Genomic DNA, 57,671 nt, shown 5'->3' with positions numbered 1-57,671 from the left:
TAATTGCTTTTTTCCAGGATGTGGACGCGGGGAAAATTCGCCTTGATGAAATGCTGACCATGCAACAAGATATGGTCGCTGGCGGTTCGGGAAATCTGCAATATAAACCCGCCGGAACTCAGTACGCTGCTTTGGAAGTCGTCACTAAAATGATTACAATCAGCGACAACACGGCGACAAATATGCTGATTACCCGGCTGGGAGGGATGGAGGCGTTAAACCAGCGTTTTCGGGAATGGGGATTGACAACCACAACAATTCGTAATCAACTTCCAGATTTGCAAGGCACAAACACCACTAGTCCCAAAGAATTGGGGAATTTAATGGCGATTGTGAGTCAAGGAAATTTAGTGAGTATGCCATCACGCGATCTCATGCTCGATATATTGCGTCGTACTCAGAGAGACACTCTGCTACCATCCGGTTTGGGAGCAGGAGCAAGAGCATACCACAAAACGGGCGATATTGGCACAATGTTGGCAGATACAGGTTTAATTGCTCTGCCAACTGGTAAGCGCTATGTAGCTGCTGTTATGGTACAACGCCCCAATAACGACCCTCGCGCCGAAAAATTTATCAGTTCAATTTCTCGTGCTGCCTACCAAGAGTTTAGCCAGAATGCTGTTACACCCAACAGTACGACAAGCATTATACCTGCTAACGGTTATCAGCCCCAGGTTGCGAGTCCGGTACCCAATAATACAACAGGCATCTTACCTATGAACGTTTATCAGCCTCCTGTTGTCAGTCCTGTACCCAACAGTATGGGAAGTACAGTACCCGCAAACGGTTATCAATCTCCAGTTATGAATCCACAGTATTATCCTCCAAGATAAACCAATTCGCAATTCGCAATTCGCAATTCGCAATTCGCAATTCGCAATTCGCAATTCGCAATGACGCTCCTACGTCGCTCTAAGCGAAGCATCCCGTTGGCGCAGCCTCTCGTAGAGAAGGGTATACGCTGCGCTAACGCAATTACGTTTTATCACAGGGTTTTAACCCCGTGACTAGACTTTTCGCCTTTAAAGGCGTTAGCGTAGCGGGACGAAGTTCGGTTTTAGACCCGATTGTTTTGATAATTTAGGATTTTTGAATGTAGATTTGCCACAGCAGGATTTACTAAGGCAGCATATAGTAAGCTAGTCAACTAATGCTTGGAAATCCATGTTTGTTTCTCCTGAAGTCCCACCAAAACACGAGTTAGAGGAACTTGCCACGCAGTTTCCGGAGCTAAATGTTCCCGCAGTGGAGACTTGTTTAGCCTTTTTGAAAACTACAGCTCTTGTTTATGCCGCATTAGATGCCCATTTGGCTCGCCATCAGCTGTCTATGGGTAAATTTACAGTTCTCATGCAATTATTCCGAGCAATTGGTCAGCACTTAACACCTTCAGAATGTGCTGAACGTTCTGGTGTAACCCGTGGAACTATCACTGGACTATTAGACGGTTTGGAACGAGATGGATGGGTGAAGCGACAACCACACCCAGAAGATAGACGCCGTTTAGTCGTACAAATGACCGAACAAGGACAACAGGATTTGATAAAGATGTTGCCAGATCATTTTTGTCGAACTACTGGACTGATAGCTCATCTGAGCCTAACTGAGCAGAAGACACTGATACAACTCTTGTCTAAGCTACAGGCAGGAGTACCAGCGATGCGAGATTTTTAACTTAAACAAGTAAATATCTTTGAAGTCAGGAAATTTTATCCTATTATAATAAGGAACCATATTATATGGAAGCTAATTAAATTTAGCTGATCTGCCGTTGTTCGTGCATCAAATTTGGAGACTTTATGCCCAAACTCAACGTTAAACAGAAAAACTGGTTGCTCTCTGCTCATGTCGCTTCTGCTAGCATTTGGTTTGGCTCTGCTCTATGCATGGTTGCCATCGCGTTGAAGAATGCCAATATTACCAATGGTGACGAACTGTATGCGATTAACACAACGTTAAAATTGCTTGATGATTTCGTGGTTATTCCCTCTGCAAATCTCTCTTTGTTAACAGGAGGGCTTCTCTGCTGGCTCACCGTTTGGGGATTCTTCAAACACTACTGGGTAATTGTCAAATGGATTGCCACAGTTACTTTAATTGTGGTAGGAACTATATGGCTAGGCCCGTGGGTTAATGCGGTGACAGGTATTTCAGATGTGGCGCGATCGCAAGCATTGAGCAATCCACTATATATGTTTGACTTGAATGGAGTCCTCATAGGTGGTGCAATCCAAACTCTCTGTATACTTGCCATCATCGGCATTTCAGTGATCAAACCTTGGGGTAGAAGAGTAGTAAAATCTCAAGAATCGTCTACCTCATCAAGCAGCTAGAAAAATCCAAGTGCGATCGCCACCAGCTTTTTGTTTCTAAAAGCTCAACTATAGTGTTATCTCTTAATTCTTAACTTTTTTGATACCGCATTCCTGGTAATTGCGAAACTAAACCCATAAGTTCTAACTGTAACAACGCGCTGGAAACTGCACCAGCAGTCATGCCGGTTTGTTGGACAATCAAATCGAAGGGTAAAACTTCACTTGCGAATGCATCCATTACCGTTTGTAATTCTGACGCTAAAGTTGGTAAACTCAGCTGTTCTGGGGCTGTGGAAGCCTCGACTCCATCAATTTGTGGTATTGCTCCTAGCATTGTTAACAGTTCATCTAATTCTTTGAGGATGAAAGAAGCTCCTTGGTTCAATAATTTTAAGCATCCTTGAGATGGGTGATCGTCCACTCTCCCAGGCAGTGCATAGACATCTCTACCAAATTCATTTGCGTAGGTAGCAGTAATTAGGGCACCAGATTTTACAGGCGCTTCCATTACGAGGATGGCGCGGCTTAAACCTGCAATAATCCGGTTGCGCTTGGGAAAGTGCGTGCGATCTGGTGGGGTTTTTGTGGGATACTCACTCACGACTAACCCAGCCGTCAAAATCTGCTTGTACAAATCTCGATTTTTATGGGGATAGATGACATCGACACCAGTTCCCAAAACTGCGATCGTGCGTCCACCTGCTTTCATGGCGGCGATGTGGCTTTCTGTGTCAATTCCCTCTGCCATCCCAGAAACAACTGTAAAGCCATTTTTAGCCAAAGCTGTACTAATTTGGCGAGTCCAACGGATACCGTATTCTGTGGGTTGGCGGGTTCCAACAATGCCAACCATCGGTTTTTGTCCAAGATTTTCTTGGAGTTCAATTTCACCACGATAGTACAAAATCGGCGGCGGACTCGGAGTTTCCAACAGTAAGCGGGGATAATCTGCATCTGCTGGTGTCCAAAAATGGGAATTTTCTTGCTGGTGCTTGGTGAATAGTTGTTCTGGGTGTAAACGCGATCGCTGTTGTACTACTTTTTCTAGTGTCTGAAAACCAAAACCCTCCACTTCCCCTAACTCTACCTTGGTAGCGTTCCAAGCTGTTGCCAACGTGCCAAAATGCTGTTGTAGCCGCCGCAGTAATACCGGGCCAACCCCAGATATTTGCGCCCAAGCTATCCAATATGCGCCTTCTTCTACCACGGTTTCATCCTCACGCCTACTGGATTGAGTATTCCCAAATTAGCGTTGGCTGTTATGGGGAGGGAGGAAGAGGCAGGGGAGCAGGGAGCAGGGAGAAAAGGAAAAAACTAAAACTCTCCCCCTTGCCCCTCTGCGTCTTTTCAATCCCCAGCCCCTTGACTCTTGACCCTTAACCATTGACTATTAACTATTGACTATTTATTTCACTATCTTCTGTGATGAAATATTTCTATCGTTTTTTTATATGCCTATCTGGGTGCTTAATATTTTTACTGTTGCACAGTGGCATTGGTTTGTTGCCTAGTTTGGCGGCTGAGAAAGTTACTGTCAGATACGGATTGTTTGAGCAATCGATCCCGGTGGCAGATATACGCAACTATGCCGAGACACAAAAGGCTTCTAGCGATTTGCAATCTTTCCTAGATTACCTTAGCACTGAGGAAAAACAGAAGTTCCAAGATGCACTTCAGGTAAAAATGTCTCTTGATATTGTGGCTTTAGATAAGCTGGTAAATACAGGAATGGGTAAGCAAATTTTATCTTTTGCATCCCAAGCGATCGCTCGTCGTGATCAAGCCAGTATACAAGCCCTACGATCTGCCATGATCATAGGAGCAAGATCACCAGAAGGTCTAGGATTAGTAAGCTTTCTAGAAGCCTATCCCAGCAATCAACTAGTTGTTGATGTGTCCAAAATTTCTAAGCTAGTTGGCATGGCAAATTCCTCTTCTAATTCTGCTGATGCACCTCCAAAGGATAATGTAAGTTCTTCACCTTTAGGGAAAATTGCATTGCAATATCAAACACTTGCCGCCCAAAATAAACAGTTTTCAGGTTGCTTATTTGGCGATTCTACTTCGGCTGCACTTGGAAATACCCTTGGGAGCGGGACTTTTAATTTTGGCTTAAATGGTCTGAGTACAATCTCATTACTGGAACAACTTAAAAGTTTAATTCCTACCAAGGTGAAATGTGAAAAAGCTATTATTGCCGTAGGTGGAAATGATGCTTTGTATGGAATTAGTGATGAGTTGTTTAGCAAAAATTTACAAGAGGCGATCGCACTTGTCCGCACAATGGGAAATAAAGAAATTTTTCTCATTCCGGCTTTTTATTCAACAGTTGCAGCAAGCTCAGATCCAACTGTAGCAGCCCCACTTTCTAGAGTTGAACAAATTAATGCTTTGATTAACCAAGTTGCTGAAATAGAAAAAGTGCCAGTTGCAGCAGGACTAGCGCCATTGTATGAGAATAATGCTCTTAAAGGGAGTTTTACGAGCAATGGAGAGCATCTAAACGCAGAAGGTCTTAAAATTTATCGGCAAGCATTATTACAAATCTTGGGTAAGTAATATGATGTCTGCCTAATTCCTTATATAGCAGTCCTAAATCATTTGTAAAAATAAATTAACCACAGAGGCGCAGAGAGAAAAATTGAGGATTTTTACGACTCATTTAGGATTGCTACAGTAGAAGCACCCCACCAAAGCTACGTTTTATATTACATAATCCGCAGTTTGTAACTCAAAATTACGAATTCTCATTTTTATGCTTTCCAATTCAAAAATCGTGCATAAATATAAGCGATGCCTTCATCAATAATTGTCCGTACACCTTGGCTATAATTCCACCATTTGTTTGGATCATAATCTTGTGTTTTGGCAGCAATCGCACCAACTTTGATGTTAGGGGTAAGTAGTTTTTTGAACAGCAACCAACTTCTACGGGTGTGAACATCCAAGGAAAAAACATTAACTGATTGTAGATTTAAATTTGAATTGGATAGCCAGCGATTAAATTCGGCAGCAGATGCATAACTACGATCCTTAATTACTACAGGTGTTGGAACAGCTACCACCTTCTCTGATTCTAAACCGAGTTTTTTGAAGGTAGCGGCTGACACTTCTGCAAAGTTCTTGTATTCGCTAAGATAATTACCTTTTTCTATTGAGCCTCCCGTGGTAATTACTAGACGATAAGAACCGTTTTTAAATTCAGTCAAAGCTTGTTTTATGGCATAATCTGGGAGCCATCCTTCAACAACTAATACTTCTGCCGATTTGATAGGGGAAGTCACGGCGAGAAATGAGTGTACATGAGTAATAGTGAAAAAAATTAAATAAGCAATAAAAGCGACTGCAATCGCCCACCCCTGAGCCGTAAGTGTCCACATTTCTTGGCGTTTTATTAGTTTGATTTTTGGAAATTTTTGACACCGGCGATTTTTTGCCTGCATTAAACTTTAGCTAAACGTTGTTCTTTCAAGTAAGTAAATACAGACTTATCTCCGATATCGGCAGGAATTGCTTGCACTGTCTTTCGCAGGGCGAACACCAAAAACAAGGTTGCCCAAATCCCTAATAAAACACTTTCCGCTTGAGTTGGTAAAATTCCCACCAAATGTCCTAACAATAGTAGCGGTACTATTAGGGTTAATATTTTGGTTTCCAGGCGATTGAAGCAAAAAGCTTCTTTAAAATAAATACCTGTTAAAGCAACAAAGATAAAACCAACTCCAAATAAGGTAACGGGCTGATTGTAAACAGTGAGAGCTAGAGGTTCACTGTTAGAGATTGCCAGAATCACTGATGCTATACTACCGATTGCCCAAAAAATTTGCAATATTCGGTGCAGTGATACCATATAAATATGAATGGTAAATAAACTCACACCCAGAGCGAGACTAAAACAAGTATATAGAAGTGTAAGTGTGGTAAAAATAGTTGGGTTATTGTTGAGCAAAACCAATGCACTGCCTATGCCAAAGCTCAGTGCTGCTAGCATTAATCCCGCGCGGTAGATAATTACGCCAGTGCGATCGCTCTGAGTAATTGTAAATTCCCCAAACTGACCTTGATAAATTTCTGGTGGAGGTAGGGTTTGCGTAGTCATAGTTAAAAATATAGTTACGAATTACTATTAGAGTACAACAGTAAATTGCTGAAGGGTCATTTTTATTATTATGGGCAATGAGACAAATTTAGTGTCACAATCCCGAAACTTTTAAGCCATTTTTATAGTATTAGTTGACTTGACTGACGCAGCAACTGACGAATTATCTCTACCATTTGACCAGATTTCCTTTGAGAGCGAAAGACATAGTAATTAGTAAAGCACAGCGTTAATTCAGCTACCATCTCAATTAACCAGACTAACAAGGGGCAAAATCTCCTTGTTAAAGGCAAACTTTTGCCACAGTGTACTAGTAATTAACAATGGTTTGTATAATCTCTAGTTTAGCTGAGGACTTGATTCTAAAATTAGACTTTAAGTTATACACGTATTTATTGACAATTTTTGACTTTTATGAATTAAAAAATTTGGCAATCAGATAACCCCATAACTAGTTGATATAGGAAGGTGAGATGAGCGATAGCGCTGTTTCTCCCACCGTAGGCGATCGCAAATAATTGTATGACGTGTATTATGGATATGCCTTGGTTTACCTAGAAATGAAGGAAAGGTGACATGAGCAATGATGGACGACAAGCTTTTGGCCGTCTACGCATACTTCAGCACTACAAAGCATGCATATCTACTCAATAATGGCAAGAATGGTTAACACAGCTTTGAGTCGTGCAGTTGGAAATTTTTTCAACTTGCTTCGGAGCTTTTATTTCAGTAAATAGCTGAATCGCTCGATTAAAATTCATTTGACTTTCATCAGGCTTTGCCATCTTTTGATAAGTTAAACCTAATTGAAAATAAGCTTCAGCTAGATCACACTTAGCACCTATTGTATCCAAAAGTTCGATTGCTTCTGTATGATGAGTAAAGGCTAATGCAAAATCTGCTTGTTGTCGATGGATTTCTGCTAAACCATTCAGTGTTTTTGCTTTTACCTGCATATAATGGCTCTTTTCAGCAAAAGTCAAAGCTTGGTGCAGTATTTGATTTGCTTTATAAAAATCTCCTAAATTTACATAGGTTTGACCCAAAATTTGCATGAAATAGACAAATCTTCCAGTTTGTTCTACCAGTTTTTCATTCGTAATATTTTGATAAGCTACATTTGCTAATGCAGATGAGGCATCACGTAAACCTAAATAAGAATATACTAAAGCTAAACACACTGAAGCTTTCTCTGCCCAGCTATGATGCTCGGTATTTTGAGCCAGATAAATTACTTGTTGGAATAACTTTGCGGCTGCCTCTAATTCCCCCAAATCTATTTTGTAAAGACCAATACTTAATAAAGAATCTACCTCTAGCATTCTCAGATAGTAAACTGAATGTTTATTTTCTGGCTGAGGTACAAGTGATTTGAGTGCTTGGGTTGCTAGATTAATAGTCTTTTGTTGACAAGTGATTGCTTGACTAATTTTACCTGTTATCCAATATAAATCACCCAATATATTATAAAGTTCGCTGAGATTTTGGTCATTTAGAATATTCTTAACAACTTGATTAATTGCAGTAAGTATAGGTTGAATTAAACCCATGCGATATAACGTACTACCAAGAGGTAAAAACTGCTGCCATTGATTATTTCTGCTTTTGAGAATGACTTTACCTGCCAACTCAAATTCGTGAATTTCTATGTAGTGATAATATGCTTCCAGAGCTTGCAAAGCATCCTTAAAGGATTCAATTTGTTTAACACTAGCTGTCCAAAATTCCGCGGCTTTGTGGTTGACAATTTCCCATTCATCACTCGGACGTAAACGCGCGATCGCTTCTTTCCGAATCACGGGATGCAACCAGTATTCACCCTTATCGCACTCCACCAAAGACCGATTTCTCAACGAGGCGATAATTTGGCGATGTTCAGCAGGTGGGACATCCCAAAGTAAACAAAACAATCCTTGTGATGGAATGGTGGGTATATCTTGATAACGATAACATCCCAAACGACAAAGCAGGCGATATGCTGGGGGATCAAGGACTTGTAAACGATTGATTTGACTAACCGCTAAATTTTTTAAGTCGGTTGCGGCTAACGGATCGGCATGATTTTCTTGCCAATAAAGAACCATGTCACCGTCAAAATCCTCCTGAATCGAACCATAGAGAATTCCCATTGCTTTAGCATTACCACCATAAGTGCGATGCATGATTTGCAAAGTTGACGAGTTGATCGCTAATCCACGGTTGCTAAAAAACTGTTGCCATGCCCTTTGATCCAAACCAGGAAGCCGATAGTGATTCACATTCAACCCAGGTTCACAAAGGCGATCGCGACTAGTAATCAAGGTAACAGACTGCACCCTAGCATCAGCCAAAACCCGCAATAGTTCTACATAGTTGCGGTGAGAAGCAATCAACCTACCTTGTTGATCCAATGCAGGTTCAAGATTGTCAATTAACACCCCAATCCGCCGATTGTGGAGTTGGCGCTTGAGTCGTCCCAAAGTTACCCCAAATTCTACCCCAGGTTCTTGATCAAAATCTTGTTTGAGCCATTCCTCTACTACTCGTTCGGCGGGGGTGATATTCTGCGTTTCCTTCGCCATCAGCAGTTCCAAAACCAACTCAAACCCCTGATGCAAATATTGCTGGGCTAGAGTGGTTTTGCCTAAGCCTCCCTCACCTTGAATGACAATGACTTTCGATCCCTGATTTACCAAAGTATTCAGGTGAGCGATCGCTTCTGTTCGTCCAATAAAATTGGTATCCTCTAATTTTGGGGTGGGTTGGGGCGATCGCGAGTAATCAATTAGACTAGATGATATTGCAGTAGTTTTTCTCAGAACTCGCTCCAAAGTAGCGCGACAATTACTTTTGGTAATCTTTTCTCGTAATACTTTAGAAAGCAGCTTCCATAACTGAGAACCAGCATCCTTGGCGTGTCCTTCCGTACAACCGTAAGAATGAGCGATATCCAAGTATTTTCTACCTAACCAAACTTGCACAAGAATCACTTTTTGCAAATCGCTCAACCGTTCCCCAGTCTGAGGAGGAATTATGGCGTCTAACCATGCTAATGCTGCTTCAGCGTCCATTGTGTAACGACAAGGGTAGTTCAGATTTTAGGGACAACTATAAATTACTTTACAGTTATGTTGCTGGAGTTTTCGGATAAGATTTTGTAAATCCGACTTTTTTCCCGACTTTTGCAAACTTTATTCAAAATTCAGCAGCAAGTTCTTGAAAGGATTGCTGTTATTCCAACGGTAGGTATTAAAGTCTCGTTGATCAACTGTCAAAATTCGCCCATGTCCCAGATGTTCTGCTAGAACAACCAGAGAAGCATCTGCCATATCCATTGGCAAATTGGCATATTTTTCCATGAGTTCAACTATGCGTGCAACATGGTGACTTTGTAAATCAAACACCTCAAATGCTTCCTGTGCAACCTCTCTCAAAAAAGTACATTGAGCATTATTACCACCTCCTCTGGCAAGAAGAAGGTAACAAGTTTCGGTAATTACAGGGTAAGTAGTGACTAGTGGTTCATTGAGAGCATTTAAAACTTGTAGTGCTAATTGATGGTATTGATCGTTTTGGTTCCCAAGTGCCACGAAAAAGCCAGTATCAGCGACGATCATACTTTTCTTGCATTAGCGATCGCACAATGGCTTTAGAATTAGCAGCTAAGTCAGTTTCTCCTTTGAAACAGCCGATAAATTTACTTTGCTTGAGTTTAGCTAACGGATCTGTTTTTTGTTGCTGAAGTTGTTGATAGCGCAGTTCAATCGAAGACTTAATTGCCTCTACTGTATCTTGGTCAGCCTCCTGTTGAATGTAGGCAAGCTTTTGAGCATATTCTTCATCTAGCTGAATATCAAAATTCTTCATCGCCGCTAACTTAGAACGTTTACCTAAAGTATATCGTCCGCGTCAAATCGTCTAGAATAAAACTCATTAGGTAACATCAGCACCATCATTACTTATGGTGAAATCAGACCCCCGTCAATTGCCTACTAGTGCTGAACTTCCCTGTTCAGACGATACCCCTGTGGATAACGAAGACCAAAACTTTATTCCCAACTTGCTTCTCTTTTTGCTGCAATACATTTGGGCAAATCGTAATGACTGGTTTTTCAGCGTAGATATGGGCGTTTACCATACCACAGGGGTTAGTCCACTTGTGCCAATTGTACCAGACGGATTTTTGAGCTTAGGTGTAGAACGCCGCAAGGCAGATAAATCTCGTAAAAGCTATGTTGTTTGGGAAGAAAATAACATAGTGCCTATCTTGGCTTTAGAAATTGTCTCCTTAACTCCGGGTGGAGAATACGACAAGAAATTAGATACTTATGCCAAGTTAGGGGTACTGTACTACATTATTTATAATCCAGAGTATTGGCAACGCGATCGTCACCAACCTTTTGAAGTTTATCGCTTAGTAGGTGGTAGCTATCAATTGCAAATTGGCGAACCTTTTTGGATGCCAGAAATTGGTTTGGGAATTGGTAGAGGGCAATACGTATCTGGTAATATCCAGCGTCAGGTTTTGTATTGGTATGACCAACAAGGAAAGCGCTATCAAACTCCAGAAGAACAGCTTGAATTAGCGCAAAAACAACTTGAACGTTATCGTCAGCAATTTGGGGAACTATCAGAAGGTTAAGCAGGGCAATAGCGAAACTCTCCTATAAGAAGTTCAATCTTTTTCAAGTTCAGACCTAGCTCTCAATATTTCGGCTTCAGTTAGACTTACTCCAGAACTGTTAAGTCTTTCAAAAACTGTTACCACATCTTTTGTATCTGTTCCAGTTATTTTCATAACTGGAATTGTATATTCCTGAAATCTACTATGCAGTTCGCTAGCAATATTTAAAATTTTTTCTGAATTGTTGTAGCTCATCAATTTAATTTGGCTATCAATGAACATTTCCGAGGAAAATATTGAAGATAAATGAATATATTTACCCGGAGAGCTATAACTGCTGTATTGAAGTAATTCTTCCTTTTCTATATCAAAAATTATATTAAACTTGCTAGCTTGTTCTAGAGCTTTCCAATGGAAGCAATTGTACAGCGATGAAAGCCTCTGTAGCCCATCAATAACATAGTTTATAGGATAATTATGCCGTGTTTCTAAATTTTCTACAGCCGGAAAGTTAGTAACACTTGGATCTGCTGTATCAAATATGTTTTCCCCAGACTCAAAAAATATTATAACTCCAATCGGAAATCCGTTATATACACTTTTTACTAAATCCAGTATATTTGCTGCATCCCACAAAAAATGTCTTTGAAAAGACGGCACTCTAATTACACCGTTATCGATAGCGCGAAACAGTTCAAAAAGCCTATAGTACATTAGAACTGGCTCCATGATTATCACCTATTATTCTTTTTCAAGGCTTTCACTATCTTCTTTACGACTATATTCTCGTAATTGAACTATGATAGCTTCCAAAAGATGTAGAGTATGACTTAGATATCCCGCTTTGAATTGATTTGATGTGTAATTCCATTTCCATTTAGATGCATCAATATCTATTTGTAACCTCTTCTGCTCATAAAATTGATGTGTTAAACTTCTTAGAACTTCTTGTAACTGTGTTGTTATCTGTATTTCCATTTCCACTTTTGATTCCTGTTTTTTCCAGTCTTTATCAATTAGCTCAACTTTAAAAATAACATAAAAGTGATATGCATAATAGCCATCATCCCTTGCCTGGCTATATTGTCTACTCTGTAAACCTAATTGGTTAGCATATGCGCTCAATTTGTCTGCAAGAAAACTAGGCCCATCAATAAATTTACATACTAATAATCCTCTTAGTCCATCATTGAAGCGTTTAAATAAGTTATCAGCTGTTACCCAACCTTTCTTGGGCGGTTCAGGGAAGCTTTTATTCAAGAGTATATTTTCCCTAAAAGATTTATCTAGTGCAGACTCATATGTTTTTGTTAGTAAATTTAATGTGGAGTTATCCATTAAAAGCTGAGAAGTAGTCTGATTCTTATACTCCTCTGACCATAAAGATAATTTTTCATCTAATCCTTTAAAAAAATCATGTTCTGAAACCGTATTAAAAAATGCCTGTAGATTTACTGTGTATATATTCTTTGAACGACTATCTTCAAAGTCAGTAAATAATACGTTTTTAGCCCACTCTGTATACTCTGTTATTGTTTTTGGTTTCTTTATTGAGTTCATATAACACTTAGCTATTTAGCATGATCGCTCTTTGCATTTGATGCATATAGCTTTCGGCATCTATTCACTAAAGCCCAGCATAACCTACCTATTCAAATATCTTACGTAAAAATTTTATACATTATTTAACCAACTTTTTACCCGACTTTTGCAACCCTATCACATAAAACTGCCGACTTCAGCCGACTGACAAAAGCAAGTGCGATCGCTTAGGCTATTGGGCATAGAGATAAAAATTTAAGTATAAAAATATGCTTAACACCCTCAGCCCACTTGCAGAAGACTTAGCAGGTCAAAGCTATCCCAGCCCTCACTACTTGCAAACACAGCGCCGCATTCGTTCACTCATAGATAGATATATTGCAGTCGAACAACTATACGATCGCCTGCAAGATTTACCGATACAGTTTGCCAATCCTCAACCGCGTCCCTGGAAACACATCGACTGGCAAACAATTAACCGCAATCAAATTATCGGCTTAGACGCAGAGGTATTTCTATCTATATTGATAGGTGCAATGGATACAGAAGCTCCCATTCGCGGCTATACCCAAACAAGTCGGCAGTATTTGGAAAAATTGCATCCTCAGATGGCTCGGTTTATTGGTGGAACTGTCGGTGAAAGTGGCGAATTGCTGGAACTTGGTTTGTGGGAAAAGGAAGAACGTCAGCACACACCCGCATTAATCAAAATCTACACCCAATTAACAGGCGAGAAAATTACCCCAAAACTTCGCACTGTTAGAAGCTATCTCCCTACAGATGACGCTTACGAAGACTTATATCGCCACGGCTTACACCGCATTGCCACAGAATACGGTGCTACCTGTCTTTATATTTGGTTGATGGCTCATACTACTGGCGCACTCCAGGATGTTTTAGAGGAACTAGCACAGGATGAAATCAACCACATGACCAAATTCTGGGGGTTTGGAGTCTGGACTTTCCCTAATACTGGATTGATGCGAATTGGACGCACGCTAATCAAAACGCGATCGCAAAACTATCAACGCAACAACCTGATCCGTACCCTCCGCCGCATGATGGGTACACTCAACTGGAATACTTGGTCATTGACTAACAAAACAACTCTCTTCTTCACCTTCACCTACACAATGCATCGTCTGTGGAGTTGGAACAACACACTCACACCAGAGTATTTGCAAGATTTATTTGAAACTACTCATTAGTAAAAATAAATGACAAAGGACAAATAACAAATGACAAATGACAAATCAAAATTACCCACCGATTTAAATCCCCAAAAAATACCCCAACATATCGCTGTCATCATGGATGGTAACGGACGATGGGCAACCAGTCGAGGATTACCGCGCATTGCTGGACATCGCCAAGGAGCAAAGACACTCAAAGAACTATTGCGTTGCTGCAAAGATTGGGGAGTTAAAGCGTTGACAGCATACGCTTTCTCAACAGAAAATTGGCAGCGTCCTGTTGAAGAAGTGGATTTTCTAATGCATTTGTTTGAGCGATTACTACACCGCGAGTTGGCCCAGATGCATCAAGAAGGAGTACGAATCTCATTTATTGGAGATTTATCGGCTTTACCCAAGTCTCTACAGACGGAAATGGAACGTTCAATGACAGAGACGTTGAACAATCAAGCAATCCACTTTACTGTTGCAGTCAACTACGGGAGCCGCAACGAAATTACCAGAGTTTGCCGTCAAGTAGCTCAACTCGTGCAACAGGGTGAACTTAGTCCCCAAGAAGTGAATGAAAGTCTTGTAGAACAACATCTCTACACAGCAGATACTCCAGAACCCGATTTACTGATTCGTACTAGTGGTGAGATGCGATTGAGTAATTTTCTCCTGTGGCAAATGGCGTATACAGAGATGTATTTCACCGATATTCTTTGGCCAGATTTTAATAGAGAAGCATTTTATCAAGCTTTGTTGAGCTACCAAAGACGCGATCGCCGTTTTGGTCAAGTTAAAGCTTCAGTGTCAGCTTAGTGTACTAAACACCAGACATCGCCTCAAAATTAAACCGGATTTTTGCCATGAAGGATAAAGTAAAAGCACCCACATAACCCGGATGGTATATGAGCGCTAACAAATAAAAACATTATTGAGGATAATCTATCTGCTATGACAGACCGAAGTAACTATAAGAATAGCAGGCGGTGGGTAAATAAACTGCAAGGGTAGTTACAAATGTTTTGTTAAAAATACTACTTACTGTCAGATATTGTTTATTTTGCTAAAATGTGATATGCAAAATTGATACGATGTCTAGGTTAGGCTACGCCTAAGCTAAACCTGACACTTGGACTATCTTTAATTACTTCACGATCAAATATTTTGAACATCGTAGAGTCGGTTTCTGTATCTAACTTCCTACCCTTTTTCTACCAATAGTTCCTGTAATTTTCTGTAATCAACACCAGAAGTATGAGATACAAGAGTTAATGCTGCTGCTAATTGAGACAATCATATATCCACACCATAACTAGCAAGTAGATATCCTCCCAAAATTAACACTCTTAAAAAGGAGCGTCGAAGATAAAATAATGACTAATAAATAAATAAGTAGAAGTTCGGTAAATGATTATTAATGTTATTTGATATTTGACAAAAATATGGTTGATTTGCCCAAAATCTGTTGTGCAAAACAGGTACGATGCCTACGCTACGCCTACGCTACGCTAAAAATAAACTGCGTAGACATTGCTCTACACATAACCTAATTGTTTCTTTTGCCTGGGTTATCGCTTTGATTTGAAGGTTGGTACTTCTTTATAACCTGCTCAATCTGATAAGTTACCGCATTTATTCTATGTTGAACTTTATCAAAATCAATATTCACCCAAATATAGGCTTTATCAAATCTTTTCTGCTTGTTATTCATAGATTTTTTGGCTTGTCAAGATATTTTATTATATCTATACAATATAGCCATCTCAATTTTTAAACTACATTCTCTAGACATATAAGTAGATATGCTTAATATTTACTTAAGATTTTACACGGTGATTCTTAGGGCTACAGCTATGCACCCCCACTAAAAAAGACGCGATATTTCGCGCCTCTGGCGGCTAAAATCCAAATTTTAAGTGTTAGCTTAAACCTTTGCTTGTAGATATTGCACCAACTGCGGTGCTTGCATGACTCCCTCTATCCGATCCACAGGCTGACCCTGCTTAAATAGTACTAAGGTTGGTAGAGCGGAAATTTTATATTGACTGGCTAAATCTGTGTATTTTTCCGTGTCGATTTTGACAATCCGCAGGCGATCCTTAAGTTGGGCATTGACTTGCTCTAAAATTGGCACCATCATTTGACATGGGCCACACCAGTCAGCATAAAAATCTACTAATACAGGTACATCAGAAGCAGACAGCATCTCTTCAAAGCTGTTAAATTGCTTTTTAGTTGCCATGTGATACAGACCGATTTTCAATTGTTTGTTTTAATAATAATTCTTAGAAAATAAAAGCGGTATAGGTTCATGGGTTTTTGTTGGGAAAGGATTAGATTAATAAATATAGACTGATTCACAAGCCAAAAATCTTAAATAATTATAATAAAAGACGTATGTTGTTTATATTTGTGTATATGCATTAGATAAGAGTACGCTATCGCGTCGCAGCTATAAATTAAATCAACAATATATATATTGCTTGAATTTATTCATCTCTTAACAGAGAAATAACTATAGATATTTACTTATCTAGACAATATTCATTCAGATGTTCCCTAAATCACCATAAGATAATTAGCGCGGTATTTTTAAGATTGAGGAACATCAAATGACACTATTACAAGATAAAGTCGCAATTGTCACAGGTGCATCACGAGGAATTGGGCGAGCGATCGCAATTGAATTAGCTACACAGGGAGCGATCGCAGTTGTTAATTATGCCAGTTCGAGTGCAGCTGCTGAGGCAGTTGTTACAGAAATTACAAGTGCGGGAGGTCAAGCGATCGCTATCCAAGCAGACGTTTCTAAAAGCGATCAAGTAGACACACTAGTTAACACCGTCATAGAAAAGTTCAGCCGTGTGGATATTTTGGTCAACAATGCAGGTATTACCCGCGACACGCTACTTTTACGTTTGAAGCCAGAAGATTGGCAAGCTGTGATAGACCTTAATCTAACTGGTGTTTTCTTATGTACACGCGCCGCCAGTAAAATTATGCTCAAGCAGCGATCGGGGCGAATTATCAACATTACCTCCGTTGCTGGGCAAATGGGCAACCCAGGCCAGTCAAACTACAGCGCCGCCAAAGCAGGTGTAATCGGCTTCACTAAAAGCGTTGCCAAAGAACTAGCTACTCGTGGCATCACCGTTAACGCCGTCGCCCCTGGATTCATCACCACCGACATGACCAGCGATCTTAACAACCCCGAAGATATTCTCAAATACATCCCACTCGGCCGTTTCGGTCAGCCCGAAGAAGTCGCTGGGATGGTGCGCTTCCTTGCTGCCGATCCCGCTGCCACCTACATCACCGGACAAGTCTTTAATGTCGATGGCGGTATGGTAATGGCCTAAATAGTTCTGAGTTAGTAATTTTTGTAGGGTGCGTTAGCCTACAGCGTAACGCACCAATTTTATCTGGCGATCGCCGATTTAGGGACTTCCAAGAAATCTTCAGCTAATTATCAAACACCCCTAAAATGCCCTTTTAACAGTTACTTTCTCATTGTTAACCACAATGGCATCAGCCCTGCCATCTCCGGTAACATCAGCAAAGAATGTTCCCCGGCTTCCGAAATAGAGATTCTGCGCCCAGGATTCGTTAAGATTGAATTGCGCTTGTGCTGGACTTCCAAGCGTTGACAAAAGCACAACAGCAGCATATTAGCTTTACACTTGTTTTTTTGATTGGTTATGTTGAAGTAGATAGAATTTATGCATGAACAAAAGTTGATTCTGAGTGTTCAGCCCAAGCTTTAGCTTAGGATATCTAAGAAAGATAACTTTCTAGGTAAAAGTATAATTTTTACAATAGTTTCTAAATATTAAATATTAATTATTAATATCAATAATTACATCAAGGAAATAAACTCTATCAAGGGTGCAATGTAGTGCTAGTAGGTACTTCATACATAAATAATTTCTTAAAAAATCTATATCATATTTTGCCACAGTAGAAAATAAACCATAGTAGGGCTAGCACTGCAATGCCCACCCTACAAGCGATTAAGGTTGTTGATGTATCCTTTGCCAGATAGTAAAACCCAAAAGAATGATAATGCTACTGGCGGTAGTCAGTATTACAGCCACACTCATACCTTGTATTCTCATCGCCAGCAAGTTGAAAACTAAGGTAATTGACCAAAGTGTGAACGCAGCATGGCGCTGGGAGAGTCCCCAAGCAAGTAAGCGGTGGTGCAGGTGGTCTTTACCAGGAGTACTCAGAGGGTTATTTCCTGCTAGTAGCCGCCGCACAAATACTTGAGTGGTGTCTAATACTGGCAACAACAGAAATAAAATTGTGGGAATTAACGCATAAACTGTGTTTTGTTGCAGTTTGCCTAAAATACTAGTTGCTGCCAGTACATAGCCGAAAAAGTATGCTCCGGCATCACCCATAATAATCCGCGAGGGGTGAAAGTTGTGACGTAAAAATCCTAGTGCAGCACCTGCTAAGGCTGCTAATACCAAAATTGCCGCTGCACGATTGTTAAATTGGGCTGCAACCCCCAACAAACTCATGGCGGTAATAAAGCTGATTCCTCCCGCCAAACCATCCATACCATCCATCAAGTTGATGGCGTTGGTAATCCCTACTACCCATAGTACTGTTAACGACATGGACAGCAGCGAGTCGATGGGGGTGCCAAACATAACTCTGACACTGATCCCATTAGCTACCAGCAACAGTGCCGTGATAATTTGTGCCCACAATCGAACAGAGGGCGGTAAGCCGAACTGATCATCGATAAAGCCCACAAGAACTAATATCGAACCCCCTAACAGAATAGTCAGTACCTGAGCCAGTACGTTTTGGAGTTCGATAGGTCGTAAAAGGCTAGCTAATACCAGTGCGGCAATTACACCTGCGTAGATAGCTAGCCCCCCTGCATTAGGCAAAGGTTCTCGGTTGAGTCGCCGTGCATTGGGTTGGTCAGCCCAACCTACCCGCAAGGCGAATTTGCGTACTGTCGGAATTAAACGCCACGTTACAAGCCAAGCCAAGAGAAACGTAAATACTACCGCCAACCAGCCGGTGCCGCTAGGGTCGGCAATACCGAGGGACTTAAGGGAGTTGTCTAGATTCATCTCCCAATTCAAGCATTACTGCCTGTATCTAATATGAGCATCACCTGTATATTAATCAATTTTTTTATTTCCATTTGTAACTTGAGCCGCTTGGGAGATTAGCACTCTTGCCCTGTGAGTGCTAAATTGTCTAATGGAAGCGCTAGAGAAATAAAACATGGCGAAAATTATTGCATTTGACGAGGAATCGCGGCGAGCTCTAGAAAGGGGTGTTAACGCCCTTGCCGATGCCGTAAAAATCACCTTGGGGCCCAAAGGTCGCAATGTCCTTTTAGAGAAAAAATTTGGCGCACCTCAAATTGTCAACGATGGTATCACTGTTGCCAAGGAAATTGAATTAGAAGATCCTTTGGAAAACACAGGTGCCAGACTCATCCAAGAAGTGGCATCAAAGACTAAAGATGTTGCTGGAGATGGTACCACCACTGCTACTGTTTTGGCACAGGCCTTGATTCGGGAAGGTTTGAAGAATGTCGCTGCGGGTAGCAACCCAGTTAGCTTAAAGCGCGGGATCGACAAAACTATTGAGGCACTGGTACAAGAAATTGCCAACATAGCCAAGCCAGTAGAAGGAAGTGCGATCGCTCAAGTTGCCACTGTCTCTGCTGGTAACGATGAAGAAGTTGGTCAAATGTTAGCCCAAGCAATGGAAAAAGTCACCAAAGATGGTGTCATTACCGTTGAAGAATCTAAATCTCTAACCACTGAACTAGAGGTAGTTGAGGGGATGCAGATTGACAGGGGTTACATTTCACCCTACTTTGTCACCAACAACGAGCGGCAAATCGTGGAATTTGAAAACGCCCGGATCTTGGTTACTGACAAAAAAATCAGCAGTATCCAAGATTTAGTGCCGATTTTGGAAAAAGTCGCCCGTTCTGGTCAGCCCTTGCTGATCATCGCTGAAGATGTCGAAGGTGATGCTTTGGCAACTTTGGTGGTGAACAAAGCGCGGGGTGTACTTGCTGTAGCTGCAATCAAAGCGCCTGGGTTTGGCGATCGCCGCAAAGCTTTGTTAGAAGATATTGCTATTCTCACCGATGGACAGTTGATTTCTGAAGAAATCGGCTTAAGTCTAGATACTGCTTCTCTAGAAGCTTTGGGAACTGCTCGCAAAATCACCATTGACAAAGAAAGCACCACTATTGTAGCTGGCAGTGTTACCAAGCCAGAAGTACAAAAGCGGATTGGTCAAATTCGCAGGCAGTTGGAAGAAACCGATTCTGAGTACGATCAAGAAAAACTGCAAGAACGCATCGCCAAGCTCGCTGGCGGTGTGGCAGTAATCAAAGTGGGTGCGGCAACCGAAACCGAACTCAAAGACCGGAAACTGCGGATTGAAGACGCGCTGAACGCTACTAAAGCTGCTGTGGAAGAAGGTATTGTTCCTGGTGGTGGGACAACTCTAATTCACTTAGCTAAGAAGATACAAGAGATTAAAAACACCCTGGAAAATGAAGAAGAAAAGATTGGGGCTGATATAGTCGGACGAGCGCTAGAAGCTCCCTTGCGTCAAATAGCAGATAACGCTGGTGCTGAAGGTTCTGTTATCGTCTCTATAGTCCGAGATAGCGACTTCAACATTGGCTACAACGCTGCTACTGGTGAATTTGAAGACTTAATCGCTGCTGGTATTATCGACCCTGCCAAAGTCGTGCGTTCAGCTTTGCAAAACGCTGGTTCCATTGCTGGTTTGGTCTTAACTACCGAAGCGATCGTTGTTGAAAAGCCGGAGAAGAGATCCGCTGCTCCTGCCCCTGATATGGGTGGCATGGGTGGTATGGGCGGCATGGGCGGCATGGGCGGCATGGGTGGCATGGGCGGCATGGGTATGTTCTAACTTTTCCTCACCCAAATAAATATTTTTTCAGCAGTTTGTCTTGCCAAGGCAAACTGTTTTTTTGTAGCATTGCTGATTCAGAGGCAATATGAAGTGTATCGCGCAGTCCATAGCAGCTTCTGCTTTCCCTGTAAGAGCTTCCGGTTTCCCTGGAGCAGCTTCCGCTTTAACATTTCCGTGTATCGCGCAGTCTGTAGCAGCTTCTGCTTTCCCTGTAGCAGCTTCCGCTTTAACGTTTCCGTGTATCGCGCAGTCTGTAGCAGCTTCTGCTTTCCCTGTAGCAGCTTCCGCTTTAACGTTTCCGTGTATCGCGCAGTCTGTAGCAGCTTCCACTTTGACATTTCCGTGTATCGCGCAGTCTGTAGCAGCTTCCACTTTTCCTGTAAGAACTTCTGCTTGCCCTGTAGCAATTTTTGCCTTAACCTTACTAAGTCCTGAGTGAAAAAAAAGTAGGAGCGGGTTCACTCTACAAATTTCTAACGCATCCAAGTTTTTTATCAACTCGCCTTTAGTTGGTTCTTGTGGAGCCACTGTGGTTATGAGAGGGAAAGAGGGAGGATTGAAAATTGGTGAAATTGCTCAAATTTTAGTCTTTTTAAGACAGATTAAATCGGATGACTAGAAAAATTACCTTCTTTGCATTAAATTTTGTAAAATTGCGTGTAAATAGTTAGTTTTCATTGGTCAACTATTTTTACCAATGAGCAATGACTAATAATTAATGACTAATAACTATTAGGTAATATTTCATGCCCCGAAAACTGCGTCCTTTTCCCAAAATAGCAACTAGGCCATACGAAGATGAGTTTTATCACCAACCAGGGACTGTACCTGGAACCATTTTTATTGATGCAGATGCTCCAGCACCAATAATTTTCTTGATCGACTATAACCAAACCGATTTCATCCGCGAACAAATAGCAACCCCAGAGGAGTGTGTTCCATATCTTGATAGGGAATCCATTTCTTGGGTAGACGTGCAAGGTTTAGGCAGTCAAGACATATTACAACGATTGGGTAACGTTTTTAAGTTACATCCTTTAGTTTTAGAAGATGTAGTCAATGTACCGGAGCGTCCCAAAACAGAGGATTATGAAGACCAATTGCTATTTATTTCCCGCATGGTAGTACCAAAGGAAAGAACATGTGGTTTTTACAATGAGCAAGTGAGTTTGATATTAGGTAAAAATTATTTGCTGACAGTCCAAGAGGAACCAGAACATGATTGTTTTGAAGGAGTGCGATCGCGAATTGAAAAAAACAAAGGGATCATTCGCAAACAGGGAGCCGATTATTTAGCATACGCCGTGTTAGATGCGATTATTGATGGCTTTTTCCCAGTACTAGAGCTTTATGGAGAGCGAATCGAAGAGTTAGAGCAGGAAGTAATAGTTAAACCTACTCCGCAAACACTACAAAATATTTATCAAATTCGGCGAGAATTACTGCAATTACGTCGTGCTATCTGGCCCCAGCGAGATGCAATTAATTCTTTAATTCGAGATGGCAGCGAACTGATTGGTGAAGAGGTAATAATTTACTTGCGAGATTGTTATGACCATACAGTGCAAGTAATGGATATGGTGGAAACTTATCGAGAACTAGCATCTGGATTAATGGATGTGTATCTTTCGGCAGTGAGCAACAAAATGAATGAAATTATGAAGGTGCTAACGGTAATTTCATCAATATTTATTCCATTGACTTTTGTGGCCGGAATCTATGGTATGAATTTCAATACTGAAAAATCGCCATATAATATGCCTGAGTTGAATTGGTATTGGGGCTACCCACTTTGCTTGGCAGTTATGGGAGCGATCGCAGTTGGATTGCTATTGTTTTTTTGGCGGCGAGGCTGGCTGCAAAATTCTGTAACAATCAAGCGTAATTAAAAATCTTAGATGGATCATAAGTCAAATATATATTCATTAACATCGGGAGTTAATATTATAAGTTATGAGGAGTAGCGACCAGAATTTAGTAGTTTTAACGATTTATATTATCGGTGTTTCATACGTTTTTAACCGCATGATTGAATCCATCGATGATCAAATTAAGTTTGAGTTTAAAAAAGGAATCGTTGACGAGCAACTCAAAGAAAACAATCTCGACGATAAAATTGGGATTTCCTTTAGACTCAAATCCTCATACCCAATTGACGATTTGAAAGATTTATCGATTAGTATTGAAAATAAATCTGAAAATATTGCTGTATACGTTGACTGGGACAACAGTTCTTTAGTAGTTGAACATAGCAAGCAATCGCGCCGCGTAATTCGGAAATCACCAGACTTAACCCGCGACTTAGCTGTGCCCCAAAGTCCTAGCCTGATTGCCCCCAAGAAAACACTTTCTGAAACGGTGACAGCAGAAGATGTTTTCCAGCGCGATCAAGTAGCTGGAACCTATTCAGCAAAAAAACCTTTAATTGATATCAACGGGCTGCAAAAAGGGCAAAAAAAATTGTACAACGACTTTATTAACAGAAGAAAGCAATTGGACTTTTCCCTGCAACTGGTGCTACGGATATCTGAGGTGCGTTTAGGTCTAGCCCCAGGTCGTGATTTTCCTCCCATTAGCATTATCAATTGTCCTTTCACAGTCAGGAAACTACCTTGGACTTACGCTCTACCTTGGAATAAAAAAAAGTAATGCCATGTCAACATACTACGTCAACCAAAGATTACACTGGATCTAAGGAGAGAGTAGGCGCAGGCGGTTGCAGATCAGTCATAGTTACTGGTTTGAGGAAAGTCCGGACTCCCGAAAGACCAAACTTGCTGGATAACGTCCAGTGCGAGCGATCGTGAGGATAGTGCCACAGAAAGATACCGCCAGGACAATTAAAAATTAAAAATTAAAAATGTAAAATGAGTAATTTTTAATTGATCCTGGTAAGGGTGCAAAGGTGCGGTAAGAGCGCACCAGCAGTATCGAGAGGTGCTGGCTCGGTAAACCCCGGTTGGGAGCAAGGCGATAGGAACTACGGTTGGTCTTTTACCAGTTCCGCTCAATGAGAGCCGCTAGAGGCGTTTGGTAACAAACGTCCCAGATAGATAACTGCCCTCGCAAGAGAACAGAACCCGGCTTATGTCCTGCTCTCTCCCCCCTTTTTTAGTGCTGAGTGCTGATTTACAAGAGACGCGATTCATCGCGTCTGTACAAGAGTTAGGAGTCAGAAGTAAGTATTTTCCCCCTGCCTCCCCTGCCTCCCCTGCCTCCCCTGCCTCCCCTGCTCCCCCTGCCCCCTGCCCCCTGCCCTCAATGCCCCTTGCCTATCCACGCCGTCAACGGCAACTCGAAAGTTTAGTCCAAAAATTAGGTTTGTCGCTAGAAGCACCTATAAAGTGGGAACTGCTGGATTTAGCGCTAACTCATCCGACTGTCTCTGATTCGGCAAATTATGAACAACTGGAGTTTGTTGGCGATGCAGTGGTGCGGCTGGTGTCGGCTGTTGTGTTATGGGAAAATTATCCCGATTGTCCAGTAGGGGATTTTGCGGCAATTCGTTCGGTATTAGTTAGCGATCGCATCCTCGCCCAATTAGCCAGAGTTTATGGTTTGGAATTATACTTACTAGTTGCTGGCAGTGCTACTGCTGATAAAGTTGGTCAAGAGTCACGACTGGCAGATGCTTTTGAAGCAGTTTTAGGTGCGCTTTACTTAAGCACTCAAAATCTGGAACTGATCCGCTCTTGGCTAGATCCCCACTTCCAAGAACTAACGACAGAAATTCGCCTCGATCCCGCCAGACTTAATTACAAAGCTGCTCTCCAAGAATGGACTCAGGCACAATTTAAAGTTTTACCAGAATATAGAGTTGTGGAAGTAAATCAACCGCACCGCAATCAAGAACGTTTCGTAGCTGAAGTGTGGCTGCACGGAAACAAGCTTGGAGTTGGTAAGGGGCGCTCGATTAAAACTGCTGAACAAGCCGCAGCTAAGGTAGCCTTTTTAGCAATTCCTAACCCGGAAAACCCCTAAAGAAAAAACACGGCTGATAAACTGATAATTCAATTGATTGTCAGTGGCCATTTGTCCCAAGCCCCTTGCATACTAATGACTAATAACAAATAACTAATGACAAACCAAATTAAAATTGCTGTCATCGGAGTTGGGCGTTGGGGGGTGCATCTGCTGCGGAATTTCTTAGCACATCCCCAAGTAGATGTAGTTGCTGTAATAGACCCCCATCCAGAACGATTAGCGGCGATAAAACAGCAGTTTAATTTAGATGATAATGTAGTCTTAACAACCCAGTGGGAGGATCTAAAGAAAGTTTCAGGGTTAACAGGGGTAGCGATCGCAACTCCAGCTACCACCCACTATGCTTTAATTAAAGACGCTCTCCAACAGGGATACCATGTTTTAGCTGAAAAACCCTTAACTCTCGACGCAGGAGAATGTCGAGAACTTTGCTACTTAGCAGAGCAAAATCATTTAATACTAATGGTTGACCATACTTATTTATTTCACCCAGCAGTTGAGCAAGGAAAAACTGTAGTACAAGCGGGTAAATTAGGAGATTTACGCTATGGCTACGCGACGCGCACCCATTTGGGGCCTGTCCGGCAAGATGTTGATGCGCTGTGGGACTTAGCTATTCACGATATTGCTATCTTTAACGCTTGGCTGGGACAGATTCCTGTGAAAGTACAAGCTACGGGTACAGTGTGGCTACAGGAAGCAGGGGAGCAGGGGAGCAGAGGAGCAGAGGGCAAGAAAGATACAAATTCTCCTCTGCCTGAAGGTTTGGCTGACTTAGTATGGGTAACACTGACATACCCAGATGGCTTTCAAGCTTATATTCACTTGTGCTGGCTGAATCCTGATAAGCAGCGACGATTAGGGATTGTGGGTAGCCTTGGTAGTTTAATTTTTGATGAAATGTCGCAATCATCACCTCTAATCCTGCTACATGGGGAGTTTGAACAGCAGGGCAATCAATTTATTCCGGTAAATCAAAGGCAGGAGGTGCTGGAATTAGAGCTAGGGGAACCATTGGGGCGAGTTTGCTCCTGCTTTGTTGTCTCTGTTCTCAACAATACTCCCTCAGAGATTTCATCTGGTTGGGTAGGCACACAGTTAGTAGAAATTCTTGCTGCTCTAACACTATCTCTTCAGCAAGGCGGCCAACCTGTTTTTATTGACAAGCGCTCTCAACTTTAATCTTCTGGAAAATCCAAATTTCTTTTTTTGAATTAGAGTCTAGCAAAGATTACCTTTGAGAAGTCCCATTTGCATAAACTTCTACTTTTGGAAGACTTACCAAGAGAGTTTGCTGCGGCGAAAGACTAATCTCGTAAGTTTCGTTCCCCAGTAACACCTGGAATTTCGAGGACTTCTCTTTGTCTCCACCTGCTTTTACAGATTTGTTGATCCCCAAAGAAGGATTTTTCCCAGACTCCTGTAGGCTAGGGTAATGGCTTGCTTTTGCCCCGTCATTCCCAGAGGAAAATCCTAGATCCCCTACATTTCCTTCTTTCTTGGGAACAGCTAACAGCGAGATATCAATCAAGGGTAAGGTAATCTTCAGTGTCGTACCTTGATGAAGCCCCGCACTCTCAAGAGTAATACTGCCTCCCATGAGTTCGATTAAGTTTCGTGAAATTGCTAGTCCCAGTCCAGTACCTTCAAACTGGCGCGTGGTTGTGCCATTCACCATTACAAAGGGGCGAAATAGTTTGTGTTGTTGAGTGGGATCAATGCCTATACCTGTATCCTTGACAGCGACCACCACCTGAGATTTACCATTACTAGATTGAATTTCTGTAGCGATGGTGATGCTTCCTGTATCAGTGAACTTAGTAGCATTGCCGATAACATTAATCAGCACCTGCCTCAATTTTGGTGCATCCGCCTTAATTGGTATCACTTGGGGATCTAACTCGCATTTCAATTGCAAGCCCTTTTGTTGAACATTAACTGATTGTAAATTAATCACCTCTAACAATATTTGTCGGAGGTCAAGAGGTGCCATGACTACTGAAAGCTTACCTGCTTCAATTTTAGAAATGTCGAGTAAATCATTAATAATACTTAGCAAGTGAATTGTTGTTTCATCGGCACGTTTGAGAAACTCCATTTCTTCTTCCCGGCTATCACATAAGCCATCTTCAACCAGGCGAATACAGTTAATAATAGTATGTAATGGGTTTCTCAATTCATGAGAAGTCGTAGCCAAAAACTGGCTTTTAATCTGGTTAGCGCTTTTTGCTTCTTTCCAAGCTATTTCTAGTTCTTCTGCCCCAGCTTTGAGCCGTTCTACCATTTGGTCTAATGCTTGGGCCAGTTGATTAAATTCCCGGATTTGAAAATTGTGCGGAACTGGTTGTGCGGCGTGGTGAGAGTGAATATTGAGAGCATAGTCTCGCAATTCTTCTACAGGGCGTGCCAAGTAAGGAGCTAGGTATAGGGATGCTAACAAACTTGCACCAATCAAACCAACTGTTAAAACGATAAGGATTAGTTTGATTTCCTCTAAACCAAAAAGTGCATTATCGACACTAGTAACAGCTAAGACTATCCATTTTTGCTGCTGTTGGGTAAGTGGATTTGCAATAGCCGTATAGCCAGCTACTAATTCGTTACCTTGTGTAAAAGAGAAATTTATCGAACTCTTTTGTCCTGCAATGGCATTTTTTATTATGCTCTTGAGTTGCGAAGCATTTGGGTGCTGATTAATATTAGTTCCTACCCAGTCTGTGAATGGGTGAGCCAAAACCGTTCCATCTTCAGCAATCACTACCATAGCGCCTGTAAGCGATCCCGGCGGATTTCTGATTTGTTGATACAATGCAGACTGAATACTTAAACTGTAAACTAAATTTTTTTGGCTATCAGAGACTGGTGCAGATAACACTACTTGCAGTTGATTTTGTGCATTTATTTTTCCAGTCATTCCTGTCTTTGGCGGGAAGATTGCTTTGACATCAATTCCGTCGCTAGGTAAAGGTAATGTCAATTCTGCAATTGCTTGATCCCCACAGCTACTAGCAATTATTTTTTGGCTTAATAAATTTGTTAATTGGATGCACTCAATACTAGCTGGAAGTTGTTGCTTTAAGTGCGTGAGAATTTCTTGCTCTTGTATAGGCAATTCCGACGGAATCACCGTTGTTTTACTTACACTTAGCAAAGTAGCTCTTAAAAGAGCGATCGCATCTCCAATTCTTTGCCCCTTACTGATAGCGCTTTCCGTTAAATTTTGACGTGCAGTTCCCAATATGCTAGAACGTGCCTTATTCAAGGCAACAATCTCACCTATAAGTAGGACTGGGACGAACAGAAGCAGTATTCTCGTTACTAAAATTCGACGAAAGGAAGATTGGCGGGAATTAGTCATCGAGTGTCTCACTTTGCATCTGCAAACCACAACAGCAAAGATATGTAATTAGACGAGCTAGATGAGACATTTTATTAAATTACCAAAATTTTATTTTCAATGTTTAAAAATAACAAATTGCTATAATTCAAAAAGAAACGTGGGATACCAAAATTCATATATGCTTGATGTAGAAACAATTTGTGTTGCATATAAATACAGGAGTGAAATTGTAAAATAGTAGCTTGCAGGCATGGATTTTTTTGAAAATCTACACACTAGCAAAGAAAATATTCAACCTATCAAATCAATCAATTTAATGTTGCAACATCGTCCTCATACTACAGTTGTTTTAGCAATGAGTGCAGATGGAAAAATAGCAGATTTTAGGCGATCGCCTGCTCGGTTTGGCTCAGGGGTTGATAAAGCACACTTAGAAAAGCAAATTGCGGCCTCTGATGCGGTTTTATTCGGTGCTGGTACTCTCCGGGCCTATGGAACAACACTTACTGTATCAGATCCAATCCTAATGGAACTTCGGGCACAAGCAGGGAAGCCTCGGCAGCCAGTTCATATAGTGACTACACACTCTGCAAACCTCAATCCGGAAATCAACTTTTTCAAGCAACCAGTTAGACGCTGGCTACTCACGACAACAGCGGGAGCGCTTTCATGGAACGGACGCTTACAGACGCTTACCTCAACTGTGGGAACGGAAGCACAGGAGTGCCCTCCAGAATTTGAGCAGATTTTGGTTTTTGAAACACCAAAGCGAGAAATTGACATCCCCGCAGCTTTAAAGCATCTAGCCACTCTACATATAACACGCTTGGTGATCTTAGGTGGAGGTGAATTAGTCGCTTCCTTGTTGGAATTAGATTTAATTGATGAATTATGGCTAACTGTCTGTCCACTGATTTTAGGTGGTAATACCGCACCCACACCCGTAGAAGGGAAAGGGTTTTTACCCGATTTAGCTCCCAAGCTGCAACTTCTAGAAGTTAATGCAGTTGAGCAAGAAGTGTTTTTGCACTATCGCCTGCAACGACCAGCAGATTAGATTACCCTAAGTAAAGTTATTGAGGATTGGGCATGGGGAAGAGGCAGAGGGGCAGGGAGCAGGGAGCAGAGGAGAAAGAGCTAATTTTTTATTCTCCCCCTTCCCTCCTTCCCCCTGCTCCTCTTCCCCCCACTCCCCACTCCCCACTCCCCTAAAAAAACCCAGATAATTGTGGAACAACTTAAGCCTCGCTATTCTGTCGTTTGGACGAACAAAATTGCTGAAGTACCCCAAAATGCCTGGAATGCTTTGGCAATACCACTCAAAACGCCATTTTTAGAATGGGAGTGGCTGAACAATATCGAAACCTCCCAGAGTGCTACGGCTAAAACTGGTTGGTTGCCAAATCACTTGACATTGTGGCGAGATAGAACGCTGATTGCCGCTGCGCCGCTTTATCTCAAAGGACATAGTTCTGGTGAATTTGTTTTCGATCACCAATGGGCAGAGTTAGCCGATCGCATCGGAGTCCAATATTACCCAAAATTGCTGGGAATGTCACCATTTACCCCAGCTGAAGGTTATCGCTTCTTAATTGCCCCAGGAGAAGATGAGGATGAAATAACAGCGATGATGGTGTATGAAATTGATACCTTTTGCTCCAAAAATAGAATTTCTGGGTGTCATTTTCTCTATGTCGATCCCCAATGGCGTCCGATGCTGGAACGGCATGGCTTTACAACTTGGCTGCACCACAGCTACATCTGGGAAAATGCTGGTTTTAAAACTTTTGATGACTACTTAAAAGTGTTTAACGCCAATCAGCGTCGCAATATCAAGCGGGAACGCAAAGCTGTGGAAAAAGCAGGTTTACGATTGCAACCGCTAAGTGGTGATGAAATTCCCTACTCTTCATTTCCTTTAATGCACCAATTCTATGCCGACACCTGTGATAAGTTTGGCTGGTGGGGTAGCAAGTATCTCACTCGGCGGTTTTTTGAGCAGCTATACACCGATTATCGCCATCGAGTTTTGTTTTTTGCTGCATATAGCGAGCAAGATAACTCTCATCCTTTAGGAATGTCATTTTGTTTGTTTAAAGGTGACAAACTCTATGGACGCTATTGGGGAAGTTTTCAAGAAATAGATTGCTTACATTTTGATGCTTGCTATTATGCGCCGATTGAGTGGGCGATCGCTAACAATATCCAAAATTTTGACCCTGGCGCGGGTGGACGCCACAAAAAACGGCGCGGGTTCCCTGCTGTGCCCAATCACAGTTTGCACCGCTTTTACAATAATCGTTTAGGACAAATTTTACGTCCCTATATTAAAGAAGTGAATCAACTCGAACAGCAGGAAATTGAGGCAATTAATGCAGACTTGCCATTTAGTAACCGAGATTCTTGAAAAATGCCAAGGCAGAGGATGAACGACGAATTACACTGGATATATAGTGTAAAAACCCTCAAGAAAGAAAATTTCTTTTTATAATGCTTATGGATTTAGTAGTTGAAGATTTAGCTGCAATTGATGATAAACTTTCCCAGCGTCATATTGACCTTGACCCCGGTGGATATTTCATTATTTACTTGGATCGAGACGCAGGTTTAATTTATGCCAAGCATTTCACAAATGTGATTGACAATCGCGGTTTAGCTGTCGATCCTGAAACAGGAAAGGTAATTCCAGCACGAGGAAAGGTAGAACGAATTCACACGACGCTTTTTAGTGGAAGGACGGCGAAAGAACTTTGCGTGAAAATATTTGAGGAAACTCAGCCTTCTCCTGTAACTCAATTAAATCATGCAGCTTATTTGGGTCGAGAATTTGTTCGGGCTGAGGTAGCTTTAGTCAAAGAGCAAGAGTATGTTCAAGATTAAAGTTAGGAGTGAGGAGTTAAGAGTTAGAAAATCCTAACTCCTAACTCTTCCATTACCCATCAGATGATGGCTGATTTATCTGATAGATATAGTAAGTCGCCATTGGGATAACGGTGGCGGCAATTAACAATCCTACTACCCAAGCTGTAGCGTTACCTTGGTTGGTTTCTTCTGCTTTCTTGAACGTGCCTTCTACCTGCACATTGTCAGCGATTTGGGGTGGCCCTGGATCGGGTTTGCCAGAGAGGACAGCCACAAGGCGATCGCTTGCATCTATAAATGCCTGATTGTATTTGTTACCATTGCGTAACGGCACACTTACTGTTTCAGTAGCTACACTTTCAGCAATAGAGTCAGTGAGTAAAGGTTTTACTTGATCACCACTAACAATCGCAGTACCGTTGGTAACGGTATCAATAACCAATAAAGTTTCATTAGCTTGGGCTTCTTTTGTAGGAAACCATTTTTCAAACAGTTCTTTGGTGAAGCTTTCCGGTGTTTCTCCGTAGTCGAGGCGGCGAACAGTAACAATTCTAACTTCCTTACCTGTTTGCTTGGCCAAATCCTCGAAAGCGGTGTTAATCTTACCTTCATTCAGACGGCTGATAACTTCACCTTGATCTAAAACCCAGGTGTTATTCCCTGCTGTGAGGTTGGGTATTTGATTCACACCTGTGGCAAAAGCAGGTGTGGCAAACAGCGAGCCTGCTAAAATAATCGTCACCAAAGGGAGAATTAGCCGGATGAGGTGTTTTTGACTGCTAAATACTTGTTTGAAGAGCTGTTTCATTGTATGAACCCTAAGACAGACTTGCACCAAAAATACTACAGAACCACTGTCAAAATCACCTCGTTCCCAATTTTCTCCACTTTTAAGTTTCCGCTACTGCCAGCAGATATATATTCTCAGGTATTTTTTGATTGTACAAACTTGTTTTGAAGCCAGATGCAAGCATTAACCTGACATTAACAGCCTTACTGAGTGACAAGAAATATCGCCCATCTTCATCTTGGGGACTAACCCAAAAACTTAGGGCAGAATTTGCAAAACCATGTAGGAATTATATCGTAATTTTTGGCAGAATCAAGTATATTTTTTAATATCTGCAAGTAGCCATTGATGGGTTGATATCTGCATTTTTGTTTTTGGATACTTTAGCTAAATCTATACCAATTTTTTCTTGAGCTTTGTAATCAGTTGAAAATCACGCTCATAAAGTCCCTCAAACAATTTGTGTGAAATGTAGCCGTGAGCGATCGCCAGATAATTTAACAACCCTAGTACCCTGAGCGCTATAGCGATTGTTACATTTTAATTTTTATCTGGTTTAAATAAGAAACCTTAATAGGTTTACTATCAAGGTTTCTTATTTACTAAACATTACTCGTACTGCTAACAAGTTTTTCCCCTTTCAACATCCGCGCCGCAGCTTCGAGGAGAGCTTCTTCGAGATAGGGCTTAGTGAAGTAACCACTAGCACCGAGTTGAGCTGCTATTTGTCTGTGCTTGTCTGCACCCCGTGAGGTAAGCATCGCTATGGGTAAGTGGTTGAGGTTAGAGTCTTTCTGAATGCGAGAGAGTAATTCCAGGCCATCGCAACGAGGCATTTCGATGTCGCAAAATACGATATCGCAAGGCAGACCGGAGCGCAGTTTATCCCAAGCTTCCTGTCCGTCACGCGCCTGTTCTACACGATAACCTGCCTTATTAAAGGTTAGAGAAAGCAACTCTCGGACTGTAATCGAGTCATCGACGATCAGCACTGTCGGGTCAATCTTCGTAGGAGAGGTGTCTACAGGAATCCCTTTCTGTTGCCAAGAATTGCCACCAGTTCGCGTAGAAATCCGTCCTTGGAAGATGTCAATTATTTCTAGTACGTCAGCAATAGGCATAATCCGACCATCGCCCAGGACTGTAGCACCAGCTACACCAATGGGTTTAGGCGCTGGTCCTTCAAATTGCTTAATTACAATTTCTTGTTCGCTCAACACTAGGTCAATCTGTAGAGCAATCAAAGTATTTGCCGATCGCACCACGACAACAGAAACCATATCATCATCTCTAGTGCCGCCATAGACATTACCGCGACTGATTTGGCGATTGAAGGTTAAAAGTTCCTTCAGGGGTCGAAATGGCAACACTGTATCGCGCCAGGAAATAAATGATTCCCCATTGGCATCGTGCTGAATATTTTTGACTGGTATATCCAGCGTATCTTCTACACCGTCCATCGGGAAAGCAATCCTAGCTCGATCAGAGACACAGCAGAGAGCTTTACAAATACTCAGAGTCAATGGCAGACGGATAGTGAAGGTGGTTCCCTTGCCGATCGCAGAATCGGTATTCACTGTCCCCCGAATTTCGCTAATCTCGGAGCGTACTACGTCCATACCCACACCACGACCAGAAATTTCATCTGCTTGGTCTTTGATTGTAAAACCAGACTGGAACAGCAGATCGTAAACTTCCAGGCGAGACATGGCTTTTGCCTGCGCTTCTGTAATCATGCCAATCTTCACTGCCTTAGCCTTAACCTTTGCTGAGTCGATACCTGCGCCATCATCGCCTACAGAAATGATTGTTTGGTTGCCTTGGTGGAACGCACGGATAGTAATGATTCCTACAGGTGGTTTACCAGCAGCTTGTCGTTCTTCTGGCGTTTCAATACCGTGAGCGATCGCATTATTTAGCATATGAGTTAACGGATCGGTCAGATGATCCAAAATCATCTTGTCAATTAAGGTATCGCCACCTTCGATCACCAACTCTACTTGTTTGCCACACTTGATGGCGTTGTCGCGCACTCCTCGCCGCCAGCGATCAATAGTTTGAGCAAAAGGCACCATTCGTGCTCTTGTTAATCCCTCTTGTAGCTGGGTGGTTACTTGGCGGAACTGCCTTGCTACTCGCTCGGTTTCTTCGGTAACAAAATCAATGTCACTTGCCGACTCACGCACTCGCACAATGCGTTCAATCATCTGCTGTGAGAGTGTATGAAAGGGAGTAAAATGATCCATTTCTAACTCGTTAAAACCCCGATCAGCATTGGAATTAGAGCCTTGGAAGCCGGAGTCTTTCTTTTTGCGTCCAGCTAACAGAGAGGCTTCTAGGAGCGATCGCTCGTACAACTCCTGCATTCTTGCGCCTACATCGGAGAGTTGTTGTACCTGAATCAGCAAGTTATCTAACGACTGCCGCAGCCGTTCATGATCCTGCTCTAAGGTATTGCGATTTACCACCAACTCCCCAACTAAATTACTCATATCATCCAGTTGCTTAACTGGAACCTTCATCGTTTCTTCAAATCTCGCAGCTCTACGAGTAGAGGAACGTGGAGCTTTGCTGGTGTTCGATTTTGCTACTGGTGAATGAGATATTGTTTGATCCGCTTCTGCGAGCAACTTCTCTAAGTCGCCAAATTCATCTATAGCTGGTGATGGAACGGTATTTGTCGCTAAGACTGGTTGAGTGTTGAAGGGCTGCTGTTGGCGTAGCTCATCGCTTTCGTTATCATTTGTACCTAGCAATTCCTCCAGGGCAGCAAAATCTACTTCTGGTATTGAGGTAGCTTTGGGGCTAAGTGCTACTTCCTCTCCTAGTAATGCTTCCAAGTCTGCAAAGTCATCTTCTGGAGCAACTACTTCAACGGTTTCTCTCGTTACCAATTCTTCAGTTGAGGTAACAATAGCGTTTTCACTCTCTGACACTAATACAGGTTCAGATGTCTCTGTCTCTGCTAGATCCCACAATTCGGTTTCTACACCTTCTTGAATAACCGTTTGTGTGAAATCATTAACATCTTGCAAATCAATTGTTATCGCGCTTTCTCTTAATTCTTTCTGGTTTTCTGATTCTAATAGAGCAGTTTCTGTAAACAATAAATCATCTGCCAAACCAAGCTCTGTAACTTCTACATCTGTCTTTTCTGGGAGATCAAAGGCAGTGTCTAAGTTATTGTTCGGCTCAATATTTAAAACTTCTGTGCTTGTCTGGGCTGAATCTAAAGTTTCCCTAGAACTGATATCTAAAGAAGTTTCTGTAGTCGATGGTTCATCCACAGTATTATCTGTGGTTTCCATCTGAATATAAGTGGAGTCTGTAGTGATCTCAAACAGCAGTTGCGGATTTTCATTGAAAGAGCCAAACAAATCATCTGGCTGTGCTTGAGGCAATGCTGAATCTGGAGTTTCCTCAGAACTGATATCTAGATAATTTTTTGTAGTCGATGGTTCATCCACAGTATTATCTGTGGTTTCCATCTGAATATAAGTGGAGTCTGTAGCTACATCCTCAAACAGAAGTTGCGGATTTTCATCGAAAGAGCCAAACAAATCATCTGGGTGTGCTTGAGGCAATGCTGAATCTAAAGAATTTTCTATAGCCGATGGTTCATCTACAGTATTATCTGTGCTTCCCATCTGAATATAGGTGGAGTCTGTAGCGACATCTTCAAACAGCAGTTGCGGATTTTCATCGAAAGAGCCGAGCAAATCAAGTTCCAGATCAACAGCAGATATCTCTGGGGGCTGATTAGTAAATTCTGGAATAAAATCTAAAGCTTCTGGTTGTTGCGATCGCTTGAGAATTTCTTCCCCTAGATGCTGCGCGAACAAAAGCGTTTCAGGCGGGGAGGGCTGTATGCGATCGCTGATTTCAGGTGAAATAGTTGAGTTCGTATCTAACTCATCAAATAAATCATCTCCCGAATCTGATGAGAATATTAAGCCTAGCTGCTCTTGCTGCTGAAAATTGATATCAAAATCATCTTCTATGTCAAAACTGGCTACAGGAGAAGGTATTGGCTGCTGACTATTGGCAAAAATGTCATCAGCCGCAGCAAACAAACTTTCCTCTAACGCTTTTTCCACATTTTGCTCAATTAAGGAATCGAATTCGTCCTGTTCCTCTGTGGCTTCCTGGTTCCAGAAGTTGCTTAGATCATTTTCTGAATCAGAAAACTCAGGTGTTGTTGCTGGAAATGTACCAAATAAATCACCAAGTTCTGGTTCACTTGTAGGCAATAGTGTCTGTTCTTCCATTTCAGCAAACAGGTTATCCAAAGACAAGCTTGTTTGCTGGGGTAATTCTATGTAGTCACTAGGGGTAATTTCTTCTACCCAATTTGCATTTCTAGTTTCTAAGAATAAGTTATCAAAACTATTTTGTTGGTTAGTAGATAGCTCCACTCTGGCGAACGCCTCAGTTTCTTGTTGAGTTATTTCGCCTGTAGGTAATAGTTCTTCGACATCATCATCTAGTTCCAGTGTCAATAAATCTTCAACTACATTGTTTTTGTTGACACTATTTTGGGCAGTTTCCCCAGGAGGCTGGCTTATATTACTAGGAATATCAATAAATTCTGGTAAATTTTCGGCAGCAGAAGAGTCTAAATTTATATCAAGTACGCTAAAATCGCTCAACTGTAAAGTCGTCGCAGATGTTTGTTGAGTTTGCGGTTCTGAATTTTCTTTTTCTATGAAATTGTCGCCAAATAACAGGGATAAATCTTCTGTCATGGCTGTATTTGTTAGATGTTGCTCATTGCTTGTGTCTTCATCAAAAGATAGAAAATCGGATAAATCACTATGAGCATCTTCAGCATCAGTGCTACTGAAATCAATCCCAAAGTTTTCGGTGGCAACAGTATCTAAGGTTTCTTCTTGATGCCAGCTTTCATCTAGTTCGGGAGTATCACCTTCAAATAAATCGGCAAGGGTATTTAACTCAGCTATTCCTACCTCTGGCCCATTAGGATCAAGATTACTACTGACTGGATGTACTTCGTCATGTGTGGTGATAAGACTAGTGTGGTTTAGTGGTGTCCCTTGTTGAAGATAAGGGCGAACGCTAGTATCTTCGTCTAGATTAAATTCTTCAGTTGTCTGGGCTAAGTTAGTTATCACTAACGGCTCGGTGTTACCAAATATAATTGGCTCTAACGCAGTTGATGATTCTGTCAAAGCCGCAGACTGTTCGTTAAACAAATCAGGGATAACTTCTAATAACTCAATTTCTGCAAAGCTCAAAAGTGCTTCTAGTTGTTGACTAATTGCAATTTCGGCTTCTCTACCTTGCAGGATTAATTCTTGAGCTTGCTTGATTTCGGTAATGACAATTTTAGCTAACGTGAGATAGGTATTTTCAGGATTGCCGATCGCACTGGCTGCTGCTTGACACAAACCACACCAATTGGACAAATTCCAAGTCTCACCAAGTTTGACTAACTGGTAACAGCATTGTTGAAGATTTTGCCGAGTTGAGGGTGTTGTGGTTTGCTTAAACAGTTGCAACATTTCCCGCAGTCTTTGTAACACCTGGGCTTGAAACTCGCCCCAATTATGATTTTCTTTAGCGGTAGCTACCGCTCGTACCTCTTGAGGTGTTACTGAGAAGGATATTTCTGGAGATTGCTGATGGGTATCTTCTGGCAAACTAGGAACATCTTGGCGTAGAAAAAGTTCTGTAAGTGCGGAGACATTCTCTACAGAGGTTGTGTGTAGTTCTGTTGTGCTAGCTACTCCACCTTTCCCTTGTTCTACAAGCAGTTCTAGATGCTGATACAACCATTGAAAGACTGGCTCAGTTTCTGACATCAAAGTATTAGCTGCATCTTCGGAAAGACCATAAGGCCCACTCAAATGCTCTAACAGCGCTTTTAGGGTATCAGATACACCAAGAAACAAAGACTCTAACTTTTGGTCAATCTGAACCGGATGATCTTTGAGAACTTTGAAACAATCTTCCAGACGGTGGGAGGTATGCTGGATGCTAGTCAATCCAAGCATCGCCGCTCCTCCTTTGATGGAGTGAGCCGCCCGGAAAACCTCACTGATCATTTCCGGGTCGTTGAGGGTACCCTCTAAATTCAGCAACCCCTGCTCAATGGTATTCAGGTGATCCCTGGCTTCTTCGATAAAGTAACCCAAAATCCGCTGTTGTTGTTCCGGCAGCATAGTTTTTTAGTCATTAGTCATTGGTCATTGGTCATTGGTCATTGGTCATTGGTCATTAGCAAATAACAAAAGACAAAGGACAAATGACAATTTATCTGGTTTCCATAGTTTCCACTCGGAAACGTTCAACGGAGGCGATCAAGTCACGGGATACACCTGCTAAGTGTTGTAGGGCACCTGAAACTCGTTGTGCTTCCTGGGAAGTTTCTTGTGCAGTGAGTTCTACTGATTGCATTACGTGAGCGACGGCGCGGGAGGTTTCAGTTTGTTCCACAGTGTCGGTAGTAATCGAGCGCACAAGAATATCGATACGATTCGCCACTTGAATAATGTTTTCGAGCGATCGCTTGGCTTCTTCTGCCAATTTTGTCCCTTTAATTACTTGTTGTGTGCCTTCTTCCATCGCGGTCATTACAGAGCCTGTTTCGCTTTGGATTTGCATCACAATTTGTTCAATTTCCTTGAGAGATTTAGCAGATTTGTCAGCTAACTGGCGCACTTCGTCTGCAACGATCGCAAACCCGCGTCCAGCTTCTCCCGCCCTTGCCGCCTCAATACTAGCATTGAGTGCCAGTAAGTTTGTTCTAGAAGCAATCTGGGAAATCAACGCCACAATTTTAGAAATTTCTTGGGAAGATTCCGCCAGTCGCTTCACTTTGCGAGTGGTTTCGGCAACAGTTTCTCGAATTTCCAAAATCCCTGCCACAGTATTTTCTACTGCTTCACCACCTTTCAAGGCGATCGTACTAGCATCACGGGCAACGGTTTCAGCTTCCCGCGCCGCCTCGGCTACCCGCTGAATCGAGTCAGTCATTACCTGTACAGAATTCAGCGTCACTGCCAACTCTTCTGCTTGGCGCAAAGCATCACTAGATAAGGCTCTCGCAAAGGTTTCGGAGTTGGTTGCACCTTTTGTTACATCCTTCGCTGCCACTTTTACCTGTTGCACAATATCCCGCAGGTTTTGAATTGTCAGGTTAAAGGCATCAGCTACGGCTCCCAATACGTCGGCTGTAACTTCAGCTTGGACTGTTAAATCGCCTCTAGCAGCTCCTTCCACATCATCTAAAAGGCGAATTACCTGACGTTGCAGGTTTTCTTTGGCTTCCTCTTGTTCATCGGCTTTTCGTTGGGCTTCACTTGTAGTCGTGAAAATTACCCGTGCCATTTCATTAAAGCCAGTGGCTAAATGCCCCAACTCATCTTCAGAATACACCGTGGCTTGAGCATTCAAATTTCCTTGACGTACAGCCTCAAACTGAGCTTGCAGATCGTTGGTTGTACGCCGAATTTGTTTGAGTGCAAGATTCCCCATAAAGCCTGCGGTAGCAAAACCTGCAATCCCAGCGGCGAGGGACATTGCCCAACCTGTGTTTCGTACTGATTCTCGTTGTTGGGGTGGCGAAAATGTGGTAGCCACAAAGCTAACTGTGGCTACAACCAGCGCCGAGACAATGCCTACACTGCCAGCAATTAACCATTGTTTTCTTTCTATGGAGGCATTCTCTAATGGTGCTAACCATCCTTGCTCGACGCTGACGTTGGGTTCTAGCTTCGAGACATCTGTTTGGCTAAAAACTGGAACTTCTTCATGGGAACCAGTCATTGAGAATAGTTCCTCATCGCGATCGGCTGCATTACTTGCAGAAGCTTCCACGACTTGAGAGCGTCCACTGCCACTGGTTTCTGATGGAGCAGAATGCATTGCTAGATCACCGAAGTTAGAATCTCCTTCGAGTAGGTCAAACCCTGGAATGCTGCCTAAATCATCAAATTCCTCAAAGTCATCTAAAAATTCTATATTGCTCTTAGAATTTTCTCCATTCAGTATATTGTTTGAGTCTTCATAAGAGCTTAAACCCTCTGAGCCAAAGGCAGACTCAAATGCTTCCATATCAAAATTATCATCGTCATCAAAGCTATTTTTACCAATGAGTTCACCTGATTTTAACTGCTTTTCTTTTAAAGGTAAATTGCTGCTAAAAGATGAAGAATCATCAGATAAATCTGGAGCAAAAGCTTCTCCTACTTCAAAAGTGTTTGGCTTTAACCAATTATGCGCTTCGGTCTCAGGCAAATCATATTGACTGTGGTTGCTTGTTGAGGAACTATTTCTAAGTTCTTCGTCAACAATAAGTAAAGTTTCGTCTCCCAAACTAGATTTTGTATATTCTAATTTGTCAATACTAAGTTCTGGAAATTTTGGCTCACTCGACAAATCAGGGAAATTATTCTCTTTGTTACCAGTTTTTGAATTAGAAGATGAAAAGTTATTATTGTCAATATCTGAATTCCCGTGATCAGAATTTATCCCATTATCTGAAAAATGACTATTTACTAGTGATTCTTCATGGTTCTCTTCTGATACATCTTCTTGCCAGAAAGCGGGCAACTCTAACTCTGTTTTCACCTCCCAAGTGTTGCTACTAGACTCTTGTTCCTGTGATTCTTCATTGAAGGCAAAAGGATCGTCACCAAAAGCTGTAGAAAAATCTGATATTTGCCCTGTTCCAATACTATCTTCTGTAGGTATATCAAATGGACTATTTGAAGATAGCTCTTCAATGCCATTCCCAGTTTCTTGATGCTCTCCAAAAAAGTTCAAATCAAGATTCTTGCTGTCAAACTCCTCATTAACCTCCAAATCTCCTAATTCTTGTTCGCTATATGCCAGTGCATCAGATATCTCTGGGGAATTTATTTGCTCTTGACTACCTGATGTATCAATCTCTCCACTGAATGACTGTAAATATTGATTGATATTCTCAATTCCATTATTGGCAAAACCAATAATTTCTTGATCGTTAGTCAAGCCTAATACCTGTTGATATTCTTCTTTTGCTACATCGTACTGCTGCAAAACATAGTAGATGTGACCCCTTAACAAATGGGTATTGGGGTCTTTTGGTAAATTTTGCACCACTTGATCAACTAAAGTGGCGGCAACCTCATAATTCCTTTGAACATAGGCGGTCATCGCCTGTTGATATGTTGGCTCGAAATTATCAATACTTATTGCCATTTCCTCCTCCAATTTCATCCTGCCCACCTAGCACTTCGTAAAATTGCCATTTGATCGAGCAGCCGTAGACACTGGTTGTTTTTAGCACCTAATAACCACTCTCCACGTAAAAAGGGAGCCATAGTATCTGGAACACTGGTTGGTGGCATGAGATTCTGGACATCTAACCAGTGCATACCACCGATTTCCTCTACTGCTAAACCCACTATTGTGTCTTGCTCTTCAATGGCAATCACCGGAATTTCAGCTTTATCCGTGTTTAATGCACTTGCTTCCCCCAGAAATTGACCCAAATCAGCCACCCAAATAACTCGACCTCGTAAATTTAGAGTACCCAAAAGTAAAGGAGAAGCATTAGGAATCGGGGTGATTCTATCAGGACTTAGTTCAATTACCTCCCGAATGCCAGTTGCTTGTAGTGCAAACTCCTGATGCGAGGGAATGTAAAACCTCAAATGTAACTCACCTTCAGGACTTTCTACTTGTAATTCTGGTCGAAAATGGTCTTGACCACTGCCACTTAAAAAGTCCGGTTTGCTGACCATATTACTTTTATCCTTATCCTCGCAGCAGTTGTTTGACTGTTCCTACCAACTCAGTTGGTTGAAATGGTTTGGCTATGTAGGCATCTGCACCCTGCTTCATGCCCCAATAGCGATCAAATTCTTCGCCTTTGGAAGAACACATAACTACAGGGACATTTTGGGTTTTTGGATCGGATTTTAACCGCCGACAAACTTCGTAGCCGTTCATCCGAGGCATGACAATATCCAACACCACTAAATCGGGAGGTGCTACTTGAATTGCCTCCAATGCTTCTAATCCGTCACTGGCATGGGTTACCGTTAAACCAGTTGCTTTCAGGAGGTCTGTAATCATCTCCCTTTGCGCGATACTGTCTTCCACAATCAGAACTATACTCATAAATGTCTATTTACCTCCTGATGTAGACGTTCCTATTTGGAACATTCCCTGATTCCTCCGCAAGTATTAACTGTATAAATTAATTCTAGTTTTTGACTTTTTTCTTGGGTATTGAGATTTCACTGAGTTCGCTGACTCTGTGATAACATCTTTTACCTAATCTTTTAGTAGATCAACAAATCTTGGATCTCTTTATCTGCCCCATGCCCAATACTCCATGCCCAATGCCCAATTTTCATTAGTTGTTGATATATTTCTCTACGAGCATAAGTAACTCAGTGTCTGTAAATGGTTTTGTTAAATAATCTGTTGCCCCGACCATACTAGCTTTGACTCGATCAATAAATCCATCTTTACCAGTGAGCATGATAATCGGTATGGGTCGAAATGCTGTTGAATGCCGCAGCATGGCGCAAATCTCGTACCCCTCTAATTCCGACATGGCAATGTCGCATAAAATTAAATCCGGTTTTAGTTGAAAAACCAGACTCAGTGCCTCTAAAGGATTGGTGAGAGCGATCGCTTCATAACCTTGTGGTTGTAAGATCGAATTTATAGTCTCACCGATGGCGATCGCATCGTCAATACATACTATCCGCCCCTTGTGTTTTTCCTTCAGTTCACAGTTATCAGTCTGGGTGGTATCTGGTTTAGTTGTGAGTGAATATACTAGTTGTAACCAACTCTGTTGCACATATGGATATATTGCCTTAGCCACTGTCAAAATGTCTCGGTCGAGATAGCGAGCCAGTTGACGCAAGGATGTTTTCCCGTCAGCCCAATGTTGTAGCTTACTTACGGTTGCTTCTGGTAGCGAGGATTGTAGCTGAACTTTGTCAGATAGCACTGGCAATTGTTCCGGTGACTGAATGTGCGGATACAGCTGCTTCCACTCTTGCACCTGCTTCGTAATTTTTGTAACAAAGGGAGCAATCTCGAAAGTATTTAATTGCGGGGCAAGTGCTGCACCTTGATGGAAAATGAAGTTTCCTTGGTGTAAACTCAGCAGGTCAAAAAGGGTTTCATGCACCAAACCGTGAATGATACTACCAGCTATCTTAGGGTTGATAATATTCCGCTCCAAGAGTGCCCAAAGATAGGCATACTCTGGTGCGTCGGTTGATGGTAGGGAGGCAATTTGTTTGTCAGTGAGTCGTGTCTCAACTCTGTAATGACGTAAATAATCGTTAATTCTGGATAAACTACTCTCGCCTTCTTGACAATAGATAATTTGACCATTGAGGAAAAAGACGAACCAAGACTGTTGTTTGGGGCGATAAATGCTTGCTCCGTCTCCACGCAGTTTGTTGTTATGGTGACCAGTAGCTCTCACCCATAGTTGCCCAGTTCGCTGCCCTAAATCAATCAATTGCAAAATACTGCAAATATCAATTTCATTTAAATTTCCCTGCATTGATCTAAAAAGTACTCCTTCAGTATTGCTGAATTCAGAATTCTAAATTCTGGCTTCTTCTTTAAGTATTGATTATGGAGTATTGGCAAAATTTTTACCCTGTTTCTTGTTGCCATTAGGAAACAGATTCAGCTATAAACCTTAATCTTTCGTAATACACTTCGACAAAGCTAGTGTTAACACGGAAGTCATCATCACTGCCATCAGTACAAAATATAAAGGCGCGACTAACTCGCTTTTATAAGTATCAAGACGTAATATCTGGCGTCTATAGTTTTGTCTGTCTTGTTCTCCTAAACTTCGGTTCAGTGAGGTAAGTTAACAGAATTATTTAAGGTATATCCCAAAACATGAACTTTAAGTGCATCCATAAAGGACTAACGGTGTGCTGTATTTAGCAGAAGTACAAAAACAGAAAGGTGGTTTACTCAGTGGCGGTGCCAAAACTGAACTGAAACTGCTAGCTTGTCAGCGAACTGACCAGAATTGGAATCCTGTGTCAGAAGAAGTGATTGCGGCTGAGGACGCAAGCAAATTAAATGATGGTGCTTTGGTACTGGTTGAACTGAATCCAAATCGTCAAGTACAACGGATTCAAGAAGCAGGGCGGCCACTAGTCAACATTTTGCAGAATTTTTCCCGCCAATTGGAGAAATTTAAGCTTAAGGAAGATGAGATTGATCAGTGGAAGCAATCGCTGACGTTTCAGGCGCAAGAGTTGAATCGCCGTGAAATGGACATGGAAGTACGCTCAGAACAGTTGCAACAATTGGAGGATGAGTTGCAACAACTAGAGGAGCAAAAGCAGGAAGTTGATACATCTCGCCAAGAAATTGAACGGTTACAAACAGAAGTTGAGCGCAACCGCCTAGAATTGGAAGGCGCTTGGGAGCATTTGCGGGGTGAACAGCGCCGCCTGGAGGAACATCTTGCGGATTTCCAACAGGGGACGGTTTTGGATGAGGAGCAAAGTCGGGTAATGAGTGAGTTACTCGATCGCTTGTCTAGTCGTGTTGCTCCTACGGAGATAGTCAGAGAACAGCTGCATCTGGCCTTTGAATTGGTCGAAAAGCAGCAGGCGACTCTTACCCCACACTGGCAAAAACTCCAGGAACAAAAAACTGCGATCGCACAACAGCAAGAAGAAGTCGAGCTATTGTCACAAACATATAGCGATCGCCAAAATGCATTGCAACAAGCACAAAATTCCCTAGTCCAGCAAACAGCACAATTACAGATCAATACAGCAGACCTTACCAGCAAGCAAGAGTATGCTCAGTCAATTAAAGAGCAGTTGCGAAATGCCGAAGAGTTATATCAACAGATTCACTCTTTGGCTGCAACGTCTGGTGGTGTAGTTCTAGGACAGCAAGCTGATGTGAAAGCTTTGGATAAAATGCCTTTAGAAGAACTACAAAAGATAGTCCAAGAATTGCAACATAAGTTGGAAATAGACGCTAGCTTTGTTCACGATCAAGAACAAGAACTGAAATATAAACAAGAAGCTATAGAAGAACTGCAAAATAAATTAAGCCAAGCATCTGACCATGACCACATCAATTTGGAACTGGAATTAACGGATGAAAAAGATCTCTATCAGATGCTAAACTCCAGTCTGGTGGGACAACGCCGCAATATGCTACAGCATCAGAAGTTTCTCAAACAACACCAAGCTGTACTGCTACGGCGACAAGGACATACTGTTGCTGAGGAAGAAGAGGGTAATAAAGTTAATTTAGAACCGATTCTGTTACAAATTGAAACCCAGCGACAACAATATTCGCAGGAAATCCAAAAGTTGGAACGTGAAATTGATCAGATCCGTGCTGGTATTGAGCTAAATCAGGGAATGATTGACAATCAAACCCATGATTTGGATGAAAAGCGCCAAGAACTGAAAGCGATCGAGGAAAATTTGCTATCTCTAAGAAGAACAACTGCTGAATGCTGTGGTCGGGTGAATCTTTATCAAGAAGCACTCCAACCAATTCAGGATTCCCTCGATGGCTTACGGCAAAAGCTGCAAGGAATTGGAGAATCTTTGGATCAATTCCAGGAAACCGGTGATTCTCAAGCCCAAGCGATCGCTCAGTTGCGTCATACTCTCCAAAGTTTAATGTCTCAGCCACAATTACTAGCGTCTTAACAACTACCCAATGCTGAGGTAGTAACTGAGATCATTTTGGATTTTGGATTGAGAATTGCCTTCGGCATCTGGGTTGTATGAGACCTGTAGATAAGCTGGTAAACAGCGATCTCGCGTGCGTTTACTTCTACCTAGGTGTTCTGTTGTGCAGCAAACCGCAAATAAATGCGCTGCACTTTATCGCTGGTTAAAAAAAATCGATAAGTTCTTGTATTGCTAAGTTCTAAACTGCGTGATGGAAAAATTACCACACAATATCAGTCATGATATTGAGACTGATTCCGGTTCAAATACATCATCGCTTCTTTACTGAGTCGATGATAAAAAGCTTCGTATTTCTAAAATTGAACTTCTGCAAAAAAGATAATTTTGGGTTTTACACCCTCTGGAGGCAAAAAGACCCCATCAATGCGAAAAGCAGTTTTTTTCACCTCAAGCGAGTTACTTTTTATACAAAGTCTATATTCAAAACTATTTCAAATAGATCCAATCGCCTTCTACTTGAGCGATCGCACCACCAGGAAATGGATCAGTTTGCGATCGGTTTGGCGCAGTAATTAAAGCCGTTAATTTCTCGATGTGTTCAAAACTAGGAGCATCAGTAAGTATTTGATGTAACACCTGACGCATCACCCGACGTTGCAGTGCCAATGGTGCTTTCTGCAATACCCGACGATTTAATCTCAAGGGAAGAAGAGTAAAGGAATCTTCTTCATCCCCAATGCCCTTTTCCATAGCTTTTTCTCGCAACTGCTGGGCAGCTTTTTCTAAATATTCCACTTCTGCTTGGAGAAGTTCTGCTGTTTGGGCTAAGGCTGATTCTACTTGGGGATTGAAATTTTCCCGCAAATATGGTATTAATTCTTGGCGAATGCGGTTGCGGGCATATTGCAAATTTTGATTGGTGGAATCTTCCCAAATTGGCAATTTAAATTCTTGACAAAATTGCTCTGTTTGTGTTCGAGTAATTTCTAAGAGTGGGCGCACTAGCATAATGTCTGTAGTTAGAGGGCGTTGCCAAGTTAGGGCTTGTAAGCCATCAGCGCCAGTACCGCGAATTAAGTTGTAGAGGAGAGTTTCAGCGCGATCGCTTGCGGTGTGTCCTGTTACTATATATTGATAATTATTTGCTTTGGCAATCGCACTTAAAGCTTGATACCGCCAATCGCGTGCAGCAGCTTCACTATTTATAGGTTCGTTCGCTGTTTCTAAATAAAAGGATATACCCCAACTTTTAGCTAAGTTTTCTACATGATGAGCATTAGCTTGGGAGTCAGAACGCCAGCGATGATCGCAGTGGGCAATACCTAAATCCCATCTCCATTTGGATTGTAAATCTAAAAATAATTTTATTAAACACAGAGAATCTTGTCCGCCAGAGACAGCGATTAATAGACGCTGGTTGCACTCAAACAAGTGGCGCGATCGGATGGTGCGATGTATTTTTGCGTGTAATGGAGTCCATACCATTTTAGTTTTTTACCGCAGACGGACACAAATAATTGTCTCTTACATCGGTGTATATCAACGAGTGTTGGCAGTTACGATTTGAATATTAATTTTCACCTTCCTTGAGTTGCTGTCGAAGGTCGTCGAGTGGAGACCTTTCTTGATTGATATCTAAGCCATTATTTTCTTGGTTTTCTTCAATTTCAGCTTCATCGGGGCAAAATTCTAGACGTACTCTAATTTTGCCTGTTCGCCATTGTTGATTAGGTATTAAAACATAACATTCAAATCCTTCATCAAATACTTTTGACCCTGATGATGTACAGTGTTTTGACCAAAATTTTTTTACTTCTCTTAAAAGCTGAAAGACTATTTGAGTGCGGGGCAAATTTTCAAACGTTTCCTGGTGAAAATGCACAACATCTTTTTCAGGATTGAGAGGTTCCCATTTATTATTCATAATCAAGCTCCTGTAACTAAATTTAGTTTTCAAGAGAGACAAATTAAAAAATAAATTGTAATTGATAATCAGATTATCAATTACAATTTATTTTAGTTTTCTAATTGTTTGAGTTTGTTAAAAATTTCATCAAGTGGTGATTCTGATTCATCAGGACAAAATTCTAAAGCAAGCCTAACTTTTCCTTTTTTCCATCCCTGAGTACTAAATTGTAAAACTTCACAATTTAATCCTTGGGTATACAAATTTACTTCATCTGTCTCATCTGCTCCAATATATTCCTTAATTGCTGTAATCAAATCACAAACTTTAAAAGTTTTAGCAATATTTAACTTATTAAAAGTGTCTGGTTCTATAGACACAACTTCATTGTGATTTAGTCTCTCGAATCCATCTTCCATAAAATTCTCCTGTCGCTAAATCTATACTTTCCAGTGATATAACAGTTCATCCGAAATAAAATGATGATTTTGTAGATTTAGTACTGCTCAGTATAAAAATTTACGACCGTTTGTTTTCACGAGGATGGAATAAATACATTAATTCAGCCCCTATAGCAATCCTATCTGAGTTGTGAAAAATATAGATAATGGAACGAACCGCCTTCTCTGCGAGAGGCTTCCGCCAACGCGCAGCGTCTCGTTAGAGAAGAACGCAAAGGGAAGAAAGAACAAAGAGACATATAATTTTCACAAATGATTTAGGACTGCTATAGTATGTCAGTACCGAAGTAATGGTACGTTTATCTATTGTTAAAATTGCTCCCACTAACAAGATTTGGGGGTTTCTCCAAACTGGTTTTGTAGACAGCCAGCAAATTGCATTACAATACTGGCTATTTCAACAGGTATTGTTGTGTTCACATTTTAACTCACCTATTGATAGTCATATCCACCGATTATTGCAGATATTTTCCGTTGATTCATAGCGAAAATCTCACGCAAATACGCAAATTTTTTTCTTAGCCACTTGGCATATTTGCATGAGATAATGAATCATATTATCCTAAACTTCTACATCCAAAGTACGCACCAAAAAAGCCCATTTATCTGCGGCTTCTTCGATAATTTTAGCTGTAGGTTTACCCGCGCCATGCCCTGCTTTAGTCTCAATTCTAATTAAGACTGGCGTATCACCTATGTGAGCCTCTTGCAAAGCGGCGGCAAATTTGAAACTATGAGCAGGGACAACGCGATCGTCATGATCGGCTGTGGTAATTAAGGTTGGTGGGTAAGCTGTATCTGCTTTGATGTTGTGTAGTGGCGAATAAGTATACAGCGCTGGAAACTCTTCTGGATTATCTGCTGAACCATATTCGGAAGTCCAAGCCCAACCGATGGTAAATTTGTGGAACCGCAACATATCCATGACGCCGACTGCTGGTAACGCTGCACCAAACAAATCGGGACGTTGCGTTATACAAGCACCCACCAATAAGCCACCGTTACTACCACCTGCGATCGCTAGCTTATCTGTCTTAGTATACTTATTAGCAATCAACCATTCAGCAGCGCCAATAAAATCATCAAAGACATTCTGCTTTTTATCCTTCATTCCTGCTTGATGCCATTCTTCGCCGTATTCTCCACCGCCGCGTATATTAGGCATAGCATAGACACCACCCATCTCCATCCACACCAAAAGACTCACAGAAAAACCAGGTGTCATTGAGGCATTAAAACCACCATAGGCATAGAGATAAGTCGGGTTATTTCCATCTAACTTTATGCCCTTTTTATGAGTGATAAACATTGGTACTCTAGTACCATCTTTGCTATGATAAAAAACTTGTTTCGTCTCGTAATCATCAGGATTAAAATCTACTTGTGGCTGACGAAAAACAGTACTTTTACCAGTTATCATATCGTAGCGATAGATAGTTCCTGGTGTGGTGAAACTGGTGTAAGTATAGAAAGTTTCGGTATCATGACGCTTACCTCCAAAACCTCCGGCTGAACCGAGTCCAGGTAATTCCACCTCACGAATAAACGCACCTTTGAGGTCGAAGATTTTAATTTGGCTGTGAGCATCTTTAAGGTAATCAGCAACAAATTGATTATTAAGTATCCCGACACTTTCCAACGTTTCTGCTAATTGGGGAATGATTTCATACCAATTTTCTAGTCTGGGGTTTTTGGTGTCAATTGCGATAACTCTTCCCCGTGGTGCATTTAAATCTGTGCGGAAATAAAACACGCTATCATCATTATCGATAAAGCTATAATCTGCCTCAAACTGGTTAATTAGCTCTACGACATCAGCATTAGGGTTAGTTAAATCTTTAAAGAAAACTAAATTTTTGGAGTCAGTACCTAGCCAAATTGAAATTATTAGATAGCGTCCATCTTCAGTAACACCGCCACTAAAACCCCATTCCTTCTGGTCAGGACGATGATAAATTACTACATCTTCTGATTGGGGTTTACCTAGTTGGTGATAGTAGAGCTTTTGATAATAGTTAACATCTTCTAATTGAGTTTTTTCATTCGGCTCATCGTAGCGACTGTAGAAGAAACCTTGATTATCATGTGTCCACGATGCACCAGAAAATTTAATCCACTTCAGATGGTCTTGCAGGTCTTCACCAGTTTCGACATCGCGTACTTTCCACTCTTGCCAATCAGAACCAGAGGCGGATAGACCGTATGCTAAAAGTTTACCATCCTCGCTAATAGACAATCCTGAAAGTGCAACAGTGCCATCTTCTGAAAGTTTATTAGGGTCGAGTAAAACTTTGGGTTGGTCGTCAAGGGCTTTCAGAGTGTAAAGGACACTTTGGTTTTGCAGTCCATCGTTTTTAAAATAAAAGTAACGTTCACCTTCTTTAAAGGGGATACCATATTTTTCATAATCCCAAAGTTTAGTGAGGCGTTGTTTAATTTTTTCTCTAGTAGGAATTTCGCTCAAGTAGCCAAAAGTAATTTGATTTTGTGCCTCAATCCAAGTTCTTGTTTCTTCAGAGTCAGGATCTTCTAACCAACGGTAAGGATCTGCGACTAAAGTACCGTGGTAGTTATCGACTTGATTGCTTTTGTGGCTGGATGGGTAGGTGAGGGGTTTTTTAGAGGAGGGCATAATCTCAGGTCAACAGTGCTTCTTTACATACTACAAAGATAGACCTAAGACGTGGAGCATATACTAACTAAGCCTGCGGGAAAATTCCAATTTAAGACCAGCTCTTTCAAGGTGGTGAAATTTTTGGACAATGATTCCTCTTTTCTCTGTGTTCTCTGCACCTCTGTGGTTCTATAAATTACTTTTAAACCGCAGAGACACAGAGAGAAGAAAAGAGATTTTAGGAGTTACGTATTGACAGGAAATACCAAATATGTTGATTTTGAAATAATCACATCTGTCGTAGGGGTAAAGGGCATTGCTAAACCCCTACAGCGCTGGTCTATAGAAGCATTTAGTAGACTACTTGCCACCAACCGAAGGCTGGGCCAATAAAACGGATAGTTGCCCATGCTGCAACCATAAGGAAAATACCTATCCAAGCACCACGACTTGTCCAATTGACAAATAATTCGGCTTGGGTTTTTGTGATGGGAAGCCAAGGCAAGATGCGAGCCTCTTGACCGTATGTTTCCCCTTGTGTGGCTTTACGACGCTTTGCTTCACCCATAATCAGAAACTCAAATTTTTTAGGTTCTAAATTTATCTTGCCAGGAATCATGGCTATAGAGAGGCAATAAATCACATTACCTTTATAAAATGTAAATTAGGCATTGGGCATTGACCTTAAGCGGAATTTTCCTCATTGGTATTAGAAAACAGACTGGGGTCGAGATAGTTGATGCGGGCCAGAGGACTTAAGGCAGCAAGAATTTGAGCGCCGTAGCTGCGATTAACTACACGACTATCAAGTAAAGCAACAATACCTTGACTTTCTCGGACTGGAGCGATCGCTCTTTGTAATTCACTCAAGGCAGCTGGCAACAAATATAAACGAAACCAATCTTGATGCGATCGCTTATAACGAGCTACCCTACCAGCTACCAGAGGATTTTCTAAAGATGGTAAAGGTAAAGTAGCAATAATTAACAGATGGGGTGCTGGCAAGACTCGCTGATGTTCTCGCCAAAATTCCCAACCGCTAATCAAAATACCATTTTCATCTAAACAAGTTTTTTCTACTTGCACCCGCGAACCAAATTCTGAAGCCAGAATTGTCGCAACTTGAGCCTTTAGTGGGACATCTCCCACCAAGACAACCGTTAACCCTGGTGCTGTAGCACTTAGACAAACCAGTGTGCGGACTTTGTGAATAAATGCCGCTTGAAATTCTGGCGTGTTGGGTAGGGGCAACTTATAAGGTACATAGAGTTGAATTGCTTCTGCTTGATCCGCAGAGAACTTCAGGCAAGTTAAATCGTCCAAACCAAGGCGCTGTCGGAAAAGAGGAGCCTCAGTTTCCGGTTCGATAGCGCTGCCAATTAAAACTACTGGTTGTCGCTGCCAAATAGGTGAAAGTATTTCACCTAATTCCATTGGGGCGTAGTGTAAAGAAAATAAACCTTGTCGATGGGCAATAGTCGCCCAGAAGAGGGCAGGGGAGGCAGGGGAGGCAGGGGGGGAAAGATTTTCATCAAGGGTTTGAAATTGCTGCCAGAAGTTTTTCCAATTATCTGGGAGGTTGGCTTGATCTAAAGCTAAATACAGACGACGCAAAATTTCTATTTCTGGCTGGGAAATTAGGTAGCACTGATATGGATTGACAGGATGCTGAAAAAGTTGATGTGTAAGTTGTATCCTTGCTTCACGAATTACCTCGGCTTGATTTGGGCAAGCCAGCATGAGTTGCTCCCAATCATCGGGTTGAATATCTTGGGTAAGTTGATGACGCACCCAATCTTCTAGATCATCTACCCCATCAATAATTGTGGGGATGCCTTGGGGAAAGCGATCGCCACCAGCAAATTGTCCTTTTAACCAAGCTTCTGGCGAGGTCAAAAGTAGCCCTTGGAACTCAGCACTAGGCCAAGCATCACCTGTCCTAATCACTTTGTTGGCTGGTAGCCACTGCTGTAAACGGGGAATTTCCACCCGCAGCAGAAGTTGCTGCACCGCTTCTTGAGCAACAATAATTACAGGGCCATGCCACATCAGGGCTGATGCTATGAAACTGGTGCGATATCGCCCTTGATAGCCACAAACCGCTCCTACTTGAATTAGGGCACTACGTCCTAGGCGCAAGGCGCGTGCTACCAACCGTGCCATCGTCAAATGATGGGGCCAGGAAGGGAACCCCGCCTGCGATCGCAAAAAGTTATGTAGTGAAAAATGAACTTCTGCTTCAATCACACGCTTTTAATTCCATACAAAGTGATTTTTACTTCCAATTGCCCCACTTCTATTATTCAGTTTTCAGTTCTCAGTTACCAGTTACTAGACTGTTTACTGATAATTGTTTACTGATAACTGTTCACTGACCCAACACCCTGAATTATGCCAACTTACACAGGAATTTCCAGCGAAGCCTTCAGACATCCACTAGATCGCCAAGCCGAGCAAGCTTTACGAAATTTACCAGGATTTGATTTAATTGCTCGTAAATTTGTGGAATTTATCTACGAACGCCCTCAGTTAGTCTATCTAATGGGTAACACCATCCAAGTCGGGCCGCGTCAATATTCCACTATTTACCAGATGTTTCGGGAATGCGTCCGAGATTTGGACATTTACCCAGAACCGACACTGTTTGTCTCGCAAAATCCCCAAGCAAATAGCTATGCGCTGGGGCAAGAGAATCCTTACATAGTCATAAATACAGGGATACTAGACTTACTAGACGAAGCCGAGATTCGGGCGGTGCTAGCCCATGAACTGGGGCATATTAAATGTGGTCATACTATTTTAATTCAAATGGCGATGTGGGCGATGAGTGCTGCTTCCGCCTTGGGAGAATTAACCTTTGGCATCGGTAATATTGTCACACAAGGTTTGATTTACGCCTTTTTTGAGTGGCGGCGTAAAGCTGAGTTATCGTCAGATCGCGCCGCACTACTAGTCATGGATGACTTGAATCCCGTGATGTCAACGATGATGAAACTCTCTGGCGGTAGTAACAAATATGCCAATGAATGTAGTTTACAAGAGTTTATCAAGCAGTCAGAAAATTATCAGGCACTGGATGAAGATGGACTAAATCAGTTGTATAAATTTTTGATTTACAATGGCGCTCAGGGTACGCTATTAAGCCATCCTTTCCCAGTGGAACGCTTGCATTACTTACGGGCGTGGGCAGTATCCGAAGAATACCAGCAAATTCGCCGAGGAAATTATCAGCGATCGCCTGCTTCTGGATCAGTAAATGTTGCAGCAGAAGCTGCCGCCAATGAAACAGAAGCTTTACGCCGTCAAATTGAAGAATTACAACGCGAAATCGACAGAATGAAAAGGTCTGAGTAGTTTTGAGTGCTAAATGAAGTTATATATAATAGTGCGTTAGATTTGCCTAATGCACTATTTATATCTCTTTTAGCACATACTTTGTCTGAGGGATTTCCAGATATTAAATTTAGAAATTACACATTGACAAATAGTTGATATTATGAATATAAGCCAAATTTCTGTGATAGGTGTTCTAAAATAAAGTCACGAGCTAGTTGCAAGACTTAGGCATTGACAGATTAACAGAAATAAGCAATCAAGTGATGATTTTGTAAAAACTTGAATTTGAGTTTGGATTTTAGCAAAAATAATTCAGTTAAGTTTGCCATTCTAGTTTTTTTGGATTCCCTTAAAGCGGATAATATTTTTTAGCTGAACTACCATCCTCTTGGGGGTGGATAAATTCAAGATTCAAAATTAAAGACTTGAAGATTGCTTAACTATATCTCAGCATTAAATTAGATGTAGGCATTTCTGAATATGGCAATTCACTTGACAAAACGGGTTTCTGTGTTCGCTGCTATTCTAGCTCTTGTCCTTTCCATGCCGGGAATTGCCTTAGCTGCACCCGTTCAACTCCATACTACTTCTGGTGTTATTTCCGCCCAAATTACCAAAACTGCAACCTACTCCACCTCGTCGGAGATTAATCTGACTCCCTTACAACGCCAAGAACTCCAGGCTGTGCGTCAGAGAAGAAACAGGGAAATTGAGGCAGTCTTAAACACATCGCAACGTGCCCAACTTAATCGCAATCTCCGGGCTGGTAATAATATCAATCAAGCCCTAGAAAAACTGCATTTGCAACCAGAACAGCAAGATTTTGTAAAAGCGATCGGGCAATTTACTAACTTGAAAATGAAAGCTATTTCATCTAGGCATTCGCTAACAGTAGATCATAAATAAAGGTTTGACTCGTACATTGAATTATTGAATCGTTGTCATAGAAGATATCAATCATATTTTCTATGAAGTCTTTTGGATAAAATGCGATCAAGCGATCGCACTTTTTTTATAGGTATCTTACTCACTATTGCCCAATATGCTTGTATTAAGACTTGATCCTCCCTAACCTTCCTTTTTAAGGAGGGAATTTTAAAGCAGGCCTATGAAGGAGTCTAAAATTGCCAAATTTATGGAAACATTTGACTAATATGGATTTCAATTTCTGGAAATGCAATCAAGGATAACGTTGCATCCTCCTGCAAAATCAATTGTTGATTGTAGCCTTGCAAAAGTGGTTCGCGGAAAACAAAAATTTGACGCTGATTCACATCCAGAACCCAGTAATCAGCAATTCCTGCATTAGCATATAAAGGTGCTTTCTGTTTGCGATCCGTTTCTAGCGTTGTATCTGCTACCTCAATCAATAAAAAGATTTCATTGGGTGCAGGATGATGATCAATGTACTTTCGCGCATCAATGCGGACAACGGCAATATCTGGTTCAGGTTCCGAGTATTGGCTTAACTGAATCGGATCTTGCACCCGAACTAAGGCAACTTCTGCTAGCGATCGCTTGAGATAATCAGACGCACACAGCGTTGTCGCTGCATGAGGGGGATTTTTGGCACTCATCGGGATAACTTGCCCATCAATCAGTTCCACCCGTTCATCGGCTGTGATAATACCCGTCTCAAGCATCCGGTGATATTCATCTACATTCCACAAGCGCACTCTAGTTTGTGTCATTGTATTTGGTTAGGCGATATTATCATCTGCAAAGTGCAAATATCTCTTACTCTCAACTTTTGCAGCATCTATAATTAATCTTGCCCTATTTAGTTCGTTACCATGTCGGAAGAAGATATCCGGGCCGCCAGGCTGGAGAAAGTAGAACAACTCAAGCAGCTAGGGACTAATCCCTACGCCTATCGTTGGGAGTCTACCCATCATGCAGCGCAGTTGCAAGAAAAGTTTGCTGATTTAGCCAGTGGTGAAGAAGTTGATTTAGAAGTTGCGATCGCTGGACGCATTATGGCGCGTCGCGTTTTTGGTAAACTGGCTTTCTTCACCTTGCAAGATGAAACTGGCACAATTCAGCTTTATTTGGATAAAAATCGCATCCAAGAAAGCATGGCAGATATTGATGCTGATGCCTTCAATCATTTAAAACAACTCACAGATGCAGGCGATATCCTGGGAGTTAAAGGTACTATTAAACGGACTGAAAAGGGCGAGTTATCTGTCTACGTTAAACAATATACTATCCTGACTAAATCCCTGTTGCCCCTACCCGACAAGTGGCATGGATTAACAGATGTTGCCAAGCGCTACCGTCAGCGCTACGTTGACTTGATTGTTAACCCGGAAGTGCGACAAACTTTCCGCCGTCGCGCCCAAATTACTGCTGGTATTCGCCGTTATTTAGAAGAACAGGATTTTCTGGAAATTGAAACGCCAGTTTTGCAAAGTGAGACTGGGGGTGCAGATGCGCGTCCATTTATCACTTACCACAACACCTTAGAAATGGAGTTGTATCTGCGAATTGCCACAGAACTTCATCTCAAGCGGTTGATTGTAGGTGGTTTTGAAAAGGTGTTTGAATTGGGGCGGGTTTTCCGTAATGAGGGAATTTCGACTCGACACAATCCTGAATTTACGACAATTGAAATTTACCAAGCCTACGCCGATTACAACGATATGATGGCGCTGACTGAGGGGATTATTACCACTGTCGCCCAAGACGTACTCGGCACATTGCAAATTACCTACCAAGGGGAACCTATAGATTTAACACCACCTTGGCGGCGAGTGACAATGCACGATTTAGTTAAAGAATTTACAAGCTTGGATTTCAATTCTTTCCAAACATTGGAAGAAGCAAAAACAGCAAGTAAAAATGCTAATATTCCTGGTGTCGATGAAGCGAAATCAATTGGTAAGTTACTGAATTTAGCTTTTGAAGAGAAAGTAGAAGCTAATTTAATTCAACCTACCTTTGTAATTGATTATCCAGTAGAAATTTCGCCTCTAGCAAAACCCCACCGTTCTCAACCTGGTTTGGTGGAAAGATTTGAGTTATTTATCGTAGGGCGAGAAACTGGGAACAGCTTCTCAGAACTTACAGATCCCATCGATCAAAGAGAACGCCTAGAAGCCCAAGCTGAAAGGAAAGCTGCTGGCGACTTAGAAGCCCAAGGTGTAGATGAAGACTTTCTAACAGCCCTTGAATACGGTATGCCGCCTACGGGTGGTTTAGGGATTGGGATTGATCGGTTGGTAATGTTATTAACTGATTGTGCCAGTATTCGGGATGCGATCGCCTTCCCATTACTCAAGCCTGAAGGCAGCGTTATTAAGCAATTTACCTATGAGCCAAAAACTCAAACACTGACTATTGAATTTGATAGTGGAAGTGTTTACGAGTATTTCAAAGTACCTCCCAGTGTCAAGGATGACTTAGACAATGCACCGTCTAAAGGTCAATACTTTAACAAGTTCATTAAAGGGAAATTTAAGTTTGAACAGTTGAGTTGACCTACTTAAGCATATAAACAGTTGGGTGCGTTATGGCTTTGCCTAACGCACCATTTTTATTACCTAAGTTGCACTCACTGATTCTATATGATATTCCTTTAAAAGAATAATATGATTGGCATTCTTTATAAGGAATACTATACTGTGAGGTAGGAAGTGACCTGGACTTGGGAAGTTTATCTAGATGTCAATGGGGAAATCCCCAAAGATTTACTTGCTTTTTTCATCAGGATGATTCCCGAAGAGGAGCAACCAGAAAATCCACCAAAACCGTTACTGAGTGCTTCCGAAACCAAGCGTCTACAAGTTAATCTTAGATACCTGTGCGACAAAGGACTTGCATCACTTACCAGTGGCATCTTTGAGAAACTGGAAGATGATTTGTATGAGTTACGGATGACTAAGAGCGAACATAATCCACGGTTTATCTTAACCAGGACTTACGCAACTGGCACAAAATGTGGGCGGAGCTTCGCTCCACCATGCAGTAATTGAAATCAGGCCAAACACATATGAACGTCTGGGCGTTTTAGTTGCTGAATTAAAT

General features: G+C 41.7%; 49 protein-coding genes, 1 other RNA gene and 1 pseudogene (1 of these 51 running past the window's edge). 23 read left to right on the top strand and 28 right to left on the bottom strand.

Translation table 11 applies throughout. From position 1 onward, the window contains the following. The 3 genes from H6G26_RS19340 to H6G26_RS19330 all read left to right on the top strand — a co-directional run. Positions 1–836 carry the 3' portion of a serine hydrolase gene (locus H6G26_RS19340; protein ID WP_190730802.1) on the top strand. 730 nt of this gene lie to the left of the window's left edge, so 836 of the gene's 1,566 nt are visible here — the last part of the coding sequence; the start codon falls outside the window, past its left edge; its stop codon occupies positions 834–836. 331 nt (positions 837–1,167) lie between these two features. Continuing rightward, positions 1,168–1,677, top strand: a complete 510-nt coding sequence (locus H6G26_RS19335; RefSeq protein WP_190730801.1) for a MarR family transcriptional regulator — start codon at positions 1,168–1,170, stop codon at positions 1,675–1,677. Positions 1,678–1,802: 125 nt separating this feature from the next. Next, positions 1,803–2,336 carry a hypothetical protein gene (locus H6G26_RS19330; protein WP_190730800.1) on the top strand — a complete coding sequence of 178 codons (534 nt, stop codon included), beginning with the start codon at positions 1,803–1,805 and terminating at the stop codon, positions 2,334–2,336. Positions 2,337–2,406: 70 nt separating this feature from the next. Here H6G26_RS19330 and dprA read toward each other — a convergent pair whose 3' ends face one another. Next, a complete protein-coding gene (gene dprA / locus H6G26_RS19325) occupies positions 2,407–3,525 on the bottom strand; it encodes a DNA-processing protein DprA (protein WP_190730799.1) in 1,119 nt (372 codons plus the stop codon). Positions 3,526–3,800: 275 nt separating this feature from the next. Between dprA and H6G26_RS19320 the strand changes: the two genes are divergently transcribed. Then, on the top strand, positions 3,801–4,877 hold the full coding sequence (locus H6G26_RS19320; RefSeq protein WP_242053798.1) for an alpha/beta hydrolase: 1,077 nt from the start codon (positions 3,801–3,803) through the stop codon (positions 4,875–4,877). A 194-nt stretch (positions 4,878–5,071) separates the two neighbouring features. On the opposite strand, the gene H6G26_RS19315 is transcribed toward H6G26_RS19320, so the two are convergent. The 5 genes from H6G26_RS19315 to H6G26_RS19295 all read right to left on the bottom strand — a co-directional run bounded on the left by H6G26_RS19315 (position 5,072) and on the right by H6G26_RS19295 (position 10,263). Then, positions 5,072–5,698, bottom strand: a complete 627-nt coding sequence (locus H6G26_RS19315) for a YdcF family protein (RefSeq protein WP_347242479.1) — start codon at positions 5,696–5,698, stop codon at positions 5,072–5,074. Between the two features lie 62 nt (positions 5,699–5,760). Beyond that, the gene (locus tag H6G26_RS19310; RefSeq protein WP_190730796.1) at positions 5,761–6,417 is read right to left on the bottom strand and encodes a DUF2301 domain-containing membrane protein; all 657 of its coding nucleotides are present in this window, start codon (positions 6,415–6,417) and stop codon (positions 5,761–5,763) included. Between the two features lie 647 nt (positions 6,418–7,064). Then, entirely contained in the window at positions 7,065–9,467 is a 2,403-nt protein-coding gene (locus H6G26_RS19305; RefSeq protein WP_190730795.1) for a tetratricopeptide repeat protein, read from the bottom strand. Positions 9,468–9,587: 120 nt separating this feature from the next. Next, on the bottom strand, positions 9,588–10,013 hold the full coding sequence (locus H6G26_RS19300) for a PIN domain-containing protein (RefSeq protein ID WP_190730794.1): 426 nt from the start codon (positions 10,011–10,013) through the stop codon (positions 9,588–9,590). Further along, the gene (locus H6G26_RS19295; RefSeq protein ID WP_190730793.1) at positions 10,000–10,263 is read right to left on the bottom strand and encodes a hypothetical protein; all 264 of its coding nucleotides are present in this window, start codon (positions 10,261–10,263) and stop codon (positions 10,000–10,002) included. Before H6G26_RS19295 ends, H6G26_RS19300 begins: the two co-directional genes overlap by 14 nt. Before the next feature lie 94 nt (positions 10,264–10,357). Here H6G26_RS19295 and H6G26_RS19290 point away from each other — a divergent pair, with 94 nt between their 5' ends. Continuing rightward, positions 10,358–11,038, top strand: a complete 681-nt coding sequence (locus H6G26_RS19290) for a Uma2 family endonuclease (protein WP_190730792.1) — start codon at positions 10,358–10,360, stop codon at positions 11,036–11,038. 33 nt (positions 11,039–11,071) lie between these two features. Here H6G26_RS19290 and H6G26_RS19285 read toward each other — a convergent pair whose 3' ends face one another. Next, entirely contained in the window at positions 11,072–11,749 is a 678-nt protein-coding gene (locus H6G26_RS19285) for a DUF262 domain-containing protein (RefSeq protein ID WP_190730791.1), read from the bottom strand. 12 nt (positions 11,750–11,761) lie between these two features. Beyond that, the gene (locus H6G26_RS19280; protein ID WP_199326982.1) at positions 11,762–12,580 is read right to left on the bottom strand and encodes a hypothetical protein; all 819 of its coding nucleotides are present in this window, start codon (positions 12,578–12,580) and stop codon (positions 11,762–11,764) included. Between the two features lie 251 nt (positions 12,581–12,831). On the opposite strand from H6G26_RS19280, the gene H6G26_RS19275 reads away from it, so the two are divergent. Both H6G26_RS19275 and H6G26_RS19270 read left to right on the top strand, forming a co-directional pair. Beyond that, positions 12,832–13,770, top strand: a complete 939-nt coding sequence (locus H6G26_RS19275; RefSeq protein ID WP_190730790.1) for a ferritin-like domain-containing protein — start codon at positions 12,832–12,834, stop codon at positions 13,768–13,770. A 30-nt stretch (positions 13,771–13,800) separates the two neighbouring features. Beyond that, positions 13,801–14,559, top strand: a complete 759-nt coding sequence (locus H6G26_RS19270) for an isoprenyl transferase (protein WP_190730789.1) — start codon at positions 13,801–13,803, stop codon at positions 14,557–14,559. A gap of 730 nt (positions 14,560–15,289) precedes the next feature. On the opposite strand, the gene H6G26_RS19265 is transcribed toward H6G26_RS19270, so the two are convergent. Further along, positions 15,290–15,454, bottom strand: a complete 165-nt coding sequence (locus tag H6G26_RS19265) for a hypothetical protein (RefSeq protein ID WP_190730788.1) — start codon at positions 15,452–15,454, stop codon at positions 15,290–15,292. A gap of 213 nt (positions 15,455–15,667) precedes the next feature. Beyond that, positions 15,668–15,985, bottom strand: a complete 318-nt coding sequence (gene trxA, locus H6G26_RS19260; protein ID WP_190730787.1) for a thioredoxin — start codon at positions 15,983–15,985, stop codon at positions 15,668–15,670. A 370-nt stretch (positions 15,986–16,355) separates the two neighbouring features. Here trxA and fabG point away from each other — a divergent pair, with 370 nt between their 5' ends. Continuing rightward, positions 16,356–17,102, top strand: a complete 747-nt coding sequence (gene fabG / locus H6G26_RS19255) for a 3-oxoacyl-[acyl-carrier-protein] reductase (RefSeq protein WP_190730786.1) — start codon at positions 16,356–16,358, stop codon at positions 17,100–17,102. 120 nt (positions 17,103–17,222) lie between these two features. Here fabG and H6G26_RS19250 read toward each other — a convergent pair whose 3' ends face one another. Continuing rightward, positions 17,223–17,393 carry a hypothetical protein gene (locus H6G26_RS19250; protein ID WP_190730785.1) on the bottom strand — a complete coding sequence of 57 codons (171 nt, stop codon included), beginning with the start codon at positions 17,391–17,393 and terminating at the stop codon, positions 17,223–17,225. Positions 17,394–17,753: 360 nt separating this feature from the next. Continuing rightward, positions 17,754–18,836, bottom strand: a complete 1,083-nt coding sequence (locus H6G26_RS19245) for an MraY family glycosyltransferase (RefSeq protein WP_190730784.1) — start codon at positions 18,834–18,836, stop codon at positions 17,754–17,756. A gap of 157 nt (positions 18,837–18,993) precedes the next feature. On the opposite strand from H6G26_RS19245, the gene groL reads away from it, so the two are divergent. After that, a complete protein-coding gene (groL, locus tag H6G26_RS19240; protein WP_190730783.1) occupies positions 18,994–20,676 on the top strand; it encodes a chaperonin GroEL in 1,683 nt (560 codons plus the stop codon). A 27-nt stretch (positions 20,677–20,703) separates the two neighbouring features. Here groL and H6G26_RS42685 read toward each other — a convergent pair whose 3' ends face one another. Then, entirely contained in the window at positions 20,704–21,207 is a 504-nt protein-coding gene (locus H6G26_RS42685; protein WP_242053797.1) for a hypothetical protein, read from the bottom strand. 218 nt (positions 21,208–21,425) lie between these two features. Here H6G26_RS42685 and corA point away from each other — a divergent pair, with 218 nt between their 5' ends. The 5 genes from corA (at position 21,426) to H6G26_RS19210 (ending at position 25,845) form a co-directional block, all read left to right on the top strand. Next, complete coding sequence (gene corA, locus H6G26_RS19230; RefSeq protein WP_190730782.1) at positions 21,426–22,568, top strand: magnesium/cobalt transporter CorA; 1,143 nt, start codon at positions 21,426–21,428, stop codon at positions 22,566–22,568. Between the two features lie 64 nt (positions 22,569–22,632). Next, positions 22,633–23,328, top strand: coding sequence for a hypothetical protein (locus H6G26_RS19225; protein WP_190730781.1), 696 nt, complete (start codon positions 22,633–22,635; stop codon positions 23,326–23,328). Positions 23,329–23,377: 49 nt separating this feature from the next. Then, positions 23,378–23,783: RNase P RNA component class A (gene rnpB / locus H6G26_RS19220), an RNA gene on the top strand. Positions 23,784–23,940: 157 nt separating this feature from the next. Further along, the gene (gene rnc / locus H6G26_RS19215) at positions 23,941–24,660 is read left to right on the top strand and encodes a ribonuclease III (RefSeq protein ID WP_190730780.1); all 720 of its coding nucleotides are present in this window, start codon (positions 23,941–23,943) and stop codon (positions 24,658–24,660) included. Between the two features lie 96 nt (positions 24,661–24,756). Continuing rightward, positions 24,757–25,845: a Gfo/Idh/MocA family oxidoreductase gene (locus H6G26_RS19210; RefSeq protein WP_190730779.1), complete on the top strand. Its 1,089-nt coding sequence runs from the start codon at positions 24,757–24,759 to the stop codon at positions 25,843–25,845. Positions 25,846–25,894: 49 nt separating this feature from the next. On the opposite strand, the gene H6G26_RS19205 is transcribed toward H6G26_RS19210, so the two are convergent. Next, the gene (locus H6G26_RS19205) at positions 25,895–28,021 is read right to left on the bottom strand and encodes an ATP-binding protein (protein ID WP_190730778.1); all 2,127 of its coding nucleotides are present in this window, start codon (positions 28,019–28,021) and stop codon (positions 25,895–25,897) included. Between the two features lie 298 nt (positions 28,022–28,319). Between H6G26_RS19205 and H6G26_RS19200 the strand changes: the two genes are divergently transcribed. The 3 genes from H6G26_RS19200 (at position 28,320) to H6G26_RS19190 (ending at position 30,883) form a co-directional block, all read left to right on the top strand. After that, positions 28,320–29,060 (top strand): RibD family protein, encoded by a 741-nt coding sequence (locus H6G26_RS19200; RefSeq protein WP_190730826.1) that lies wholly within the window; start codon positions 28,320–28,322, stop codon positions 29,058–29,060. A gap of 168 nt (positions 29,061–29,228) precedes the next feature. Beyond that, positions 29,229–30,410: a GNAT family N-acetyltransferase gene (locus H6G26_RS19195; RefSeq protein WP_190730825.1), complete on the top strand. Its 1,182-nt coding sequence runs from the start codon at positions 29,229–29,231 to the stop codon at positions 30,408–30,410. 89 nt (positions 30,411–30,499) lie between these two features. Beyond that, complete coding sequence (locus H6G26_RS19190; RefSeq protein WP_190730777.1) at positions 30,500–30,883, top strand: DUF4346 domain-containing protein; 384 nt, start codon at positions 30,500–30,502, stop codon at positions 30,881–30,883. 52 nt (positions 30,884–30,935) lie between these two features. Here the strand turns inward: H6G26_RS19190 and H6G26_RS19185 are convergent, their stop codons facing one another. The 6 genes from H6G26_RS19185 to H6G26_RS19160 form a co-directional block, all read right to left on the bottom strand. Beyond that, entirely contained in the window at positions 30,936–31,673 is a 738-nt protein-coding gene (locus tag H6G26_RS19185) for a TPM domain-containing protein (RefSeq protein WP_190730776.1), read from the bottom strand. Between the two features lie 584 nt (positions 31,674–32,257). Further along, entirely contained in the window at positions 32,258–37,837 is a 5,580-nt protein-coding gene (locus H6G26_RS19180; RefSeq protein ID WP_190730775.1) for a response regulator, read from the bottom strand. Between the two features lie 91 nt (positions 37,838–37,928). Next, positions 37,929–40,859 carry a methyl-accepting chemotaxis protein gene (locus tag H6G26_RS19175; protein ID WP_190730774.1) on the bottom strand — a complete coding sequence of 977 codons (2,931 nt, stop codon included), beginning with the start codon at positions 40,857–40,859 and terminating at the stop codon, positions 37,929–37,931. Positions 40,860–40,873: 14 nt separating this feature from the next. Further along, on the bottom strand, positions 40,874–41,404 hold the full coding sequence (locus tag H6G26_RS19170; RefSeq protein ID WP_190730773.1) for a chemotaxis protein CheW: 531 nt from the start codon (positions 41,402–41,404) through the stop codon (positions 40,874–40,876). 13 nt (positions 41,405–41,417) lie between these two features. Beyond that, positions 41,418–41,783, bottom strand: coding sequence for a response regulator (locus tag H6G26_RS19165; protein ID WP_190730772.1), 366 nt, complete (start codon positions 41,781–41,783; stop codon positions 41,418–41,420). Between the two features lie 238 nt (positions 41,784–42,021). Further along, on the bottom strand, positions 42,022–43,197 hold the full coding sequence (locus H6G26_RS19160) for a response regulator (protein ID WP_190730771.1): 1,176 nt from the start codon (positions 43,195–43,197) through the stop codon (positions 42,022–42,024). Between the two features lie 385 nt (positions 43,198–43,582). Between H6G26_RS19160 and hmpF the strand changes: the two genes are divergently transcribed. After that, positions 43,583–45,343, top strand: a complete 1,761-nt coding sequence (hmpF, locus tag H6G26_RS19155) for a pilus motility taxis protein HmpF (protein WP_190730770.1) — start codon at positions 43,583–43,585, stop codon at positions 45,341–45,343. Positions 45,344–45,474: 131 nt separating this feature from the next. Here hmpF and H6G26_RS19150 read toward each other — a convergent pair. From H6G26_RS19150 to H6G26_RS19135, 4 genes and pseudogenes are all read right to left on the bottom strand, one after another. Next, positions 45,475–45,774, bottom strand: a pseudogene (locus tag H6G26_RS19150) (DUF2887 domain-containing protein). A gap of 40 nt (positions 45,775–45,814) precedes the next feature. Beyond that, positions 45,815–46,813: a tRNA lysidine(34) synthetase TilS gene (gene tilS / locus H6G26_RS19145; protein WP_190730769.1), complete on the bottom strand. Its 999-nt coding sequence runs from the start codon at positions 46,811–46,813 to the stop codon at positions 45,815–45,817. 85 nt (positions 46,814–46,898) lie between these two features. Continuing rightward, positions 46,899–47,252: a KGK domain-containing protein gene (locus H6G26_RS19140; RefSeq protein ID WP_190730768.1), complete on the bottom strand. Its 354-nt coding sequence runs from the start codon at positions 47,250–47,252 to the stop codon at positions 46,899–46,901. 92 nt (positions 47,253–47,344) lie between these two features. Beyond that, positions 47,345–47,653 carry a KGK domain-containing protein gene (locus H6G26_RS19135; protein WP_190730767.1) on the bottom strand — a complete coding sequence of 103 codons (309 nt, stop codon included), beginning with the start codon at positions 47,651–47,653 and terminating at the stop codon, positions 47,345–47,347. A 332-nt stretch (positions 47,654–47,985) separates the two neighbouring features. On the opposite strand from H6G26_RS19135, the gene H6G26_RS19130 reads away from it, so the two are divergent. Next, positions 47,986–48,180 (top strand): hypothetical protein, encoded by a 195-nt coding sequence (locus H6G26_RS19130; protein WP_190730766.1) that lies wholly within the window; start codon positions 47,986–47,988, stop codon positions 48,178–48,180. Positions 48,181–48,257: 77 nt separating this feature from the next. Here the strand turns inward: H6G26_RS19130 and H6G26_RS19125 are convergent, their stop codons facing one another. The 3 genes from H6G26_RS19125 to H6G26_RS19115 form a co-directional block, all read right to left on the bottom strand. Next, a complete protein-coding gene (locus tag H6G26_RS19125) occupies positions 48,258–50,327 on the bottom strand; it encodes a prolyl oligopeptidase family serine peptidase (protein ID WP_190730765.1) in 2,070 nt (689 codons plus the stop codon). 334 nt (positions 50,328–50,661) lie between these two features. Beyond that, entirely contained in the window at positions 50,662–50,877 is a 216-nt protein-coding gene (locus H6G26_RS19120) for a DUF2839 domain-containing protein (RefSeq protein ID WP_190730764.1), read from the bottom strand. A gap of 116 nt (positions 50,878–50,993) precedes the next feature. After that, the gene (locus H6G26_RS19115) at positions 50,994–52,556 is read right to left on the bottom strand and encodes an ATP-dependent DNA helicase (protein WP_190730763.1); all 1,563 of its coding nucleotides are present in this window, start codon (positions 52,554–52,556) and stop codon (positions 50,994–50,996) included. Positions 52,557–52,700: 144 nt separating this feature from the next. Here H6G26_RS19115 and H6G26_RS19110 point away from each other — a divergent pair, with 144 nt between their 5' ends. After that, positions 52,701–53,663 (top strand): M48 family metallopeptidase, encoded by a 963-nt coding sequence (locus H6G26_RS19110; protein ID WP_190730762.1) that lies wholly within the window; start codon positions 52,701–52,703, stop codon positions 53,661–53,663. A 462-nt stretch (positions 53,664–54,125) separates the two neighbouring features. Continuing rightward, positions 54,126–54,551, top strand: coding sequence for a hypothetical protein (locus H6G26_RS19105; RefSeq protein WP_190730761.1), 426 nt, complete (start codon positions 54,126–54,128; stop codon positions 54,549–54,551). A gap of 227 nt (positions 54,552–54,778) precedes the next feature. On the opposite strand, the gene H6G26_RS19100 is transcribed toward H6G26_RS19105, so the two are convergent. Then, positions 54,779–55,336, bottom strand: coding sequence for a Uma2 family endonuclease (locus tag H6G26_RS19100; RefSeq protein ID WP_190730760.1), 558 nt, complete (start codon positions 55,334–55,336; stop codon positions 54,779–54,781). A 102-nt stretch (positions 55,337–55,438) separates the two neighbouring features. Between H6G26_RS19100 and lysS the strand changes: the two genes are divergently transcribed. Both lysS and H6G26_RS19090 read left to right on the top strand, forming a co-directional pair. Then, a complete protein-coding gene (lysS, locus tag H6G26_RS19095; protein ID WP_190730759.1) occupies positions 55,439–57,124 on the top strand; it encodes a lysine--tRNA ligase in 1,686 nt (561 codons plus the stop codon). A gap of 156 nt (positions 57,125–57,280) precedes the next feature. Beyond that, entirely contained in the window at positions 57,281–57,619 is a 339-nt protein-coding gene (locus tag H6G26_RS19090) for a hypothetical protein (protein ID WP_190730758.1), read from the top strand. Positions 57,620–57,671: the final 52 nt, after the last annotated feature.

Source organism: Nostoc sp. FACHB-888, assembly GCF_014696655.1.
Classification (GTDB): Bacteria; Cyanobacteriota; Cyanobacteriia; order Cyanobacteriales; family Nostocaceae; genus Nostoc.
This window is presented reverse-complemented; position numbering and strand designations above follow the sequence as displayed.

Coding starts and splice junctions, on each gene's coding strand:
- H6G26_RS19135 (WP_190730767.1), bottom strand. CDS start 47,653: ATGGAAGATGGATTCGAGAGACTAAATCACAATGAAGTTGTGTCTATA.
- corA (WP_190730782.1), top strand. CDS start 21,426: ATGCCCCGAAAACTGCGTCCTTTTCCCAAAATAGCAACTAGGCCATAC.
- H6G26_RS19130 (WP_190730766.1), top strand. CDS start 47,986: ATGGTACGTTTATCTATTGTTAAAATTGCTCCCACTAACAAGATTTGG.
- H6G26_RS19190 (WP_190730777.1), top strand. CDS start 30,500: ATGGATTTAGTAGTTGAAGATTTAGCTGCAATTGATGATAAACTTTCC.
- H6G26_RS19205 (WP_190730778.1), bottom strand. CDS start 28,021: ATGACTAATTCCCGCCAATCTTCCTTTCGTCGAATTTTAGTAACGAGA.
- H6G26_RS19315 (WP_347242479.1), bottom strand. CDS start 5,698: ATGTGGACACTTACGGCTCAGGGGTGGGCGATTGCAGTCGCTTTTATT.
- H6G26_RS19125 (WP_190730765.1), bottom strand. CDS start 50,327: ATGCCCTCCTCTAAAAAACCCCTCACCTACCCATCCAGCCACAAAAGC.
- groL (WP_190730783.1), top strand. CDS start 18,994: ATGGCGAAAATTATTGCATTTGACGAGGAATCGCGGCGAGCTCTAGAA.
- H6G26_RS19170 (WP_190730773.1), bottom strand. CDS start 41,404: ATGGTCAGCAAACCGGACTTTTTAAGTGGCAGTGGTCAAGACCATTTT.
- H6G26_RS19105 (WP_190730761.1), top strand. CDS start 54,126: ATGGCAATTCACTTGACAAAACGGGTTTCTGTGTTCGCTGCTATTCTA.
- fabG (WP_190730786.1), top strand. CDS start 16,356: ATGACACTATTACAAGATAAAGTCGCAATTGTCACAGGTGCATCACGA.
- H6G26_RS19335 (WP_190730801.1), top strand. CDS start 1,168: ATGTTTGTTTCTCCTGAAGTCCCACCAAAACACGAGTTAGAGGAACTT.
- H6G26_RS19120 (WP_190730764.1), bottom strand. CDS start 50,877: ATGGGTGAAGCAAAGCGTCGTAAAGCCACACAAGGGGAAACATACGGT.
- H6G26_RS19330 (WP_190730800.1), top strand. CDS start 1,803: ATGCCCAAACTCAACGTTAAACAGAAAAACTGGTTGCTCTCTGCTCAT.
- H6G26_RS19100 (WP_190730760.1), bottom strand. CDS start 55,336: ATGACACAAACTAGAGTGCGCTTGTGGAATGTAGATGAATATCACCGG.
- H6G26_RS19275 (WP_190730790.1), top strand. CDS start 12,832: ATGCTTAACACCCTCAGCCCACTTGCAGAAGACTTAGCAGGTCAAAGC.
- H6G26_RS19175 (WP_190730774.1), bottom strand. CDS start 40,859: ATGGCAATAAGTATTGATAATTTCGAGCCAACATATCAACAGGCGATG.
- H6G26_RS19160 (WP_190730771.1), bottom strand. CDS start 43,197: ATGCAGGGAAATTTAAATGAAATTGATATTTGCAGTATTTTGCAATTG.
- H6G26_RS19200 (WP_190730826.1), top strand. CDS start 28,320: ATGTTGCAACATCGTCCTCATACTACAGTTGTTTTAGCAATGAGTGCA.
- H6G26_RS19285 (WP_190730791.1), bottom strand. CDS start 11,749: ATGGAGCCAGTTCTAATGTACTATAGGCTTTTTGAACTGTTTCGCGCT.
- H6G26_RS19245 (WP_190730784.1), bottom strand. CDS start 18,836: ATGAATCTAGACAACTCCCTTAAGTCCCTCGGTATTGCCGACCCTAGC.
- H6G26_RS19270 (WP_190730789.1), top strand. CDS start 13,801: ATGACAAATGACAAATCAAAATTACCCACCGATTTAAATCCCCAAAAA.
- H6G26_RS19305 (WP_190730795.1), bottom strand. CDS start 9,467: ATGGACGCTGAAGCAGCATTAGCATGGTTAGACGCCATAATTCCTCCT.
- trxA (WP_190730787.1), bottom strand. CDS start 15,985: ATGGCAACTAAAAAGCAATTTAACAGCTTTGAAGAGATGCTGTCTGCT.
- H6G26_RS19280 (WP_199326982.1), bottom strand. CDS start 12,580: ATGAACTCAATAAAGAAACCAAAAACAATAACAGAGTATACAGAGTGG.
- H6G26_RS19310 (WP_190730796.1), bottom strand. CDS start 6,417: ATGACTACGCAAACCCTACCTCCACCAGAAATTTATCAAGGTCAGTTT.
- lysS (WP_190730759.1), top strand. CDS start 55,439: ATGTCGGAAGAAGATATCCGGGCCGCCAGGCTGGAGAAAGTAGAACAA.
- H6G26_RS19295 (WP_190730793.1), bottom strand. CDS start 10,263: ATGAAGAATTTTGATATTCAGCTAGATGAAGAATATGCTCAAAAGCTT.
- H6G26_RS19290 (WP_190730792.1), top strand. CDS start 10,358: ATGGTGAAATCAGACCCCCGTCAATTGCCTACTAGTGCTGAACTTCCC.
- H6G26_RS19180 (WP_190730775.1), bottom strand. CDS start 37,837: ATGCTGCCGGAACAACAACAGCGGATTTTGGGTTACTTTATCGAAGAA.
- H6G26_RS19300 (WP_190730794.1), bottom strand. CDS start 10,013: ATGATCGTCGCTGATACTGGCTTTTTCGTGGCACTTGGGAACCAAAAC.
- rnc (WP_190730780.1), top strand. CDS start 23,941: ATGCCCCTTGCCTATCCACGCCGTCAACGGCAACTCGAAAGTTTAGTC.
- tilS (WP_190730769.1), bottom strand. CDS start 46,813: ATGGTATGGACTCCATTACACGCAAAAATACATCGCACCATCCGATCG.
- H6G26_RS19110 (WP_190730762.1), top strand. CDS start 52,701: ATGCCAACTTACACAGGAATTTCCAGCGAAGCCTTCAGACATCCACTA.
- H6G26_RS19210 (WP_190730779.1), top strand. CDS start 24,757: ATGACAAACCAAATTAAAATTGCTGTCATCGGAGTTGGGCGTTGGGGG.
- H6G26_RS19185 (WP_190730776.1), bottom strand. CDS start 31,673: ATGAAACAGCTCTTCAAACAAGTATTTAGCAGTCAAAAACACCTCATC.
- H6G26_RS19225 (WP_190730781.1), top strand. CDS start 22,633: ATGAGGAGTAGCGACCAGAATTTAGTAGTTTTAACGATTTATATTATC.
- H6G26_RS19140 (WP_190730768.1), bottom strand. CDS start 47,252: ATGAATAATAAATGGGAACCTCTCAATCCTGAAAAAGATGTTGTGCAT.
- H6G26_RS19165 (WP_190730772.1), bottom strand. CDS start 41,783: ATGAGTATAGTTCTGATTGTGGAAGACAGTATCGCGCAAAGGGAGATG.
- H6G26_RS19265 (WP_190730788.1), bottom strand. CDS start 15,454: ATGAATAACAAGCAGAAAAGATTTGATAAAGCCTATATTTGGGTGAAT.